We start from the raw sequence: 56,382 nt of genomic DNA, 5'->3' as shown, positions 1-56,382 counted from the left end.
CATTCATACCGGTCAGCGGGTTCGCGATTCGCTTCTGGATGCCGCGCCAGCTTGCTGCGCACAGGGCCAGCAGCGCGACGAGCAGACCAGCGATCAGGGCCAGCCGGGTCAGGGCATGATTGCTCTGCGTCGTGGTCGTCGATCGCATCTCGTCCAGTGATTGGGCGACCGTGCCAACGATGGCGGTGAAGGGCCCGTTGCACATTGCGGTCCAGTCCTCGGCGCCGATGACGGCGCCCGAGCCCTGACCGAGCTTGCCGACGAGCTGGTCCATCGCCTGGTTTGCAGTGGCGACTTCGCCGGTCGCAACGCCGACCCTGCGCGCAAGCTCGGGCGAGATGCCGGCGCGCGTGGCGAGCTGACCCAACTGGCTCTGCGCCGCGTTGCTCGCGCCGCGCAATTCGCCGAACTGTTTCCATTGTGGCGGGGTGAGTGCCTGGCCGGAGCCCAGCGGCGCACGCAGCAATGAGCATTGCGTGCCGTAGTTAGAGCGCAAGGCCCAGGCGGTGGACTTGAATCCCTGAAGTTCCGCGAGCGCGGGATCGGCCAGCCGAACGGCGAGCGACGCCGCATCGGAGGCTTTGGTCAGCGCGGTCTCGATGGCGCCGACGGCATTGTACCAGGGCATGGTCGCAGCCAGGCTGCGCTGCGCCCGCGGCTTGGCCGCCTCGGCGTCCAGATCGGGAATCTTGCCCTGCATGGCCTTTTCAGCCTGCAGGATGGCTGCCGAATATGTCGAGCGTTCCGCCAGGTCGACGGCCTCGAGCTTCGTCACGGCCGTCGCGATCTGGCTTCGCGATGTCTCCACGATCGAACGAATCGTCGCGCCGGCATCGTCATTGACCTGCAGGCTGGTCTGGGCCTTGCCGCGATCGGAACGAATTGCATTGCCCGTGAGCAGCAAGGCGCGATCCGCCTCGACCAGACCGGCTAGCCGGTGGTTTGCACGCATGTCGATGACCGCATCATAGGCAAGGTAGCCGAGCGTACCGAGACCCGGCAGGCAGACAGCCGCCATGGTCGCCAGGAGGTACTGCCGAATGGAACGCGGAAAGATCATCACAGCACCTGGAACAGGATTCAGCCCGACAGCGATTGCGGCCAGCACCATACGTTCGACGAGAATACTGCGAATTCGGTTAATATTGCCTCAAATGGAGCGACATGGCCGGCACAATGACGCTCAGGCCAGCTACTCCGCATAGGCTAGAGGCTTTATGACCATGGCATTTGCGATAAAGGCCGAAATCGGCGATCCGCATGCGATGATGTTCGTCTTTACCGGGCAGAAGACGATGTATGGCGGAAAGCACATCGCGGCAGGCGATGTCGTCTTCATCTTCGCCAACGGGGCTAACGGGAACGAGGCTGGGCAAAGCCTGATCGCGCGTGGCGTCGAGCGCCAGACACCGCGCGTCAGCATCGCCGTCGAACGCATCGCGCTGGCGCGGCGGCCGTTGGGGCGCAGCGCGCTGAAGCCTTTCGCGTCCTGGAACGACGGCCGGCCAGAGACCGAGCTGAACTTCAAATTCTATCGCCAGGCGACCAACAAGATCGTCGCGATTTCGGACGAGGCGGCGGCGTTCCTCGATGCCTTCTTCTAGAGCGTTTTCGAGCGAAGTGGAGACCGGTTCGCGTGAAGAAAACGCGTCAAAACGGGGAGCTCTAACTCCCCGCCCCTGCCGCCCAGAGCCCGAAGAACAGCGCCGCGCCCAGCACTGCCACAAAACCCGCCGCCAACAGTTCGAGCCCGGCGATCAATCTGGCGCTGCGCAAGGTGCCACCGCCGGCGAATTTGAGCGCCGCGAATTTGAAGAACACCGCGAGCGCGGCGAGCGCTCCCGTCGTCAGCGCCGTGCCGAGCGCCATGGCGAAGGCCGCGGCGATGCCGGCCCAGAGCAGGCCTTGCGAGGCCGAGAAGACCAGGATGATCAGCGCTCCGGCGCAAGGGCGCAGGCCCGCCGCTAAGACCACACCCGCCATCTCGCGCCAGCTCTTGAGACGCGAGATTTCGTCGGGACCGGGCATATGGACATGGTCGCAGGTCGGGTCATGCGCCTGCGCGCCATGGCCGAGCGCCAGCAGCGCCCCGGCCTTGCGCCAGAGCACGAAGAGGCCAACGAGAGCGACCAGTGCAAAGCTCGCCTGCTCGACCATGTCGGCCGCGGTGGTCATGGTTTGCGCCGTCGCCCTCAAGGCCAGCGTCAGCGTGCCGACGAGCGTGATGGCGACGAGCGCCTGCAGGATTGCCGCCGCGAAGCTCAGGCCCAGCCCCCGGCGCAGGCTGCGGTTATCAGCGACGATATAGCCCGAGATCACCGCCTTGCCGTGGCCGGGACCGGCGGCGTGGAAGACGCCATAACCGAAGGCCAGCGCCATCAGGCTCCAGAGCGCGGCCGGGCTCTGATGGATCGCCTTCAGAGCCGCCGTCAATTCGCGGTAGAAGGAGGATTGCCAGGCCAGCAGCAATCCGCCGATCCCAGTCGTCGAGGGCAGCGCCTCGCGCGGCATCGCGCCGCCGAAGGGATTGCGCGGCGGCGGTGGCGGCACCGGGCTCAGGCTCGTGACGAAATGCGCCAGCAGCGCGAGGACCGCGGCGACCAGCGCAAGCGTAACCGCAACGACGATCAAACGGCGCGACAGTGCCGGCCAGGCAAGCGGAGTCGATTGCGACGGCGTCAGGGACATGACGGGGTCAAGGACATGCAACCAGCGCGCGGGTCGTCACCTGGAAGCCGCTCATATCCGGCGTGGCGGTGATGTCCTCCTGCGCCAGCTTGAGCTGGGTGGCCGCATCGAGCTTGGGCGGGCGCGCGACCCGCACGACGCAACCCTTGGGCGCATCGCGCGTGATCACGGCGTCGGGCGCATCGATGATGTCGAAGGCGACGAAATAGGTGGGATCGCCGATCTCCAGCCCGACCGAGCGGACCGATTTGATCGGCGTCTTCAGCGGCAGGGTGTAGGTCAGGGTCAGGATCTTGTTCTCGAAGGCGAGGCTGGCCTCGGTCGGCTCGCCGAACTCCTGCGCCTTGCCATTGGCCTTGGCGGTGGTGAAGAAGCCGACCTCGGGCAGCGACTCCATATTGACCTTGGCGAGGTCGACCAGTTCGTCGGGCGTCAGCTTGCCGTCGCCGTTCTTGTCGAGCCCTTGCGTGATATAGGCGGAATAGGCCTCGTCGAAGCTCCAGATGTGCTTCAGCGCCGTCACCGCCCCGTCGGGACCGAAGACGATCTCGGCGCGCGCCGAGACGAAGACATGCGGATGCGCGCTGGCCGGGGTGGACAGGACAGCCCACCAGCCCAGGGCCGCGAGCAAGGCAGCGGTGATGGCGCGGCGCTTCAAGGGGCAGCTCCTTCGCGTGAGGCCGAAACCTGGCGGATCATGGTTAACCTATTATGAACACGCCGCTTGCCGGTAATTTGCGTCGCAACCAGCCTTCCCTCGTAAACTGGGCCAAATCGCGGCGCAGCGTCAGCCCTCGCGTAAAGGCTGTAACAATCCCAATCTGAATTGACCCCAACTCTTGGATATGTCAGCCTTGCTGACATATCCAAGAGTTGGGCGATGCCCAGCTTGGAGGCTGGATCAACCGGCCCCATAGTCTGGAAACGGGACGATCCGGGGAGGTCGCCATGGCCGAGACGCAGCGAAACTCCGGCTCTGTCGCCAAGGCGGCGACCAGCCTGCGCGAGGTCGCGCTCGACGACAAATACGACCTGTCCAAGCAAACGATCTTCCTGACCGGCACGCAGGCGATCGCGCGCATGCTGATGGTCCAGCGCGAGCGCGACAGGCTTGCCGGCCTCAACACCGCAGGCTTCGTCTCCGGCTATCGCGGCTCGCCGCTCGGCGGCCTCGACCAGCAGCTTTCGCGCGCCGGCAGGCAGCTCAAGGCGGCGAATATCGTCTTCCAGCCCGGCCTCAACGAGGATCTCGCCGCCACGGCCGTCTGGGGCACGCAGCAGGCGGAACTGCAGGGCGAGGGTCGATATGACGGAGTCTTCGCGCTCTGGTACGGCAAGGGCCCGGGCGTCGATCGCACCGGCGACGTCTTCCGCCATGGCAATATGGCCGGCACCTCACCCCATGGCGGCGTGATCTGCCTGATGGGCGACGACCATACGGCTGAGTCCTCGACCAACGCCCACCAGACCGAATTCGTCCTCGTCGACCGGATGATGCCGATCCTGAATCCCGCCGGCGTGCAGGAGATCATGGATTATTCCCTGCATGGCCTCGCGCTCTCGCGCTTCGCCTCGGTCTGGGTCGGCATCAAATGCGTCAAGGACAACATCGAATCGACGGCGTCCGTCGATGGCGCGATCGACCGCGTGACGATCACCCTCCCCGATGATTTCGTGATGCCGCCGGGCGGCCTGAGCATTCGCCGCGAGCTCGATTTCCTCGACCAGGAGAAGCGCCTTCACATCCACAAGCGCGCCGCGATCCTGGCTTACTTGCGCGCCAACAAGCTCAACCAGACCATCACCTCCGGCGGCAAGACCCCGCGCATCGGCATCATCACCGTCGGCAAATCCTATCTCGACGTGCGCCAGGCCTTCGAGGATCTCGGCATCGACGAGGTCCGGGCGAACGATCTCGGCCTCCGCCTGTTCAAAGTCGCTTGCCCCTGGCCGCTCGACCCCTCCGAACTCAAGAGCTTCGCCAACGGCCTGGACCTCGTCATGGTCGTCGAGGAAAAGCGCTCGCTGATCGAGGTCCAGCTCCGCGAGGAGCTTTACGGATCAGAATATCAGCCGATGGTGATCGGCAAGAAGGACGAGGCCGGCGAATGGCTGTTCCCGGTCCATGGCGCGCTCGACCCCAACGATGTCGCGATCGCGCTCGGGGCGCGACTGCTGCAATACCGGGACGACCCGGCCCTGCGCGCGCGCTTGGAGGAGATCGCAAAAGCGCAAGGCCGGCTCGCGGAGGCCCAGGAGGTCGCCAAGCGCACGCCCTATTACTGCTCGGGCTGCCCGCATAACAGCTCGACCGTGGTGCCCGAGGGCTCGCGCGCCTATGCCGGTATCGGCTGCCACTACATGGTGCAGTGGATGGACCGCTCGACCACTGGCTTCACCCAGATGGGCGGCGAAGGCGCGAACTGGATCGGCGAGGCGCCCTTTTCCACCCGCAACCACGTCTTCCAGAATCTCGGCGACGGCACCTACACCCATTCCGGCTCGCTCGCGATCCGCTGGGCCGTCGCGGCTGGCGTCAACATCACCTATAAGCTGCTTTACAACGACGCGGTCGCGATGACCGGCGGCCAGCAGGCCGAGGGCCATCTCTCGCCCGACCAGATGGCGCGCCAGATCGCCGGCGAAGGCGTCCAGCGCATCGCGATCGTCAGCGATGATCCCGGCAAATATCCGCCCGGCACGGTTTGGCCGCCCGGCACGACGTTTCACCACCGCGACGATCTCGACGCCGTCCAGCGCGAGCTGAGGCAGGTGCCCGGCGTCTCGCTGCTGCTCTACGACCAGACCTGCGCCACCGAAAAACGCCGCCGCCGCAAGCGCGGCACTTATCCCGACCCCGACAAGCGCGTCATCGTCAACGAATTGGTCTGCGAGGGCTGCGGCGATTGCGGCGTGCAGTCGAACTGCGTCTCGGTGCAGCCGCTGGAAACCGAATTCGGCCGCAAGCGCCAGATCGACCAGTCGAACTGCAATAAGGATTTCTCCTGCGTGAAGGGCTTTTGCCCATCCTTCGTCACCGTGCATGGCGCGCGGCCCAAAAAGGCCGAACCGCGCAAGCTCGATGCCGGCGCACTCGGCGCGAGCGACATCCCCGAACCGCAGGTGCCCGCGCTCGACAAGAGCTTCGCGGTGATCGTCACCGGCGTCGGCGGCACCGGCGTCGTCACCATCGGCGCGATCCTCGGCATGGCGGCCCATCTCGAGGGCAAGGGCTGCGGCATGATCGACATGGCCGGCCTCGCCCAGAAGGGCGGCGCGGTCTTCAGCCACGTCAAGCTCGCCCCCACGCCCGACGACATCCACGCCATCCGCGTCTCGGCCGGGCAGGCCGACCTCGTGCTCGGCTGCGACCTCACCGTCACCGGCTCGAAGAAAGTGCTCGGCGCGATCAAGCCCACAGCCGCGACCGTCGTCGTCAACACGGCCGAGAGCCTGCCGGGCGATTTTACCCGCAACGCCGATTTCTCGTTGCCGATCGAGCGCATCAAGCGCTCGATCCTCTCTGCCTCTGGCCGCGACCAGACCCATTTCGTCGATGCGACCGCCGCGGCCGTCGCCTTCCTCGGCAATGCCATCGCCGCCAACATGTTCATGCTCGGCTATGCCTGGCAGTTCGGCAGCGTGCCCTTGTCGCGCGCGGCGCTGCTACGCGCGATCGAGCTCAATGGCGAAGCCGTGCCGATGAACAAGCAGGCCTTCGAGCTCGGCCGCCGCGCCGCGCATGATCCCGCTGCGCTGGTCGCCTCCCTGTCGGAGGCCAAGGCCCCGACACAGGCCCGGCATATCTCGGCTTCGCTCGCCGAGATCATCGCTCGGCGCGTGAGCCTCCTCACCGCCTATCAGAACGCCGCCTATGCCGCCCGCTATCGCGAACTCGTCAATCGCGTGCAGGCGAAGGAAGCTGAAGTTCTGCCGGGCCAGCACGCCCTGACCGAAACCGTCGCGCGCTATCTCTTCAAGCTGATGGCCTACAAGGACGAATACGAGGTCGCCCGGCTCTATGCCGACGGCTCGTTCCAGCGTCAGGTCGAGGCGACTTTCGAGCCGACCAGCGCCTCCGGCCAAAAGCTGCGCTACGAGTTCAACCTGGCTCCGCCGCTGCTGGCCAGGCGCAATCCCGTCACCGGTATTCCCCGCAAGATCAGCTTCGGTCCCTGGATGATGTCGGCCTTCGGCCTCTTGGCGAAGCTCAAGGGCCTGCGCGGCACGACCTTCGACATCTTCGGCTATAGCGAGGAGCGCCGGACCGAGCGCGCCCTGATCGGCTCATATGAGACGCTGATCGGCGAAATCCTGGCGAAGCTCTCGACCCAGAACCACGCGCTCTGCATCGCGCTCGCCGCGACGCCTGAAAAGATCCGCGGCTTCGGCCATGTCAAGGAACGGCACCTCAAGGCGGCGAAGGCCGAAGAGGCGGAGTTGCTGGCGAAGCTGCGCGATGGCTCTGCTGCCGCATTGGCGATGCCGAAGGCGGCGGAATAGGGCGCGGGGCTTTCGGTGCGCGCGCTTCCCTTCTCCCGCCAGGGGAGAAGGGAAAAGGGCCGCGCAGGAGAGAGGTCCCCACGCATCTTTCGTCCAGCTTGAGTCCGGGCGCGGCAGCAGCTCATACTGACCGCACCAACTCCCACCTAGGATCGCCCCGCCCTTGATCCCCCCCGAAGACCTCCGCCGCATCGCCGCCTGGTCGCGCGACCTGACGGAGGCGGAATTCGAGGAGGCGCGGCGCGGCGTCAGCCTCAAGCTCTATGGCAAGGGCGCCTATATCTGCCATGTCGGCGACAGGCTTGAATCCTGGACCGGCGTCGCCGAGGGGCTGGTCAAGATGTCGACCACCTCGAAGACCGGCAAATCGGCGACGCTGGCGGGCATGCGCGCCGGCGCCTGGTTCGGCGAGGGCACGGTGATCAAGGCCGAGCCTCGCCGTTACGAACTTGTCGCCCTGCGCGAGACCAGGCTCGCCTTGATGCGGCGCTCGACATTCCTCTGGCTGTTCGAGCACAGCGCGGCCTTCAACCGCTTCCTGGTGCATCAGTTCAACGAGCGCCTCGCCCAGTTCATCGCCATCGCCGAGACCGAGCGCACGCTCGATTCGACCGGACGCCTCGCGCGCAATCTCGCCTGGCTGTTCAACCCGATCCTCTATCCCGATCTCGACCGGACGCTGGCGATCTCGCAGGAGGAGCTCGGCCTGCTCGCCGGCATGTCGCGCCAGATCGCCAATCAGGGGCTGGCGAAGCTCGAGGGCCTGGGACTGCTGGAGGTCGGCCATGGCTCGGTGACGATCTTGGATCTGGAGCGGCTGGCGCGCTACGAGGGGTAAGGTCGGCACACAAAGCCAGAGCGGCTTGCGACCCGTTCCCGACACCACGAGGAATGTTTGTGAGGAGCGCCCCATTATGAGCCTGGCAAGCGACGCCCGTTTCTGGGACCGGACTTCGCGGAAATACGCCAGGAGTGCGATTGCGGACCAGGCCGGCTATGAGCGCACTCTGAACCGGACCGGCGCCCTGTTGGGGTCAGGCGACAAGGTGCTGGAGCTGGGCTGCGGCACAGGAACGACGGCGCTCCGGCTCGCCGGCGCTGTTCGAGACTACCTTGCGACGGATATTTCCGCCGGAATGATCGCGATTGCGCATGAGAAGCATGCCGCCGACCCTCTCCCGGGCCTCGTCTTCCGCACGGCGGCTGCAGAAGATCTCACAGCTGAGGCAGGGCAGTTCGACGTCGTTTTGGGGTTCAACTATCTGCATCTGGTCCGGGACCTGCCCGGGACGCTGCGCAACATCCACGCCTTGCTCTCGGCGGAGGGGTTGTTCATCTCCAAGACACCCTGCGTCGGAGAGATGAACCCGCTCATCTGGCTTGCCGTGCCTGCGATGCGCGCGATCGGGCAGGCACCTTATGCCGGCGTCTTTCGGGCGGCCAAGCTGCGCCAGCATATATCCGCCGCCGGCTTCGAGATTCTTGCCGCTGAAAGCCATGCAACGAAGGGCAAGGACCATCGCCCTTACATCGTGGCTCGCAAGCGGTGATGTAAACGGCGAAGGCTGCATGGAAACCCGCCATGGCAGGCATCGGCCCTACCTCATCACGAATCGCCGCCCGGCCAGTAGAAGCAGAGCAGTTCGCCGGCATCGTTGATGCACAGATGCCAGTGCCCATCCGGCGAGGCGCGCGCCTTCTGATAGGGAATCTCGAGGATAAGGGGTTCGCGGCGCTCCGTCGGCCACATCGGATGACGCCCCGGCGCGATCGTCACGACGAATCCGGATGGGTTCTCCCGGACGGCGCCAGCGTCGATCTGCGCGCAATCGGCGCCCGAGCAGCACTCGAAGGGATAGTCCCAACCGCTGGCAGCCTGATGCGAGCGCGTCTGCGTCGCTCCGGTGGCCAGCACCACCGCCAGGCTGATCGCGGCAAGAACACGCATTCACCTACCCTCGCGGCGAGCTTCCCTCTCGAAGGCGGCGGATGCAAGGCGTTCGCGACGCAAGCGCGGTCAGATGCGGTCCAGACAAGGAAAAACCGGATCATCGGCCTGCTGGCCGGCATGTCGCGCCAGATCGCCAATCAGGGGCTGGCGAAGCTCGCCGAGCTTGGCCAGCTCGATATTGACCATGGCTCGGTCACGATCTTGGATCTGGAGCGGCTGGCGCGCTACGAGGGGTGAGCAGCTTCAGTTTTACCGCTGCGCGCCCGCCTCAAAACTCCAACCTCCCATTTATCAGGTATTGATCGACGGCGTGCGCGCCTCCGGAATATCGTCTAGATCCGGGTAAAGTTCGAATATATGGGCAAGATAATCCGTATCGAGCGTGCCAATCGCCACCCCTGCCGTTCGGTGCATGCTTTTCATTACGGCTTCAGGAAACTGGCCCTGTATCAGCTGCAAGCTGGAACTGATGTGCATGATGGCTTCCAAAACATGGTCTCGAGCCAGTTCGGCCGCTTCTCGACTTAACATAGCGCCTCCGACCGGTTCACACGGGGGAAACTGAGCAGCGATATGAATCTCAACCATGCGACGGCATAGCCGAGACGGCTTGCGTTGCGATGCCCATTGACCAATGCGGAGTGGGTTCTGGCGAGCCCGATATCCCTTGCGCATCAAGGACGATCACTTATCCAATGCTTGGTCGCGCAGGTTCCCAAGACAATAGCGACCAAATGCCAAGTTGTCTGTCAAGCCCCCCCTTGCAAAGATGTGGGGTCGCTGCGAGGCTCACATCAAGAACAAGGGCCGAAACGGCCAAAACGAAGGTCGCTGCCATGTACGGCGGCCGGACAGGGTGGAGAACGCAATCGTGGCAAGCGCAAGCGCCGGCCAGGCGGATACCTTTCCGAAATTGCTGCTGCGCAATGCGCGCGAGCGCAGTTCGCGCATCGCGTTCCGGCACAAGGATCTCGGGATCTGGCAGTCCTGGACCTGGGCCGAGGTGGCCGAGCAGGTGCGCAGCTTCGCCAGGGGTCTCCAGGATCTCGGCCTGAAGCGCGGCGAGAAGGTCGCGATCATCGGCTACAACCGGCCCAGGCTCTATTGGTCGATGTGCGCCGCGCAATGGATCGGCGCGGTTCCCGTGCCGGTTTATGCCGACAGCGTCGCCGAGGAGATGGCCTATGTGCTCGACCATGCCGAGGCGGTCTTCGCCTGCGTGCAGGACCAGGAGCAAGTCGACAAGGTCCTCTCCATCGCCGAGCGCCTGCCCCATCTGCGCCAAATGCTCTATGACGAGCCGCGCGGCCTGCGCGACTACGACCACGGCAAACTGCACGAAATCGACAAGGTCATCGCGGCCGGGCGCGACGCGCTGAAGGCGAGCCCCGAGGCCGCAGCCGCCCATGAGCGCGAGATGGAGACCGGCTCAGGCTCCGATCTCGGCATCATCCTCTACACCTCGGGCACGACCGGCCGGCCCAAGGGCGTCATGCTCAGCCATTTCAACGTCATCACCGCCGCCGAGATCGGCTGCCAGTTCGACGGGCTGAACGAGAGCGACGAGGTCATCGCCTATCTGCCGATCGCCTGGGTCGGCGACCATGTCTTCTCCTATGCGCAGGCGATCGTCGCGGGCTTCTGCGTGAATTGCCCGGAAGGGCCCGAAACCGTCGTCGACGACCGGCGCGAAGTCGGCACGACCTACGCCTTCGCGCCGCCGCGCGTCTTCGAGACCATGCTGACCATCACCATGGTGCGCATGGAGGATGCCGGCCCGCTGATGCGCAAGATGTTCCACTACTTCCTCGGCGTGGCCAAGCAGCACGGCGAGAAGATCCTGAATGGCGAGAGCGTGCCGCTAGGCGCGAGGCTGCTCTACAAGCTCGGCGACATCCTGATCTACGCGCCCCTGCGCAACCGCTTCGGCCTGAGCAACATCAAGGTCGGCTATACCGCCGGCGAGGCGATCGGCCCCGAGCTGTTCAAGTTCTATCGCTCGATCGGGGTCAATCTGAAGCAGCTCTACGGGCAGACCGAAGCCGGCGTCTACATCACCATGCAGCCCAATGGTGAGATTAAGGCCGACACGGTCGGCCGCCCCGCGCCGCTGGTCGAAATCCGGATCGACGATAATGGCGAGGTGCTCTACCGCTCGCCCTCGATCTTCGGCGGCTATTTCAAGGATCCCGAGAAGACCGCGGAGACGATGACCGCCGACGGCTATGTCCGCTCCGGCGATGCCGGCTTCTTCGACGAGACCGGCCATCTCAAGATCATCGACCGCGCCAAGGATGTCGGCAAGCTCTCCTCGGGGGATCTGTTCCCGCCGAAATACATCGAGAACAAGCTGAAATTCTATCCCAACATCAAGGAGGTCGTCGCCTTCGGCCAGGGCCGCGACTACGCCACCGTCGCGCTCAACATCGACCTGACCGCGGTCGGCAACTGGGCCGAGCGTCACAATGTCGTCTACGCCTCCTACCAGGAGCTCGCCGGCCACGATCTCGTCTACGACATGATCGCCAAGCATGTCGACGAGGTGAACCGTTCGCTCGCCGCCGAGCCCCTGATGGGCGGGGCGCAGATCAAGCGGTTCCTGATCCTGCATAAGGAACTCGACGCCGATGACGGCGAACTGACCCGCACCCAGAAGGTCCGGCGCGGCTTCATCGCCGAGCGCTACGCCCCTCTCGTCGCCGCGCTCTATGACGGTTCGGACATCGCCGACATCTCCACCGAAGTGACCTTCGAGGATGGCCGCAAGGGCGTGATCTCCGCCCGCGTCAAGGTCCGCGACGCCAAGACCTATCCGGTAACCGCGCCAACTCCGGCGAGGGCGGCATGAACGTCGAGACCATGAACGTGACCGGGGAACCGCTGCACCGCGACAAGGGCGAGGTCCTGCTGTCGGTCGACAACATCTCGCTGCGCTTTGGCGGGGTGAAGGCGATCTCGGACGTCTCCTTCGACATCCGCAAGGGCGAGGTCCGCGCCATCATCGGCCCCAACGGCGCCGGCAAGACCTCGATGCTCAACTGCATCAACGGCTTCTACCATCCGCAGGAAGGCCAGATCACCTATAAGGGCGTGCGCCGCGCCAAGGTGAAGCCGCACCAGGCCGCGGCCGACGGCATCGCCCGCACCTTCCAGAACGTCGCGCTGTTCAAGGGCATGTCGACGCTCGACAACATCATGACCGGCCGCACGCTGAAGATGCACCGGAACTTCTTCTGGCAGGCGCTGCGTCACGGCCCGGCGATGACCGAGGAGATCGAGCATCGCAAGGTGGTCGAGGACATCATCGACTTCCTGCAGATCCAGCACATCCGCAAATTGCCCGTCGGGAAATTGCCCTATGGCCTGCAGAAGCGGGTGGAACTGGGCCGCGCGCTCGCCATGGAGCCGGAGCTGCTGCTGCTCGACGAGCCGATGGCCGGCATGAACCTCGAGGAGAAGGAGGACATGTGCCGCTTCATCCTCGACGTGAACAACCAGTTCGGCACGACCATCGCCTTGATCGAGCACGATATGGGCGTGGTCATGGATCTCTCCGACCGCGTCGTGGTGCTCGAATACGGCCGCAAGATCGCCGACGGCACGCCTGATGAGGTGAAGCGCGATCAGAAGGTGATCGACGCCTATTTGGGGGTGGCGCACTAGTGGCTATCACCTTCGCCATAGAGCATTTCTCCATCCGCGCCGTCATGCCGGGCAAGCCACATAGTGGCGCAGACCCGGGATCCATCGGAGGGCTCCGGAGCGCCGCGATGGATCCCGGGTCTCCGCTTCGCGGTGTCCAGGATGACGGTGAGTATGCATTTGTGAGCGAGGGCCTGCAGCCATGAGCGACGCGACTCTCGGTTCCTTGGGCGGGATCAATTTCAACAGCTTCCGCGTCCGCGCCGCGCTGGTCCTCGGCGCGATCGTCGTGGCCGGCATCATCGGCATCCGCTTCGACCAGTCGAACACGCTCTACGCGATCTTCATCGACCCGTTCCAGCAGATGGTCCAGGCCCCGGACCTGCTCGCCCAGACGATCTGGGAGGGGCTCGTCTCCGGCGTGCTCTACGCGCTGATCGCGCTTGGCTTCGTGCTGATCTTCAAGGCCTCGGGCGTGTTCAACTTCGCCCAGGGCATCATGGTGGTGTTCGCGGCGCTGACCCTGGTCGGGCTCTACGAGAAGGGCGTGCCGGCCTTCCTCGCCGTGATCCTGACGCTCGGCGTGATGTTCGCGCTCGCCGTCACGATCGAACGCGTCGTGCTGCGCCCGCTGGTCAACCAGCCCGACATCATCCTGTTCATGGCGACCTTCGGCATCACCTATTTTCTGATAGGCTTCGGCGAAGCGCTGTTCGGCGGCAGCCCCAAGCAGATGATCGCCGATCAGCTCTGGCTGCCCAAGGGCGCGATCGACCTGAAACTCTTCGGCGGCCTGGTCTCGCTGCAGAAGATCGATATCGCAGCCGCCGTCATCGCCTCCATCATGATCGCCGCTCTCGCCGCCTTCTTCCAATACACGCGCATCGGAAGAGCCTTGCGGGCAGTGGCCGACAGCCACAAGGCGGCGCTTTCGGTCGGCATCTCGCTGAACCAGATCTGGGTCATCGTCTGGTTCACCGCCGGGATCGTCGCCCTGATCACCGGCATCATGTGGGGCGCGCGCTCGGACGTCTCCTTCGCGCTCGAGATCGTGGCGCTGAAGGCCCTGCCCGTGCTGATCCTGGGCGGCTTCACCTCGATCCCCGGCGCCATCGTCGGCGGCCTGATCATCGGCATCGGCGAGAAGCTGGGCGAGTTCTACTGGGGCCCGCTGATCGGCGGCGGCATCGAGAGCTGGCTCGCCTATTTCATCGCGCTGGGCTTCCTGCTGTTCCGCCCGCAAGGGCTGTTCGGCGACAAGATCATCGAACGCATCTGAGAGGCTGAAACCGTGTTCTATCGCGAAGCCGGCCAGTTCAAATCGACCTATTCCGCCGACATGGCGGTGTTCCCGATCTGGCAAGATCGGGTCGGTATCGCCGTCATCCTGGCGCTTGCCTTCATCGGCGTGCCGCTGATCGGCAACGACTTCTTCATCTCCTCGGTGATGATCCCCTTCCTGGTGTTCTCGCTTGCCGCGATCGGGCTCAACATCCTGACCGGCTATACCGGGCTTATCTCGCTGGGCACCGCCGCCTTCATGGGCGTTGGCGCCTATGCCGCCTACAAGCTGACGACCTTCTTTCCGGGCATCAACATCATCGTGCTCGTACTGGTCTCCGGCCTGTTCTCGGCGGCGATCGGCGTGCTCTTCGGCCTGCCCTCGCTACGCATCAAGGGCTTCTATCTCGCTGTCGCGACGCTCGCCGCGCAGTTCTTCCTGCAATGGGCCTTCGTGCGCGTGCCCTGGCTGTTCAACTACAACGCCTCGGGCGCGATCGAGGTGCCGCAGCGCACGCTCTTCGGCCTCCCCATCACCGGAGCCTCGGCAAGCCCTGAGACGCGCTATTTCGTCTGCCTCGTGCTGGTCATAGGCCTGACCTGGTTCGCCTCGAACCTGGTGCATGGCAAGCTCGGCCGCTCCTGGATGGCGGTGCGCGACATGGACATCGCCGCCGAGCTGATGGGCATCAAGCTGCTCAACGCCAAGCTCACCGCCTTCGCGGTCTCGTCCTTCTATGCCGGTGTCGCCGGCGCGATGATGATCTTCTTCTGGTATGGCGGCGGCGAAGCGGCCGACGTCTTCAACATCCGCCTCTCCTTCAACATCCTGTTCATGGTCATCATCGGCGGGTTGGGCTCGCTGATCGGCTCCTTCTTCGGCGCCGCCTTCATCGCCAGCCTGCCGACCATCCTGAAATTCGGCCTGCCGGCGCTCGGCGTCCCGCTCTCGGGGGCTGCGGCCGAGCATGTCACCTTCATGCTCGTGGGCGCGCTGATCATCACCTTCCTGATCGTCGAGCCGCATGGCCTCGCGCGGCTCTGGCAGATCGGGAAGCAGAAACTGCGGACATGGCCCTTCCCCTATTGAGGTCGGCCCTTTCCCCCGGCGCGGCGGAGAGGAGCCCAACAAAACGACCTGCGCGGTCTCAATGCGGCAGGCGAAGAGGAGACGATCCGGCGTTCAAGGCCAGGATCGGTGGAAACGACGGAGGAACCATCATGAAGACAACCAAGCTGATGAAGGGAGCGGCGCTGGGCGCGCTCCTCGCCGCGAGCGCGCAAGTCGCTCCGGCCCTTGCCCAGGACAGCGTCTATTTCGCCAACAACGCCTATCGCACCGGCCCGTTCTCGGGCTCCGGCATTCCGATCGGCGACGGCATGCGCGACTACATCACGATGATCAACGAGCGCGACGGCGGCGTGAACGGCGTCAAGATCGTCTATGAGGAATGCGAGACCGGCTACGACACCAAGAAGTCGATCGAGTGCTACGAGCAGGCCAAGTCGAAGAACACCATCCTCTACTCGCCCTGGTCGACCGGCGCGACGCTCGCCGCCATTCCGCGCGCCCATATCGACAAGATCCCGATCCTGTCGATGGCCTATGGCCTCTCGGCCTCGGCCGACGGCACCAACTTTCCCTGGGTCTTCATCCCGCCCTTCACCTATTGGGACGGCGCTTCGCTGATGGTGAAGCACATGGCGGCCGAACTCGGCGGCATGGACAAGCTCAAGGGCAAGAAGCTCGGCCTGATCCATCTCGATGCGCCCTTCGGCAAGGAGCCGATCCCGGTGCTCGAGAACCTCGCCAAGAAATACGGCTTCGAGCTCAAGATCTATCCCGTCGCCGCCGCCGACATGCAGAACCAGGGCTCGCTCTGGCTCTCGATCCGGCGCGATCGGCCGGACTACCTCTACAACCAGGGCTGGGGCGCGATGAACCCGACCGCGGTGAAGGAGGCGATCAAGAACAACTTCCCGATCAACAAGCTGGTCGGCGTCTGGTGGGCCGGCGGCGATGACGACGCACGCGCGGGCGGCCCCGAGGCCAAGGGCTACAAGTCGCTCAACCTCAACGCCGCGGGCACCAACTTCCCGGCGATCCAGGACATCCAGAAATACGTCGTGGAGAAGGGCAAGAGCCTCGCCGCCAAGGAGAAGGTCGGCGAGAACCTCTATAATCGCGGCGTCTATAACTCGATGCTCGTCGTCGAGGCGATGCGCAACGCGCAGAAGCTCACCGGCAAGAAGGTGATCAACGCCGAGGACATGCGCCGCGGCCTGGAGAGCCTGAACATCACCGAGGCGCGATTGAAGGAGATCGGCATGGAAGGCTTCGCCACGCCGACCACCATCTCTTGCACCGACCATTCCGGCCACAGCAAGGCCTATGTCGCGGAATGGGACGGCACCAAATGGACCAAGCCCGGTGACTGGCTCGAGCCGCTCAAGGACGAGGTCCGCCCGCTGATCGAGGCCAACGCCAAGGACTATGTGGAGAAGGCGACCGGCTGGCCGAAGCGGACCGAGCCTTGCGAGAAGTCGTCCTGATCTGACGGCAGTCGGCAGTGGGCAATCGGCAGTCGGTTTTTCCGGCTGCCAACCCGACTGCCGACTGCCGATTGCCCACTGCCGGGGAACCGCCATGTCGATTGCGACACTCGAAACGCCTAACACAAGCACCGCCACCGACAACATCCTGTCGCTGAACAATATCGAGGTGATCTACGATCACGTCATCCTCGTGCTGAAGGGCGTCTCCCTGCATGTCCCGCGCAAGGGCATCGTCGCGATCCTCGGCGCCAACGGGGCCGGCAAGACCACGACGCTGAAGGCGATCTCGAACCTGCTCAAGGCCGAACGTGGCGAGGTCACCAAGGGTTCGATCGTGTTCGAGGGCGAGCGCGTCGACAAGATGTCGCCCAATGAGCTGGTCCGGCGCGGCTGCATCCAGGTGATGGAGGGCAGGCACTGCTTCGGCCATCTCTCGATCGAGGAGAACCTGCTGACCGGCGCCTTCACCCGCCGCGACGGTAACGCCGCGATCAAGCGCGACCTGGAGAAGATCTACGAGCTCTTCCCGCGCCTGAAGCAGCGCCGGACCTCGCAGGCCGGCTACACCTCGGGCGGCGAGCAGCAGATGTGCGCGGTCGGCCGCGCCATGATGTCGAAACCCAAGATGATCCTGCTCGACGAGCCCTCGATGGGGCTCGCACCGCAGATCGTCGAGGAGATCTTCGAGATCGTGCGCCGGCTCAATGCCGAGGATGGCGTCTCCTTCCTCGTCGCCGAGCAGAACACCAACATGGCCCTGCGCTACGCGACCTATGGCTACATCATGGAGACCGGCCGCGTCGTGATGGATGGCGAAGCTTCGATGCTGCGCGAGAACGAGGACGTAAAGGAGTTCTATCTCGGCGTCGCCGAAGGCAACAAAAAGTCGTTCCGCGAGGTCAAAAGCTATAAACGCCGCAAGCGCTGGCTCTCCTGAGCCGATGGAACGCAAGGTGGCATCCCATGCTCTATCTCGTCATCGCCCTGTTGGTGATCCTGCTGGTCTTCGGGCCACAGGCCTGGGTCCGTCACGAGATGAGCCGGCACGCCGCGGATCGTCCCGATCTGCCCGGCACCGGCGGAGAGCTCGCGCGCCATCTGCTCGACCGCTTCCAGCTCGGTTCGGTCACCGTCGAATCGACGCCCAGCGGCGACCACTACGACCCGGGCGCCTGCGCTGTGCGGCTCTCCCCCGACAATCATGACGGGCGCTCGATCACGGCCGTCGCGGTCGCGGCGCATGAGGTCGCCCATGCGATCCAGCATCATCAGGGCAGCGTGCTCTTCGCCTGGCGGACCGCGCTCGCCCGCTTCCTCGGCATCTTCGACAAGGTCGCGATGGGGATCATGATCACCGCCCCGCTCGTCGCCATTCTCACCCGCGTGCCCTCGATCGGATTGATGCAGTTCGGCCTCGCCATCGCGCTGCTCGGTGTCGGGCTCGTCGTGCATCTGGTGACGCTGCCGCTGGAACTCGACGCCAGTTTCGGCAAGGCGCTGCCGATCCTGACCGCCGACGGCTATCTCGACAGCCGCGACCTGCCCGCCGCCCGCGGCGTGCTGCGCGCCGCAGCCTTCACCTATGTCGCCGGAGCCCTGATCGGCCTCCTGAATTTTCTCCGCCTGCTGCGGATCATCCGCTGAGACGAAGCGGCCCGTTTTCGTGAGGATTTGACCGATGAGCGAGCATCACGACGCCCTCGAAACCCGCTCGCCCGATGCCCGCGAGGCCGATCTCTTCGCGCGGCTGCCGGCTGTGCTCGCTGCCGCCCTGAAGACCCCGGCCTATGCCGAGCGGCTCGCCGGCATCGACCCGGCCGAAATCACCGATCGCAATGCGCTCTCCACCCTGCCGATCCTGCGCAAGGCCGATTTGCCCGCGCTCCAGAAGACCGCCCTGCCCTTCGGCGGCTTCGTCTCGGCGCCGCTCGGCTCCTTCGGCCGGCTCTTCACCTCGCCCGGTCCGATCTTCGAACCTGAGGGCACCGGCAGCGATCCCTGGGGCGCGGCCCGCGGGCTCTACGCGGCGGGCTTCCGGGCCGGCGATGTCGTGCTCAATACCTTCGGCTACCATCTGACGCCGGGCGGCTTCATCATGGATTCGGCCGCGCGCGCGCTCGGCTGCGCCGTGATCCCGGCTGGCCCCAGCAACACCGAGCAGCAGATGGAGGTGATCTCCGCCTACCGCCCCGCCTGCTATGCCGGCACGCCCGATTTCCTCAAGATCCTGATCGAGGCGGCGCAAGCGCGCGGCGTCGACATGTCCTGCCTAAAGCGCGCCGTGGTCTCGGGCGCAGCCTTCCCGCCCTCGCTCCAGGCCTGGGTCAAGGAGCACGGCATCGACGCCTACCAGCTCTACGCCACCGCCGATGTCGGCGTGATCGCTTATGAGACGAACGCACGCGCAGGGATGGTGCTGAACGAGAACCTGATCGTCGAGATCGTGCGGCCGGGTACCGGCGATCCCGTGGCGGAGGGCGAGGTCGGCGAGATCGTCATCACCAATCTCGACCCGCACCACCCGCAGATCAGGCTCGCGGTCGGTGATCTCACCGCCGTCATGCCGGGCGCGAGCCCATGCGGGCGCAGCAACATCCGCATCAAGGGCTGGATGGGCCGCGCCGACCAGACCGCCAAGGTCAAGGGCATGTTCGTGCGCCCTGAGCAGGTTGCCGAGATCGCCAAGCGCCATGCCGAGATCGCCAAGCTGCGCCTCGTCGTCGGCCGCGCCAACGAGGTCGACACGATGACGCTGAAGGCCGAGATCTATGCCGAACCCGCAGGGTTTATCGACGCGGTCTCCTCGACCCTGCAGCAGGTCACCAAGCTGAAAGGCGCGGTCGAGATCCTGCCGCTCGGGGCCTTGCCGAACGATGGCAAGGTGATCGCGGACGAGCGGCCTGTGGGGTGACATCTTCGCGCGTGAAACAAGAGCGCGGGGAACCCTCTCCCACCCAAGTCAGATGTTTCCGACTTGGGCCACTCTAGCTGCCGATCTCGGGCAAGCCCGAGATTGGTGGGAGAGGGCAGGGTGAGGGGTCGGCCAGCAAACCAGTTGCGTTGTGCAATGCCGCGGTTGGATCACCGCCTCAACGTCAAGGGGCCTACACCTCACCCCTACCCCTCTCCTTACAGGAGAGAGGATCCCGCGCTCTACCAATCGATCGCCGTCTCGCCTTGCTCCAGTAGCCACGCATTCGCCTTCGAGAATGGTCTGGAACCGAAAAACCCGCGCCGTGCCGAGAGCGGCGAGGGATGCGCGCTCGCCAGCACCAGATGGCGCGTCTCGTCGATCAATCCGCGCTTGGCCTGGGCGGGATTGCCCCAGAGCAGGAAGACGACATGGGGCCGGTGGGCTGAGACGCTAGCGATGATCGCGTCGGTGACGGCGCCCCAGCCGAGCGCCAGATGCGAGCCCGCCTTGCTCGCCCCCTCGCGCACGGTAAGCGCGGTGTTGAGCAGGAGCACGCCCTGCCGCGCCCACACCGTCAGATCGCCGCTCACAGGCCCCGCCGCACCAAGATCATCCCGCAATTCGCGATGGATATTGACCAGCGAGCGCGGCAAGGGCGGCGGACCGACATAGGAGAAGGCGAGGCCATTCGCGTCACCCGGCGTCGGATAGGGATCCTGGCCGAGGATGACGACGCGGACCTCAGTGAAAGGCGTCGTCGCCAGCGCGGCGAAGATCCGCCCCGGCGCAGGCGCGACGACATGGCCGACCGCAACCTCCGCATCAGCCCGGACGCAAGCCCGCGCTGCTGCCCCATCGCCGAACACGGCGAGATCGCGCCACCCTTCGGAAACCGGCGTCGCCAGGAACGCGGCGAGCGCCGCCTCATAGCCGCTCACTTCAGGACCGCCCTGCCCTCAACCTTGGCGTCGATCGTGCCGAGCCGGCGCAGATAGACCATCACCTCATTGGCCATCAGCTTGCCGTCGGTCAGGCCGATCAGCGTCCTGCCGCGCGCCAGCGAGGCGTAGCCGTCGCCGCCGGCGAGCATGAAGTTGTTGGAGGCCACAGTGTAGTTCGCCGCCTCGTCGATCGGCTTGCCCTCGACGCTGATCGAGACGACGCGCTGGCCGACGGGGCGCTTGATGTCAGCCTCGAAGGTGAGCCCGGAAACCTGCGGGAAGCGGCCCGAGCCCTGCGGGGCGGGGGCCAGGCCATTCTCGATCGCGTCCTTCACATCCTTGCCGGTGATCTGGACCATGATCGTGGCGTTGCCGAAGGGCAGTTCGCTCAGCACATCGCGCCGCGTCAGCTTGTAGCCGGCCGCATATTGCTTGTTGGCGCGGATGCCGCCGGCATTGGTGATGGCGAGCTGCGCGCCGGTCGAGGCGCGGATGGCGTCGGCGATCAGATTGCCGATCGCCGTCTCCTGCGTGCGGATGACGCCGGTGCGGGAATCGAGCGGGGCGGCGAGCGTCGCGATCTCGATGTCGAGTTCCTTCGAGAGCTCGGTCTCGTAACCTTTCACGATCGCGGCGACCTCGGGGTCGGGCGTGGCGGCGCGGCTGTCATTGACCCGGAAAGTCGGCGACCAGGAGACCTGGCGGGCCACGCCTTCGCCGGTGATGCTCACTGCGATGTCGATCGCGGTGACATAATTGCCCTCTTCATTCGACTCCACCATCACGACCTTGCCGTCATAGGCGATGGCAAGGTCGTGGTCGTGGCCGGTCAGCACGATGTCGACGACGCGCGAGCGGACGATTTCGAGATCGGTGCGGCGCTCGGCATGGACGACGGCGACGAGGATGTCGGCGCCCTGCGCCTTCAAGGTCCGTGCCTCGCGCTGGAGCGCCTCCATGGTCGAGGAGAACTTCAGGTCGCCGGGGTTGGAGAGCTGCGGCGTCGGATCATAGGTCGTGCCGATGACGCCGACCTTTACGCCGCCGAGCTCGAAGATCTGCGAATCCTTGTGGCCTGGCAAGACATTGCCGCTCGCATCGCGCAGATTGGCGGCGAAGGTCGGATAGGTCTGGGCGGCGGCGAGCTTGAGGTAGTTCTCCTTGCCGAAATCGAATTCGTGATTGCCCGGCACGAAGACGTCGAGCCCCATCTTGTTCTGCATCGCCACGATATGGGCACCCTGGTCGAAGCCCGACATCAGCGAGGGCGAGTAGCAATCGCCGGCATGGCAGAACAGCACCGGCACGCCCTTGGCCCGCTCGGCCCGGGCGATGCCGGCAGCCCGCGCGAAGCCACCTCTGCCCTTGTCGTCGCTCATCTTGTAGATGTCGTTGACCAGAAGCAGCGTGAAAGCGGGAGCCGGCATCTGCGCCATGGTTCCAGTCGCGGCGAGCGCCGCCGGAGCGGCGATGACGCCAAGCGCCTTGCGGCGTGTCAGTGCGGGCATGGTGGAAGCCTCTGCTTGAGAACCGCTGCAAACTAGCAAAGCCTGGGCCGCATTGACCAGTGCGGGCGCAGCCCCGTTCGCTAGAGCAGGACGCGAAAAAGTGGGAACCGGTTTTTCGCATTGGTCCTGCTCTAACTCTTTGATAAGAGACGGATTCAGATTTCAGATCGGATCACTCTGTGATCCGATCTGAAATCATCCGGCTCTAGTGTCGCACCCCCCTGCCTGGCGCGCTTCGCGACTGGACGAAAACCGGAACTCGTCTAAATCACGGGCAAAGGAAAGTCTGCGCCATGACAGTCGAGACCAGTCCAGCCGCCGAGATGCCGGTCGCCAGCCTGCCCTCCGACCACCCCAAGGTCGAGGCCGGCCGCATCGGCGTCCTGCTGATGAATCTCGGCACGCCGGAAGGCACGAGTTACCGGCCGATGCGGGCCTATCTCAAGGAGTTCCTCTCCGACCGGCGAGTGATTGAGGAACCGCGCTGGAAATGGTGGCCGATCCTCAATCTGATCATCCTGACCACGCGGCCGGGCCGCAAGGGCAAGGACTACGCCTCGATCTGGAACAATGAGCGCAATGAGGGGCCGCTCAAGACGATCACGCGCTCGCAGACCGAACAAGTCGCCAAGCGCCTGAAGACCGTGACCGGCGAGCGCGTCATCTTCGACTGGGCGATGCGCTACGGCTTTCCCGATGTGAAGAGCAGGATCAAGGCGCTGCAGGACCAGGGCTGCGACCGTATCCTGCTGGTGCCGCTCTACCCGCAATATGCCGCGCCGACCTCGGCCACGGCCTGCGACCAGGCCTTTCGGGCCCTGATGGAGATGCGCTGGCAGCCGGCGGTGCGCGTTGCCCCGCCCTATCATGACGACCCGACCTATATCAAAGCGCTGGCCGCCTCGATGCGCAGCTCGCTGGCGAAGCTCGATTTCGATCCCGAGATCATCCTCTGCTCCTTCCATGGCATGCCCAAGGAGTATCTCCTCAAGGGCGACCCCTATTACTGCCAATGCGTCAAGACCTGGCGCCTGTTGCGCGAGGAGCTCGGGCTGCCGGCCGAGCGCTTCAGGCTGACCTTCCAATCGCGCTTCGGGCCCGATGAATGGCTGCAGCCTTATACCGACGAGACCGTCAAGGCGCTGGCACAGGCGGGCACCAGATCGCTCGCCATCGTCGCACCAGGCTTCTCGGCCGATTGCCTGGAGACGCTCGAGGAGCTCGATGTCGAGAACCGCGAGATCTTCATGCATAATGGCGGCAAGCACTTCGCCTATCTGCCTTGCCTGAATGACTCCGCTGAAAGCATCGACGTGCTCGAAGCCCTGGTTCGGCGCGAATTGATGGGTTGGGTCTGAGCCTCAGGCCGTAACGAAACCCGTCACCGCCTCCACCACCGGTTTTGCCTGCAGGATGCGGCGATGCCCGAGCCCGTTCATCGGCACGAGCCTGGCGAAGGGCCCTGCCGTCGCCAGGGCTTCCGCATGATGGAAGCCGAGCTCCTTGTCGTCGCGGCAATGCACGATCAGCGCCGGCAAGCCGACCGAAGCCAGTTGGCCCGCCCCTTCGAAAGCCGTGACCGGTGCGCCGGCGACGATATGGATACGCCGCTCCAGCGCCGCCTGCCCACGCGCGCCAAGGCCGATCGTCGCGCCGAAGCGCCGCGTCACCAGTGTCATCGATGAGGGCGCGGCGATCATCGCCAGGCGCTTCGCCTTGACGACCGGCTGGCTGGGGACGGTGCCGGCGAGCGCCGCCAGCGCGATCGCGCCGCCGAAGGAATGTGTGACGATGGCATGCACCGGGGCGAAGGCGCGCGCGACCGCGGCCAGGCTCGCAACCCCGAGCGGAATGTTGAGCTCGCTGCCGGTCGAGGCGCCATGGGCCGGCAGGTCATAGGCCACGACGCGAAAGCCCGCCGCCAGCAGAGGCGCGACGAAAGCGGTCATGAAGACGGCGGCGCCTGTCCAGCCATGAACCAGGATCACGCTCGGGCGTTGCTCCACCGGATCGGCGCCAGGCGGATCGAAGACATAGGCCGCCACCGAGCCGCATGGGAACGGTATCGAGACCGCCTCGCTCGCTTGCAGCCGCGTGGTCGCGGGTTTGACCGCCCCCTTGCGATTGGCATTTCCCTGTGGGCGGCGCGGCGGGGTACAAAAGGCCTTGAAGGCGAGGCGGCCACTGGTCTTGGGAGCAAGGAAGCTCGAGACCCGGATCAACGGCCGCAACAAACGGAGTGCAATGTCAGCCATGGCTCATATCCGCATTAGTTCAGCGCTGAACTATTATGTTCATTCATGAACAAAAAGCAAGAGGTTGACGATACAGGCTTCGTCGAGACCCAGACCCTGCCCTGGGATCTGCCGCGCTTTCGCAACTGGATCGCGGTGGCGCGCGTCCACCAGCTCTGGAAGAAGGTCTTCGGCGAGGCCCTGGCCCCGCTCGGCATTCAGGTCGCGCATTACGACGTGCTTGCGAACATCTTCCACACGCCGGGGCTGACGCAGCAGGCGCTCGCCGAAAAGCTCCTCGTCGGCCGCAGCGCCATGAGCATGCTGCTGCCCGAATTGGAGCGGCGCGAACTCGTCGAGCGGCGCGGCGACGACACTGACCGCCGCGTCCGCAGGCTCTGGCTGACGCCGACGGGCGAGGCCCTGACGCGCAAGGCCATGGCGATCCATGTCGCGCGCATCGAAGCGATGATGACGGTGCTCAGCGATGCCGAATGCGATGCGGTGGGCGAGATGATGCGCCGCGTCGCCAAGGCGCTCGAAATATAGGCGCGCGCCACCAAGCGTCCCGGGCGGAATACCCGCATGAAAAAGGCCGCTCTCGCGAGCGGCCTTCTCTGATTCATCCCTGATGGGAGCTGTTACTTCGGCGCGAAGACGCCGAGGCTGCTCGCCGTGATGTCGAAGGAGAGCGAGCCGACGACGGTCGGGTTGCACCACTTCGAGCCGTAGGCCCCGCCGGCATTGCCGCGCGTGATGCCGCTCGGATCGGAGGTCAGCGTGAAGCACTTGGACTTCGACAGGTTGGTGTCGTGATAGCGGATATCCGCCGTCAGGTTCTTCCAGGTGTAGGACAGGCCGACATTCCAGTAATTGTAGTCGGGCAGGCGGATCGCGACGGGGAAGGCGATGTTGGTGTTGGTCGTGCCAAGCCAATAGCGGCCGAACTCACCCGAGACCGAGAGGCCTTCGAGGAAGGGCAGGTTGTACTTGGCGGTGCCGGAGGCGTAGGTGCCACTCGCGCCGGTGCCGAGCCAGTTCCAGGAATAGAAGACGTTGGCGCCGATCGTGACCTTGTCTTCCCAGTTATAGGAAACCTTGCCGGCGACTTCCATGAAATCGGTGTTCTTCGGCGTCCAGATCGTGCCGAGATTGTCGATATAGCGGCTCTCATCCGGGTAGTAATACTGGATCACACCCAGATCGAAGGTGACCGGGCCGAACTTGGGACGGATACCAGCGGTGAAATCGACTTCCGCCGGTGGGTTGGTGACGAGATCGACACTCGAGGCCCAGACGCCGACATAGAACAGATTGTCGTAGATCTGCAGTTCCGCACCGCCCTGGATGGCGGGCTTGCGATCCGACTGGGAAATGCCGCGGAAATTATAGTCGGTCGTCGCCTTGATGGTGACGGCGATATCGAACCAGGTGATCGCCGGAGGCACCGGCGCGACCGGAGCGCCCTTCTTGCTCGGAAGATCCGACGCATGCGCGGCACCCGACAGCATCGCCAGAGAGAACGCTGCACCCGTCACAGAAGACCGGAAGAAATCGAAAGCCATCATCAGCTCCGTCAAATGTCGAAATGCCAGCGCAACGTGCCGCGCTTTCGCCATTATGAAGCCAATGGATCACCTGATTCAGCAAGCTGAGCTTTTCGGCAGACTGCCCATGAAGCGGGCAATATCTCGGTCAGAGTCACGTTTCGATGCATTCAAAACGTGCTTCGCCGACAAAGCAGAATGCTGTGATATTTCCGTCACGCATACCGGGCGCAAGCGCCCGGATGCAACCCATCAGCGTGTCACGGGCTGACTGGAATAGGCCGCGTCCGACTGATCCAGCCGCGAGGTGCGCAGGCCAGTGGCGCGTCGGGGCGGCAGGGGAGCCCGGATATTGGTCGGCGAATCCGGCACGACCGACGCCACCGGCGTGGTTTCCTGCGCCTGTTCCGGCTGCTGCTGCGAGCCTCCGATCAACGGAACGAAGCTGAGAGCCCGCTGATAGAAGGGCACGGCGGCAGGCGCGGCAGGGGTAGGGGCAACCGCAGACGGCGCAGCGATCGCCACGGGTGCGGCTGCAGTGCCTGCAGTGGCCTTGGCGACCTGCGTTGCGGCAGCCGATGCCGGCTTTCCAGCCACGGCCCTTGGCTGCGCCTCGACCTTGGCCGGGCCCGACTTGGCGATGCTGGCGGTCTCGGCCGGATTCACGTCGGGCGCAGCAGCGACCGCGGCGAGCACGGCGTCGTTATCGGCCGACGCTGCCCGAAACTCGGCTTTCGGCTTGCCCAGATTATCGAGCACGAGCACGCGCGGACCGCCGGTGATGGCGTCGGGCCGGCTGACCCCGACATCGCGCGAGGCCCAGCTCGCCGTGCGGTTCAGCGAATCGGATCCGCCCGCGACGAGCGTGCGCTTGAAGGAGGCGTGCGAGTCGCCGTCGTCATAGATCAGCTTGATCGCGGGCGTGCCCTTGGCGACGAGCGCAGCGACCTGAACCTCGTCCTGCTGGCGCTTCTGCTGCACGGCCTGGACGACGGAGGAATCCGAGCCGGTGCTGAAGACATAACGGCCGCCCGCCACCGAGACCGGCGGCTCGTCCTTCGTCACCTCGAAATAGTCGGTGCCTTCCTTCAGGTTCTTCCAGAAGGCGATGTTGGAATCGAGCCGGTGCTTGGCCAGATTCTCCGGCGTCATGCGGAAGGGCAGCGCCTGCATCTGCACCGCCTTCTGGCCGGCATTCTGGGCCTCGCGGACAAGCGCGTAGATCTCGCCGATCTGATCGTCGGTCATCGAATAGCAACCGGCCGAGGAGCAGGCGCCATGCACCATCAGATGCGCGCCGGTGCGGCCATAGGAACGGTCATAGGCGTTGGGGTAGCCCATGTTGAAGGAGACGTAATAGGCCGAGTTCGGGTTCATCTGCGCCGGCGTGATGGCGTAGAAGCCTTCCGGCGCCATGCGGTCGCCTTCACGGACCTTCGGGCCGAGCTGGCCGGACCAGCGGCACATCGGGAAGGTCTTGAGCAGCGCATATTGCCCGTCGGCCTTGCGCTTCCAGATCTCGAGCTCCGACTCCTTCTTGTAGGAGCGGATCAGGATCGGCTGATCCTTGCTCATGCCCTTCTCGGACATGAGCGTATAGGTCGCCGACGGAATCGGGATGTTGTGCCTGGCGGAGCCGCGGTAACGGTCCTCCTCGCAAGCGCCCAGCGACAATGCAACGAAAGCCACGAGCGCGAAGTGCTTGAATGCCACGTCGTCAATCCCATCGAACGGCCGGCGGAAGCACGACCACTGACTATGCAACACGGCCAAATTGTGCCGGCTGCCCAGTTGTAGAAGCGTTAGCCTTGAGGGTTCCTTACCACAGGCTGCTCCGTCATAGCCATATGGTCAACGCCTTCCTAACGGCGGCGGCCGTCGACACACCGCAAAAAGGCTTCCCCTAACGTCAGATCGTCCGCCCGATGGCGAGGAATTTTTCCGCCCTGCGGCTTACGATATCGTCAGCGCCCACGCCTGCGAAATCCGACAGCGCCGAGGCGATGGCATCGCCCGCCCGCACCATCGCCATCTGAGGATCGCGATGCGCGCCGCCCGCCGGCTCGCTGATGATGCGATCGATGACGCCGAATTTCAGCAGGTCCTGCGCAGTGATCTTCATGCCGGTCGCAGCGTCCTGCGCGCGCTTGGTATCGCGCCAGAGAATCGAGGCCGCGCCTTCCGGCGAGATCACCGAATAGATTGCATGCTCCAGCATCAGCACGCGGCTGGCGGCGGCGATCGCGATCGCACCGCCCGAGCCGCCCTCGCCGATCACCAGCGCCACGCTCGGCGTGCGCAAGCCCAGGCAGGCTTCGGTCGAGCGCGCGATCGCCTCGGCCTGGCCGCGCTCCTCCGCCTCGATACCGGGATAGGCGCCAGCCGTATCGATGAAGCTCAGCACCGGCAGCCCGAAACGACCGGCCATCTCCATCAGGCGCACCGCCTTGCGATAGCCCTCGGGCTTGGGCATGCCGAAATTGTGCCGGATGCGGGTCTCGGTCGAGTCGCCCTTCTCCTGCCCGACAATGCAGACGGCTTCGCCGCGAAAGCGGCCGAAACCGCCCACGATCGCCTCATCCTCGCCGAAAGCCCGGTCGCCCGCGAGCGGCGTGAACTCGCTGAACAGCGCTGCGCAGTAATCCTTGAAGTGCGGGCGCTGCGGATGGCGCGCGACCAGCGTCTTCTGCCAAGGCGTCAGCGCGGCATAGATCTCTTTCAACGCCTGATTGGCCTTGGCGTCGAGCTTGCCGATCTCCTCGGAGAGCGCATAGCCTTCACCCTTCGCCTCGAGGGCGCGCAATTCATCCGCCTTCGCCTCGAGTTCGGCGACCGGTTTTTCGAAATCCAAATAGCTTCGCATCGTGATCCAGTTCAGGTTCCGCGCCGGCAGGTCCGCGCGTGGCGCATGGGCGGAACCGGGTTCGCGAAAAGCGGCGGACCTTGGCCGCGCGTCGCGGCCGTTGTCAACCCGCCGCGCCGTCTCCAGGCGGGTTTGCCGCGCGCTGGGTCGGGGTCGGTCGCGGCAGCAGGATCGGCCGGAAGGCAAAGCTGCGCCGCGTCGCGCGCAAGGGCGCGCGACGATAGAACTGCTTGGTGGCATCGATGACATGGACGCCGGCGAAGGGCAGGGACAACCCTGCACCGGCCCGCTCCCAGGCGGGCGCCGAACGCATCAGCAGATGCCGCTTCAGCGGCGGAACGTAGAGCGCCTCGGCCCAGTTCTCGGGCGAGAATTCGGCGGCGCGCATCAGCGCCTGGAGCTGCGAGCGGCTGAACGGGCGGCCATGGCCGAAGGGCGTGCCGTCCATCCGCGCCCAGAGTCCGCGGCGATTGGGCACGACGACGATCATCCGTCCCCCCGGCGAGAGCACGCGTCCAACCTCTTCCAGCAGATCGTCGGGGCTCTCGGTCTCCTCCAGCGCATGCACCAGCACAACCCTGTCGACCGAGGCCGTAGGCAAGGGCAGCAAGGTCGGCTCGACCAGCGCGGAGGCCGACAAGCCCTCGGAGGGCCAGTTCACCACGCCTTGCGCCGCCGGCATGAAGGCAAGCACCCGTTCGGCGCCAAGGCCGAGCACGGAGAGATAAGGCGTGGAGAACCCGAGCCCCAGCACGCGCTGGCGCGAGCAATCGGGCCAGAAGCGCAGCATCGCCCGGCCGATGAACCGCCGCGCGACGTGGCCGAGCGGGCTGGCGTAGAAGGCGCGAAGATCGACGACGTCGAGTGGCATGAACCTGAGATGGAACGGCAGCGCAGCCAAAGCAAGGGCTGCAAGCGAAGGCTGCAAGTGAAGGCCGCAAGTGAAGGCCGCAAGTGAAGGCTCGGCTGAACGGCCCCTCCCCCCGCCTGCTGTGGGGAGGCTTGAACCTGACGCCACAACCCGAGTGGCTTACAAGCGCCTGCGACTTGCAAGCCACTCGACTTGATAGAAGCCGGGCCATGGCGCATTCAGGGCAGCTCCCTGTCCTGCCCCCCGTGCCGGAGCCTCCCATGTCCCTCGATCTCCATATCTTCCGCACCCTCAGCGACAATGCCGGCGCGTTGATCTTCGACCCAGTGACGAAGGCCTGCGCGGCTGTCGACGTGCCTGATGCCGCTCCCGTCCTCGCCGCCGCCAAGGCCAAGGGCTGGACGATCAGCGACATCTTCGTCACCCACGCCCATCACGACCATACGCAGGGCGTGGCCGAGTTGAAGGAGGCAACCGGAGCTTTCGTCTGCGGGCCGGCCGACGCCGCCGATTCCGCCCCGCTCGACCGCATTCTCGGCGAGGGCGACCGTGTCGAGCTCGGCAATGACAGCTTCGAGATCTGGCACACGCCGGGCCATTCCAACGGCCACCTGACCTTCGCCAGCATCGGTGCCAAGCTGGCGCTCGTCGGCGATGTCGTCTTCGTCATGGGCTGCGGGCGGGTCCAGCCTGGCCAGATGGGGGCGATGTGGACCTCGCTCGATCGCATCATGGCATTGCCCGACGATGTCCGCCTGATCACCGGCCATGACTACACGCTGTCCAATGCCCGTTTCGCCATCGCGATGGACCCAGCCAACGCAGCACTCAAGGCCCGCTATGCGCAAGCCGAAGCCGCCAAGGCGGAAGGCCGCTTCTGGGCACTGACCACGATCGGCGAGGAGAAGGCGACCAACCCCTTCTTCCGCGCCGGAGAGGCTGCGCTTGCAGCGGCAGTCGGCAAGGCCGGCGCCGCTCCCGGCGAGGTTTTTGCAGCGCTGCGCGAAGCCAAGAATACATTCTGAGGACAGCTGGCATGAATTCCTCGCTCGACGGCCTGAGCGCGGCCGAGATCATCCGCCTGCTCGACCTCAAGCCCCATCCGGAAGGCGGCCATTACCGCGAGACCTTCCGCGACGAGGCCGGTCCGGAAGGGCGAGGCTTCTCCACCGCGATCTATTACCTGCTCGACACCGGCGAGACCTCGGAATGGCACCGGGTCGATGCCGCCGAGATCTGGCATCATTATGCCGGCGCGCCGCTGGTGATCAGCATCTCGCCCAATGGCCATGACGCCTCGGCGCATCATCTCGGTCCCGACCTGAGAGCCGGGCAGCGGCCGCAATTCGTGGTGCCGGCGGGCACTTGGCAGAGCGCCACCTCGCTCGGCGCCTGGACGCTGGTCGGCTGCACGGTCGCGCCCGGCTTCGCCTTTTCCGGTTTCGAGATGGCGCCACCGGACTGGCGTCCAACGCCGCGCAAGCCCTGGGGAGCCTGATGATATCCGATGATGCCGACGACCTCGCGCTGGCGCTCGAATGCGAGCGGCGCATCGTCAATGCCTGGCCTGCGCCCGCGACCCTGCTGATCGACGACTGGGTCGTGCGCTTCGCCAATGGCTATTCCGGCCGGGCCAACGCCGCCACGCCGCTGAAGCCCGGCGCGGAACTCGACGAGGCGACGCTGGCGATGATCGAGGAGCTCTACCGCGCCGACGGGCTGCCGCCTTCCGTGCGCCTGACGCCACTGACCGGTGAAGCGACGCGCGCCGAGGTGATCGCGCGCGGCTATCGCCTCAAGGATGCGTCCTTCGGCATGATCGCGAAACTCGACGGCGTCGCGCCCGAGATCGACCCCGAACTCCAGATCGAGGCGCGCCCGAGCGCAGACTGGATCGCCGGCGTCGCCGCGCGCCAGAGCGGCGTGAAGACCCATATCGGGAACCTCGCCGCCATCGTCGAGAGGATCAGGATGCCGGCCGCCTTCGCGACCTTGCTGATCGCCGGCGAGCCCGTCGCCTATGGCATGAGCGTCGCCGAGCGCGGCATGGCCGAGATCGGCACGATCGTGGTCGACGCCAACCATCGCGGTCATGGCTTGGGTCGGCGCATCGTCTCCGGGCTGATGTCCTGGGCGCGCCTCATGGACTGCAGTAGCGCCTATCTCCAGGTGGACCAGACCAATGAGGTCGCGATCGGCCTCTACGACCGCCTCGGCTTCCGCCGGCTCTACGCTTACGAGACGCGCATCCTGGATTGACCTGCCAGGAGGCCGTCGCTCAGCGGGTCAGCAGCGCCGTGCCGTAAAGCCCGATCGCGAAGACGATGTGGCCGACGATGTTCAGCGCCCGGATCGTCCAGGCGTTGGGCTTCCTGGAGGCGGCGATGCCCGCCCCCATGCCCGGCTGCAGGATGAACCAGCCGCAGCCGACAGTGACGAGGCCGACGATCAGCGCGGGGCCGAAAGTCGGGCTGCGCGACCAGCCGAGCCCCCAAAGCGCCAGGAGAACGGCGGCGAAGAGAATGCCGACGGCGTAATGGAACGCCCAGCCGATCGCGAGTTCATTTGCGACAGGCTGCGCGCGCCCGATGTCCTCATGCGCGAACTGTCCGCGCAGCAGATGCGCGAACCAGCGTCCCGGCATCGCCCAGTTCGGCGCAGGCCAGCCGGCCACGCGTTGCAGCAATTGCGCCCAGATATCGAGCAGCAAGGTGGCGCCAGCGCCGATCACGATCGCGCGGATCAGGAATTCCATCGTCGTCGCCCCCTAGAGACGGATTGGTCCGCGTTGCGAGGATCGTTCCCGCATCGTCTTTCGGCCAACCCTGTCGCCATGGAGCGGATATCGGCGCGGCCGGTCAAGCGCCCTGCACTCATGCGGGACATGCAAGGACGGCTCCGAACAAGCCTCCCCGGGGAACCCTGCGAGCCGCCCGGGGTTGCCTGACTGAACCACAGGACAAGGGATATTCGCATGGGCGCCGCCACGGCCGACACGACGAGCAATCACGGAAGCCATGGCTCGGCGGAACTGCCCTCCGTCCATCTGACCAGCTACAACCTCGAAATCCGCGATCAGGACGGCTTCATCGGCGACAAGGCGAGCCGCGGCGCCTTCGTCGACCACCTCGATGCGCTGCGCCGGCATTTGCGCAAGACCGGCGACGATCCGCTCGCCGGCGACACGGCCGCGCTCAGCAAGAAGGAACTGGACGAGCTGCTGCTCAAGGGCGAACCGCACGAGGCTGCGCTCGTGCTGAGCGCGATCGAAAGCTTCGCCCAGTCGCTCGCCTTCGTCATCCGCCGCTTCATCAAGCTCAAATCCTGGGCGCCCGTCGAACGCATCGCCATCGGCGGCGGCTTTCGCGAAAGCCGTATCGGCGAGCTCGCCATCGGCCGCGCCGGCATCATCCTCCACACCGAGGGACGCGGGATCGACCTCAGGCCGATCCGCCATCATCCCGACGAGGCCGGGCTCGTCGGCAGCGCCCATCTCGCGCCGTCATGGATCTTCGAGGCCTATGACAGCCTCGTCGCGGTCGATATCGGCGGCTCGAACATCCGCGCCGGCATCGTCGAACTGCGCCAGGACAAGGCGCCGGATCTGAGCAAGGCACGTGTCTGGGAATCGGAACTCTGGCGCCATATCGACGAGGAGCCCAGCCGCGATGAAGCGATCAAGCGCCTCGGCAAGATGCTGAACGGCCAGATCCGGCAGGCCCGCAAGGCTGGATTGCGCGTCGCGCCCTTCATCGGCCTCGGCTGCCCAGGCCTGATCGAACCCGACGGATCGATCGACCGCGGCGCGCAGAACCTGCCCGGCAATTGGGAAAGCAGCCGCTTCAACCTCGTCGACAGTATCCGCGAGATGGTGCCCGAGATCGGCGAGCATGAAACCCAGATCGTGATGCACAACGACGCCGTCATCCAGGGCCTGAGCGAAATGCCGGGGATGCAGGACGTCGAGCACTGGGCCGTGCTGACGATCGGCACCGGGCTCGGCAATGCGAGCTACCGGAACCGGACCAAGCCGAAACGGCAGGACAAGACCTGACATGTCCGGGAGGTGCGTGGAGCGCGGGGCCGGGCTAAGCTCGTGTCGTGACGTGGTATCGCGCCGCTTCGGGGCGCAGCGGGCGCGATGAGGTTTGCGATGCGATGGTCGCTGGTAATGGCCGCAATGCTGGGCAGCGTCGTTCTCGCCGTGCCGGCGATGTCCCAGCAGGTGCTTCGCACGGAACCGCCAGCCGGCCAGCTCAAGGGCGGCGAGGTGATTCTGGTCGATGACGGGCGCTGCCCGCAGGGACAGGTCCGCGAGGTGACCGGGGCGAGACAGCAGAAGACCCGCGACTCGCTGGCTTCGGCGACGTCTGGCTCAACTCGCTCGCGCCGCTGCGTCCAGCGACCGCGCTGAGGACAGGGTCCGTCCTGGAGCAGGATGCGAAAAAGTGGGAACCGGTTTTTCGCGTCGATCCTGCTCTAACGCTTTGATGAGAGCGTTTTCGAGCGAAGTGGAAACCGCTTCCCCCGCGACAAACGCGAAGCGTTTGCGCGGAGAAAACGCGTTAAAATGAAAGGCAGGAGCAATTGAACGATCCAATTGGATCGGAAATTGCTCTAGAACCCGTCTTCGCGACGATGGCAGCGCTGCAGAAGCCCGGCGAAACGAATTTCGGCTCAACCAAATGTCGGAAAGCGGCGGATTTCCCGCTTCGACGCCATCTTCATGTCCTGTTTGTCGTCAATGACGGCCGCGTGCCATCGACCTGCCGGTCGCAGGCATCACCGCAATGTGCTGTTTTCTCCGCCAGCAGCCCCATCTGCGCAACAAGGTTCTCCCATTGCCGGCCATCACGCATTTTTCCTCATCGCCTTGCCTTGAAGACGCTCGCAAGGCGAGGGTTGGCCTCACCGCGAATCAATCTCAGCGAGGCCCGACCGGAATGCCTGCGCAGGCGGGGCAAGCCCCCTCTCCCACCCGAGACCATGGCCGCATCGCGCCTGCCCGGCGCAGGCTCACGGCCTTGCTGGCGGCTGCACTGTTTGCCCTCCTGCTCGGTGCGCTTCAGGCTTTTGCCCAAACGCCCGACCCCAATCCCGGCCGGGCAAGACTCGACGCCGCGCGCCTTGAGCTGAACCAGATCGAGACGACGCTGGCGGCCCCGAGCCCAAGCGATGCCGACCTGCAGCGCCAGAGGCTGCGCTTGCAGCCGCTCCTGGAGCAATTGCGCGGAATCGTCGAAGAGCAGGGACCCCGCGTCGACCAAGCCAAATTGCGGCTCGACCAGCTCGGCGCCAAGCCCGACGCCAGCGCGCCGCCTGAAAGCGCCGAGGTCGCGCGCGAACGCGACGCCCGCACCAAGGCCTTCGCCGACGCCGACGAGACGATGAAGATCGCCCGCGCGGCACAGCTCCAGGCCGAGCAGCTCCAGACCGGCATCAGCGACAAGCGCCGCGATCTCTTCGCCAAGGCGCTCTTCGCGCCAGGCCCGTCGATCCTCAACCCGGAACTCTGGAGCAATGCGCTGACCACCTTGCCGGAGGATCTGCGCGCCTCCGGCTATATCTTCGGTGGCTGGCTCTCGGTCTTCGGCGATGCCTTGTCAGGAGCGCGCGGTCTGTTCGTCGCGGTCTCTTTCATCGGCGCGATCCTGCTCTACGTCGCCCGCGCCCGCTACCTGCCGCGCTTCAAGGCGCATGTCGGCGCGACGGAAGACCCCGGCAGCCTGCATTGCCTTTATGTCGCGCTCACCCATCTCGTCGCCGGCGCCGCCCCTCCCGCTTTGGCGAGCTGGCTGATCTATTCCGCGCTCAATACCACCGGATTGCTGCCGCCGCGCATCCAGCCCGTGGTCTGGGCCGTGGTGATCGGGCTCGCCAGCTTCGCCTTCATCCAGGCCTTGGCCGACGCTCTCTTCGCACCCGGTACGCCGCAGCGCCGCCTCGTCAGCGTGATGGATTCGACCGCGCGCACCGTCGTCTGGATCGCAAGCTCGCTCGCGCTGGTGATGTCGATCGGCAAGGTGATGGAAGCCTGGCTGCAGGCGATCGCGGCCGGGCTCGCGGTCTCGATCCTGATCAAGGGCACCCTCGCCATCATCTTCGCGCTGACCCTGATCGCGGGCCTCTATCGATTGCGCGACGACGACGAGGTCGAGGAGGAGGCTTGCCTGGGTCCCTATGTGCCCGTCGATGGCGCCAGCCTCGGCCCCGTGCGGATCCTGGGCTGGGTCGTCGGCCTCGTCATCGTGCTGGCGGCGCTCAGCGGCTATGTCGTCTTCGCGACCTTCCTGACCGAACAGGTGCTCTGGATCGGCGTCCTCGCCTGCCTGTTCATGCTGATTTATCAGTTCCTCGAACTCGGTATCGCCCGGACACTGACCGGCAAGGGCCGCTTCGCCCTGACGCTGAAAGCCGGCATCGGCATTCGCGAGGCGACGCTGCAGAAGATCGCGGTGGTCGGCACCGGTCTTCTCAAGCTGATCCTGATCATCATCACGATCATGCTGGCGCTGGCGCCCTGGGGGCTGGAATCGGCCGATTTCTTCTCCTCTCTGCGCGCCGCCTTCTTCGGCTTCCAGGTCGGCGGCGTCACCGTCTCGCTGTCCTCGATCATCATCGCCGCCTTCCTCTTCGCGCTCGGCCTGATGGCGACGCGCTCGATGCAGGGCTGGCTCGACGGCAAATTCCTGCCGACGACGAAGCTCGACACCGGACTGCGCAATTCGATCACCACCGCCGCCGGCTATCTCGGCTACGCGGCAGCGGTCGCGCTCGCCTTCTCGTCGCTGGGCCTCAGTCTCGAACGATTGACCTTGGTCGCCAGCGCGCTCTCGGTCGGTATCGGTTTCGGCCTGCAATCGGTGGTGTCGAATTTCGTCTCCGGCCTGATCCTGCTGTGGGAGCGCCCGATCCGCGTCGGCGATCAGGTGGTCGTCGGCGACGCGGAAGGCATCGTCAAGAAGATCAACGTGCGCTCGACCGAGATCGCGACCTTCGACCGCTCATCGGTGATCGTGCCCAATTCGAACCTGATCTCGGGCGTCGTCCGCAACCGGGTCCGCAACGACCGGACCGGACGCGTGCTGATCTCGATTTCGGTGCCGCGCACCTATGACCCCGCCGAGGTCCGCACCATGCTGTCGGAGGCGGCCACCGCGCATGGCGACGTGCTGCAGAAACCGCCGCCGAACGTGCTGTTCAAGAAGCTCGGCACCACGACGATGGATTTCGACCTGATCTGCGTCGTCGCCGAGGTCGATATCGTCGGCCGTGTGACCAGCGACCTCAACTATGTCATCCACAAGCGCCTGGCCGAGATGGAGGTCGCGCCGCCTGTCCCCGAACTCGCGGTCAAGGGACTGGAAGGTATCGAGCAATCGCTCGCCGGCATCGCCAAGGCGGTCGGGCGCGAGATCGAGGCGCGCAAGCCGGCCAAACCCGCCGCGCCGGTCCGTCGCGCGCGGCAACACAAGATCGAAGACGAATCCACGGAGGAGGCGCCTCCGGAGCCGCAGCCCTCGCCCGAACCGGCCAGGGACTTCGCGAAAGACGACAGCAAGGAATGATGCGATGTTTTGTTTCCCACGCGGCGAGCGGAAAGCTCTCGCCGTGACCTGTCCTGCGTTGCTCGCCGGCGCGCTCGCGGTCCTGAACTTCGCCGGCTGTACGGAAGCCCCCCGCACCGGTCAGCCGGCCTTCTACCGCGACCTCGGCTCGGCCTCGGCCCGCGTCGACGCAGGCGAGGCGCGCGCCATGATCTCGGCCTATCGGATGAATGCCGGGCTGAACGCGCTGACGCTCGACCCGGCCCTCAACGCCGCGGCCCAGGAAGAGGCGAGCGCCATGGCGGCCGCCGACAAGCCGGCCCAGGCGGAGGCCGTGAAGGCGCGCCTCGCCCGTGCCGGACAAGAGGGGGCGGAAGCCAATCTCTCGGCCGGCTATCGGCGATTGGCGGAAGCCTTCTCCGGCTGGCGCGATTCGCCCCAGCACGACCGCGTCATGAAGACGCCGGGCGCGACCCGCATGGGTATTGCGACCGCCTATGCGCCGGGCTCGAAATATCAGGTCTACTGGGCGCTGATCCTCGCGCCCTGAGCGAGAGCGAGAGATTGCCCGCGCCCAGAGTCGGAGCAGGATCAATAGTCTCTAGTCATTCGATCGCGAAATCGAAGATCGTCTTCGGAAAGGGCTCGTTCGCCAGGGTGAAATGCCACCATTCGCGGCCATAGCCGCGAAACCCCTCGGCCTTCATCGCGTCTCGCAGAATCGTCCTGTGCCTGAGCGCGTCTCGGCCGACAGACGGATCGCGGCCGGCGCTTTTTGCCGAAAAGCAGTCGAAGCTTGTCCCAAAATCGAGGCTCGTTTCCTGCGGGCGCTGCTGGAGGGGACCATCGCAACGCCCGCCACCTGCGGGCATCGGCAAGGCAGGCTCAACGCGGCTGACGAGGCCGACATCAACGGTCGATCCGCGCGAATGGCTCGACACCGAGGCGATGAAGCCGCGCGCGACCAGCATGTCCTTGGCAATATCGGGATGGAAGATCCGTCCGAAATCGCTCGCCTTCCCGTCCTGCGCCCAGACCAGAAAGGCCCGGACCGCCCGTGCCGGCCGGTAGCAATCGAACAGTTTCAGCGCATAGCCGGACGTGCCCAGCCGCGCCTCCACGCGGATCAGGGCCTGCCCCGCCGCCTGCGTCAGCACGCAATCGGCGCGGCCATAGCCGGCGACAGCGGCGCCGGTGAAATTGAAGGCGGATGCGTAGCGGATGTCCTGGCGTATCCCGGGAGCGATCTCGCGCAGGCGGATGAAGCCGTCCGGCAGCGCCTCGCCGGCCTTGGCGGGCGCGAGCGCGACTAAAAGTAGACAGCAGATCCAACCAAACCGCCAGAACAGGTTCATCGCCGCATCATGTCCCGCGCCCCAACTGCGCGCGAGCCCCTTTCGCGGAAGCCGACAGGGGCGGCCTCTACGGCTTAGCCCCGAACGGCAAGGGCGGCGCATCCGCCTTCAGCACGATGCCGACGCGGCGGTTGAACGCAAGGTAAGGGTTGTCCTTGATCAGCGGATCGGTATCGCCCTTGCCGGTGACCGAGGCGAAGCGCTCATTGGGCACGCCGGCATTGGCCAGGATCTCGCGCACTGCCGCCGCGCGGCCGACGGACAAGGTCCAGGGATCGCCCTCCGGCGACTGGCCCGGACGCGGCGTCGCCGTATGTCCGGTCAGCGTGATCTTGTTGGGCATGCGCCTCAATGAGGGCGCCACCGCCGCCAGCACCTTGCGCATGCGTTCATTGGGCTGGCTCGAGCCTTCCGCGAACATGGCGCGGCCGTCCTGATCGACCAGCTGGATGTCGATGCCCGATTCCGAGACTTCGACCAGGATGTTGCGCGAAACTTCCGCGATCTCCGGCATCTCGCGCAAGGCCTGGCGCAGCGAGGCAGCGGCGAGCGCGAAACCGCGATCATGCGTCGCCGCGATCAGCCCGTCTTCCTTCTGGTTGTTGTGGTTGGGCGCGGTCGTGTCGGAGGCGTCCTCCAGCGGCCGGATATAGGCGTTCTTGATATGGGTCTTGGTCGGGATGCCGTCGACCTCGACGATGCCAGCCAGCCGCATGTCCTTTTGCGTGCCGAAGGCCTCGCGCATCGAGCCCGCGACGATCTGCATCTTGTTCTTGTCCTGGCTCGAATAGGCCGCGACCATGACGAAGAACGCCATCAGCAGCGCCATCAGATCGGCGAAGGTCACGAACCAGCCGTGACCGCCATGAGCTCCGCGCTTCTTCTTCGCCACGGCTCAGGTCCCGTTCACGCCGCTTCCGCCATCTCCGCCCGATGATGGTCGGGCAGATAGGCGAGCAGCATTTCGCGCACCAGCGTTGCGCTCTTGGCGTCGCGCATCTGGAGCACGCCGTCGATGATCAGCGTGCGCGAGATCTCCTCCTCCTCGAGCTTGATATGCAGCTTGTCGGCGATCGGCAGGGTGATCATGTTGGCGACCAGCGCGCCGTAGAGCGTGGCGAGCAAGGCCGTCGCCATCGCCGGGCCGAGCTTGGACGGGTCGCTCATATTGGCGAACATCGAGACCATGCCGATGATGGTGCCAACCATGCCCCAGGCCGGGGCGCAGTCGCCGATGGCGCGATAGACCTTCGAGCCTTCATCGAGCCGCTGCAGGAAGTTGTCGCGGTCGCGCTCCATCGTGTCGCGGATGAAATCCTTGTCGTAGCCGTCGGCGATATAGCGCAGCCCCTGCGCGAGGAACGTGTCGGAAACCTCGACGCTTTCCAGAGCCACCGGCCCGCTCTTGCGGGCGATCTCGGCGACGCGGGTGATCTCCTCGATCAGCTCGCGCGGATTGACCGAACGCAGGGTGAAGGCGAAGCGCAGGCCCATCGGCAGGCCATGTGCGATCACCGAGAACGGGAACCGCACCATGGTGGCAGCGGTAGCGCCGCCGAAGATGATGATGATGGCGTGCTTGTCGTAATAAGCGGCGAAGTTGCCGCCATCGATGATAATCAGCGAGCAGATCGTGGCGATACCGGCGAGAATGCCGACGCCAGTTGCGATATCCATGGAAACCACCTCGATCCGGCCGATGCGCGCCGCCCGAAGCGGCCCCGCTTCTGCAGCGCAAAAACCTTAGAAGGCGCGCATTGAACGAAGCGTTAAGGTTGAGGCCTTGCTCACATCTCCACGTCGGTTAAAGCTCTGAGCATGTCTCTGTTTGCAATCTATACTCGCGTGCTCGGCGAGCTCGGCCCCGAAAAGCGGCTCGGCTTGATCCTGGCGCTCGCTAATATCCTGCTCGCAGCTGCGGCTTTCGCCGAGCCGATGCTGTTTGGCGCGCTGATCGACAAGCTCTCGGCCGTGCAGGGCGCCGGCCAGCGTCTCGCCTGGAGCGATCTCAACGCCTTGATCCTGGCCTGGGTCGGCTTCGGCCTGTTCACCATCGCGGCCAGCGTTTTCGTCTCGCTGCATTCCGACCGGCTCGCCCATCGCCGCCGGCTCGCCGTGATGGCGAACTACTTCGAGCACGCGCTGACACTGCCGCTCGCCTACCACACCCAGACCCATTCCGGCCGCGTGCTCAAGGTGATGCTCGACGGCACCAGCGGCATGTGGGCGCTCTGGCTGTCCTTCTTTCGCGAGCATTGCGCCAGCCTCGTCGCGCTCTTCATCCTGCTGCCCTTCACGCTGTGGAAGAACTGGCAGCTCGGCCTGCTGCTGATATCGCTCGTCGTGCTCTTCGGCGCGCTGACCGCCTATGTGCTGCGCAAGACCGACAAATTGCAGAGCAATGTCGAGGCCTATCACTCAAACCTCGCTGAACGCGCCTCGGACGCGCTCGGCAATGTACCGGTGATCCAGAGCTTCACCCGCATCGAGGCCGAGGTCCGCGGCCTGCGCTCGACCATCGCGAGCCTGCTGGAAGCCCAGCTCCCGGTCCTGTCCTGGTGGGCCATCGCGACAGTGGCGACGCGTGCCTCGGCGACGCTGACCGTGCTCGCGATCTTCGTCGTCGGCGCCTGGCTCCTGATGCAGGGACTGACGACCGTCGGCGAGATCGTCACCTTCATGGGCTTCGCCACCATGCTGGTCGGCCGGCTCGAGCAGATCGTCGCCTTCGTGAACTTCATCTTCATGCAGGCACCGAAGATGCGCGAATTCTTCGAGGTGCTGGACACGCTGCCCGCCGTGCGCGACCTGCCCAGCGCCAAGGATGCCGGGCGCTTGTCGGGCGCGGTCGCCTTCGAGGACGTGTCTTTCTCCTATGACGGCAAGCGCGCCGCCGTGCAGGACGTCTCCTTTGCAGTGAAGCCGGGCGAGACCATCGCCATCGTCGGCTCGACCGGCTCGGGCAAATCGACCACGCTCGGCCTGCTGCACAGGGCCTTCGACCCGCAATCGGGCTGCATCACCGTCGATGGTCTCGACATCCGCGACATCTCGCTTCTGTCGCTGCGCCGCAATATCGGGGTCGTCTTCCAGGAGCCGATGCTGTTCGCACGCTCGATCCGCGAGAACCTCACCGTCGGCAAGCCCGACGCGACCGACGCCGAGATGATGGAGGCGCTCGACCGCGCCCAGGCAACCGAAGTGATGGCGCGCCAGACCGACGGGCTCGACACCCTCGTCGGCGAGCGCGGGCGGACCCTCTCGGGCGGCGAGCGTCAGCGCCTCTCGATCGCGCGCGCCTTGCTCAAGAACCCACCGATCCTGATTCTCGACGAGGCGACCTCAGCACTCGACGCCGCCACCGAGGTCAAGCTGCAGAAGGCGCTGGAAGAGGTGATGAAGGGGCGCACAACCTTCGTCATCGCCCACCGCCTCGCGACCATCCGCAATGCCGACCGCATCCTGGTCTTCGAGCAGGGCCAGGTTATCGAGATGGGCTCCTTCGAGGAGCTCGTCGCCAAGGGCGGACGTTTCGCCGCGCTGGCGCGGGCCCAATATCTCGTCGCCGATAAGCCGGCCGCAAGCCTGCTGGAGGAGACTACGAGCCCGCTGGCCGCCAAGATCACATTCGATTGAGGCGAACGCCTCGCCTCGATCTTGCATCGTTCTCGGTGCAGCAAACAGGCGAGCAAAACGCCATCCTAATGCGGTAAGCTGAGGCAGGTTGCCCTAGAGCAGGATGCGAAAAAGTGGGAACCGGTTTTTCGCATTGATCCTGCTCTAACTCCTTGATGAGAGCCGGATGATTTCAGACGGAGACACTTTGTGACTCCGTCTGAAATCATCCGGCTCTAGCGGCCAGTTTTCGCACGCCCTTTTCAAACCAATCATTTCGGGACGGCCTCTTGAACACCATGATCCTCCGCCTCGCCTGTGCCTGGGCAACCGTTGCCGCTTTCCTGCTCTTCGGAGGCGGCCTGCTCGGCCAGCTCGGCGCGCCGCTGGCGTCTGCAGCGATCTTCCTGTGGCTGCTGGGGATCATCATCTGGGCGGCGTTCGGTGTGGTTCACGAGGCGGAGATCCTGGCCGGTCGGCTCGGCGAGCCTTTCGGGACGCTGATCCTGACGCTCTCGATCGTGATCATCGAGGTGGCGCTGATCTCGGCTGTGATGCTTGGAGCCAAGGGCGCGCCGACGCTGGGGCGCGACACCATGTTCGCGGTGCTGATGATCGTGCTCAACGGTGTGGTCGGCATCGGCCTGCTGGTGGGCGGCCGACGCCATTTCGCGCAGAGCTACAATCTGAAAGGCGCATCTTCTTATCTCGCGGTGATCATTCCCCTGACCGTGATCCCGCTTGTGCTGCCGAATTTCACGACATCGACCAGCAACGGCACGCTGACGACGCTGCAATCGGTCTCTTTCTCGCTGTTCACCATCGCGCTCTACGGCGCCTTCCTCGTGCTCCAGACCGGGCGCCACCGCTCCTTTTTCCAGGAGCCGACGCGCGAGCAGGCGCCGCTGCCTCGTACCGCCATACCCGGCGATGACGAGCCCAGCGAGAACGACCACGGCCATGACGATCCAGGCGGCGCGACCGCGACGCATGTCGTCCTGCTGCTCGCCAACATCCTGCCGATCGTCATCCTGGCGAAGAGCCTCGCGGCGGTGCTGGATTTCGGCATCATCAAACTCGGTGCTCCCGTCGCGCTCGGCGGTATCCTGATCGCCATGGTGGTGTTCACGCCGGAATGCATCGCGGCGCTGCGGGCGATCAGTGCCAACCAGCTCCAGCGCGCGATCAATCTGTGCCTCGGCGCGGCGGCCTCGACGCTCGGCCTGACCGTGCCGGCCGTGCTCGCGATCGGCCTGTTGACGGGACAGGAGGTCGTGCTCGGCTTGTCAGGAACCAATATGGTCATCCTGGCGATGACGCTGCTGCTCTCGACGCTGACCTTCACCGGTACGCGCACGACGATGCTGGAGGGCGCGGTGCATCTCGCGGTGTTCTTCGTGTTTTTAGTGCTGGTGTTCAGCCCGTAAGCAGCTCCGCGATGACCTGAGAGGTAATCGACCCTGTGCCCGCGACACGGCAACGTCGCCGGTAGAGACCGGCCGTTCCGGCCCGGACAGGGAGACGACCATGACAGCCTACGCCATCTGCCATCTGCGCAATGTCGAACTGGGAGCCGACATCGTCGACTATATCCAGAGGATCGACGCGACGCTTGCGCCTTTCAGCGGACATTTCCTCATTCACGGCGCCACGCCGGAGATCGTCGAAGGGCCTTGGCCGGGCGATCTCGTCATGATCGCTTTTCCCGACATGGAGGCAGCGCGCGGCTGGTACGCTTCGCCCGCCTACCGGGAAATCCTGCCGTTGCGGACGAGGAATTCGACAAGCGTCACCATGTTGGTCGATGGTGTGCCCGAGGGCTACAAGGCGACGCAGGTGCTGGCCAAGCTCAGCTGAACCGACCGCTCAGGCCGCCTTGCCGTTCACCGAGAGCTCGGTCTCGATGAACGCCTTGACCTCCGCGGCCGCAACGCCCGGCGCGATGAAGCTTTTGCCGATGCCATGCGCCAGGATGAAGGTCATGGCGCCGCGCTTGACCTTCTTGTCCTGCGCCATCGCCGCCACGATCTCGTCGGCGTGGCCTGCTCCGCCCGGCACCTGCTGGAGCCGGCTCGGGAGCCCGACCTGGTCGAGATGGCGCGCGACGCGGACCGCGTCCTGGCCCGAGCACAGCCCCAGGCGCTGCGAGAAGCGGAAGGCGAGCGCTAGCCCGATCGCGACCGCCTCGCCATGGACGAGACGCGTCGAATCGTAATTCGTCAGCCGCTCCAGCGCATGCGCGAAGGTATGGCCGAGATTGAGCAGCGCCCGGTCCCCCTCCTCGCGCTCGTCACGCGCGACGATCGCGGCCTTGGCCCGACAGGCGACCGCGACCGCGTGGTCGCGCTCGGGCCCGCCGGTGATGATCCGGCTCCAATTGATCTCGCACCAGTCGAAGAAGCCGGCGTCGTCGATCAGCCCGTATTTCACCACCTCGGCATAGCCGGCCTTGAACTCGCGCTCGCTCAGCGTGTCGAGCAATGCGGTGTCGGCGATGACCAGCGCGGGCTGGTGGAAGGCGCCGATCAGGTTCTTGCCATGGGTAGAGTTGATCCCGGTCTTGCCGCCGACGGAGGAATCGACCTGGGCCAGCAGGCTCGTCGGAATCTGGATGAAGCGCACGCCGCGCCGCAGCACCGCAGCCGCAAAGCCGGTGAGATCGCCGACGACGCCGCCGCCAAGCGCGATGACGAGATCCTGGCGCTCGATCTTGGCCGCCAGCAGCGCGTCGCAGAGCTCGATCAGCCTGGCATAGGATTTCGAGGCTTCGCCCGGCGGAATCACGATGCGGGTCGCCGCGATCCCCTCCTGGTGCAGGCAGGCCTCGAAGGCCGGGGCATGCAATGCCGCGACATGCGCGTCGGTCACTAGCGCAGCCTTCGCGCCTGGCGCAAGCCGCGCGATCAGGGCCGCCGCCTCGCAAAGCTGGTGGCGGCCGATATGGATATCGTAGGAGCGGCCTTCGAGCGCGACCGGGACGATGATCCGCCCGCCCGGATTTTCTTGAGCTGGAATAGTCATGACTCTTGCGACCCACAAGATTCTTGCGACCCAGATGGCGGCTGCCGCAGATGCTGACCGAGCGCCGCGACGACATCCTCGACCACGACGTCAAGGGGATCGTCGCGCGAGATCAAGGTGAGGTCGGCCATCGCATAGACCGGCTCGCGCTCGGTCAGCATCCGGCGCAGCGTCGCATCGGGATCGGCGGTCTGCAGCAGCGGCCGGTTCGAGCGCTTGCGGACGCGCCGCATCAGCACCTCGGGCTCGGCCTTGAGCCAGACAGAGATGCCGAGCAGGCCGATGCGCTCGCGCGTCTCGGCATTCATATAGGCGCCACCACCCGTCGCCAGCACCAGTGGCGCGCGCGTGGTCAGGATGCGGCCGATCACCCGCCGCTCGCCGTCGCGGAACTCGGTTTCGCCGCGCTGGGCGAAGATTTCGGGGATGCTCATGCCCGCCGCCGTTTCGATCTCGGTATCGGCATCGACGAAGGGCAAACCAAGCCGGGTCGCCAGCTTGCGGCCGACCGCGCTCTTGCCCGAGCCCATCATGCCGACGAGCACGATCGCGCGCTGGCCCAATGCCGCACGCAAATCTTCGCGATCCACACGTAGACCCCTGCTATCTCGTTGGTCGAGCGTCTCGACAATCATCATTATGGCATTTCCTCAACGCCCGTTTAGCATGAGCGATCACGCGCCGTCATGCCCTCACGAAGCCTTGCCTTCCCCGCAGTCTCGCGCCGGCCCTTGCGCCTTCCCGGCCGCTTCGGGAATAACCGATCAGTCCCGATTCCGGGCCAGAACTTCTGGGGGTCGCCACACCGTGCCGACGCTGTTCAGATTTGTCGCCTTTCTCGCCATTCTCGGCGGGCTGGTCTTCGGCGGCATGGTCGCGCTGGTGACCTTCGTCCAGCCCGAACCGCGCGAGATCATCGAGATCGTGCCGCCAGCCAAGCTGCAACCGCGATGAGCCGCGAGGCGCGCGCAAGGCTGAAGGCCTTCCTCGACATGCTGGCGGCCGAGCGCGGCGCGGCCCGCAATACGCTGGAAGCCTATGAGCGCGACATCGACGACTACTTGGAATGGCTCGGCGGCAAGGCGCTCGGCGATCTTGCGGCGGACGATATCCGCGGCTGGCTCGGCGACATCGCCGCGCGCGGCCTCAAGGCGTCCTCGGCTGCGCGCAAGCTCTCGGCGGTGCGCCAGTTCCATCGCTTTCTCTACACCGAGGGGCTCCTGCCCAACGACCCTTCGGCCGCCATTGAGGGCCCAAGGCAGGGCCGTCCCCTACCCAAAGTGGTCTCCGTCGCCGATGTCGACCGGCTGATCGAAACCGCGCGCCTGGCGAGCGAGCGCGACGGCTTGTCGAAGCCCGCCCGGCTGAAGGCGCTGCGCATGCGCTGCCTGATCGAATTGCTCTACGCCACGGGCCTGCGCGTCTCGGAACTGATCGCATTGCCGCTCTCGGCTGCGACCACGCGCGAACGCTTCCTGGTGGTGCGCGGCAAGGGCGACAAGGACCGGCTGGTGCCCTTGAACGAGGCCGCGCGCGAGGCGGGGCTCGCCTATCTCGAGGCACTGCGCCAGGCGGGCGGGGCCGACAGCCGCTGGCTCTTTCCCTCCGATGGCGAAAGCGGGCACCTGACCCGTCAGGCCTTCGCCCGCGACCTCAAATCGCTGACTGCGGCGGCAGGACTTTCACCCGCCGCCTTGAGCCCGCATGTGCTGCGCCACGCCTTCGCCAGCCACCTCCTGCAGAACGGCGCTGATCTGCGCGTCGTGCAGGAACTGCTCGGCCATGCCGATATCGCCACCACCCAGATCTACACCCATGTCCTCGACGAGCGGCTGAAAAGCATGGTCCGCGACCTGCACCCGCTCGCCGACGAGAGCTAGTGTCAAATCTCACGAAGTTTGAGCCTGGCCGAGTTGAAGCGTCAGCGGCTTGGCGGTGCGCTCGAGCCACGCACGACCAGCTCGGGCTGGGTCACGATCTGCGTGATCGCGTCTCGGGCGCCGGTGATGATGTCGAGCAATAGCTGGCCGGTGCGCTCGCCCATCTCGCGATGGCTGATGCGGATCGTCGAGAGTGAAGGGCTCACCATGTCGACGAGGGGCATGTCGTTGTGACCGATTACCGAGACGTCATCCGGACAGCGCCGGCCCTGTTCGCGCAGCATCTCGTAGACGCCTAGCGCCAGCAGGTCGTTGGCTGCAACGACGGCCGTCGTGTCCGGGCGCCGTTTCAGGAGCTCGCGGGCGGCCGGCAGTCCGGCTTCACGGGTGAAGGCCGTTGCTTCCACGATGGCGTCGCTGCCAACCGGGAGACCGGCGGCTGCCATCGCCTCGATGAAGCCGCGACGGCGCAGCGAGCCGGTCGAGAGCGATTGCGGGCCCGCGACATGGACGATGGCGCGGTGGCCGAGCCCAACCAGATGCTCGACGGCGAGCCGCATGCCGGCAATATCGTCGGAGACAACAGAGGGGACGCGCGCGGCGGTCTCGGCGCGGTTGACCAGCACCACTGGCACCTGCCAGCGCAGGCACCGCTCGACGGCATCGTCCTTGAGCGAAACATTGGCGAGGACGAGTCCGTCGACGCGGCGGGCGACCAGCATCTGCAGGATATCGGGCTGGATGGGCCCGTCCGGCGGCTGGTCGACGACGATCAGGGCGTAGCCACGCGCGGCCAGCACCCGCTCAAGCCCGCTGATGATCGGCGAGAATACCGGGTTGGCGATGTCGGGAACGATGATGCCGACGAGATGGGAGCGCCCGCTACGCAGGCTGGCCGCCGCCGTATCGGGCCGGTATCCGAGCCGCTCCGCCGCCTCGAGGACACGCTGCACGATCGATGGGCCGAGCCGGTCGCGCTGAGACGGATCGAGCGCGCGCGACACCGTCGAGGGGTGAACACCGACCTCGCGCGCCACGTCCTTGATTGTCGCCAACCCCGCCATATCCCGCTTGTAGCCGGTGCGCTTGACGGCGGCAATCGCGCTGACTATGCATGCGCAATCGATTGTGCAATCGGTTGCGCATGCATAGTCAGCGCGATGGGATGGCCAGCCCCTTCACGAGGAAGCCGGAGCCGGCGGTCGTTACGGTGGAGTAGAGGCTCGATGATCATTGCGCGTCAGGAGGATGTGACCGAGGCGGTGCTCGTCGCCATGGACGGAGCCGAAGATGCACGTCTGCGCACTGTCATGGCCGCCTTCATCCGCCATCTGCACGCCTTCGCACGTGAGGTTCGGCTGACCGAGGCCGAATTCGAATATGCGATCGACATGCTCAACCGCATCGGCCAGGCCACGAACGACAGCCACAACGAGGGCGTTCTGTTTTCGGACGCGCTCGGCCTGTCGACGCTGGTCTGCCTGCTGAACAACGGCCAGAACGGCGCGACCGAAACGGCCGCGGCCTTACTCGGCCCGTTCTGGCGGGCGAATGCGCCGCTGACAGAGAATAGCGGCTCTATCATTCGTTCGCCGACGCCGGGTCCACCGCTCTTCGTCGATTGCCGGATCAGCGATGCGCATGGCCTGCCGCTCGCGGGTGTGCAGGTTGATGTCTGGCAGGCCTCGCCCGCCGGCATGTACGAGAACCAGGACGAGACCCAGGCCGATATGAACCTGCGCGGCGTCTTCGAGACCGACGCGGAGGGGTGCTTCGCCTTCCGCTCCGTCAAGCCTGCCGGCTATCCCGTACCGACCCATGGGCCGACCGGCGAGATGCTGGCCGCGCAGAAGCGCCATCCCTATCGCCCGGCGCATCTGCATGTGCTGGCCTTCAAGCCCGGCTTCAAGACGCTGATAACTCAGGTCTTCGTCGACGACGACGAGCATCTCGAAAGCGACGTCGTCTTCGGCGTGACGCGGGCGCTGATCGGCGATTTCCGCAAGGGAGAGGGGCCGGCGCCGGCTGCCGATGTCGCGGGCGAGTGGTTCAGCCTCGCCTACACCTTCGTGATGGAGCCGGGCGAAGCCGTGCTGCCGCAGCCTCCGATCAAGTGAGTCAGGACCGATGACGCAAATTCTCTCCGGCAAAGTCGCGGTGGTCATCGGCGGATCGGGCGGCATCGGCGCGGCGGCGGCCAGGGCGCTCGCGGCCGAGGGCGCGACGCTGGTCGTGACCTGGCGCTCCGACGAGGCCGCGGCGAGGACCGTCATCGCCGGCCTCCCGGGCTCCGGCCACATGGCGCGACACTCTGCCGTCGAGGACAGCGCGACACTGGTCGCGCTCGCGGCTGATGTCGGGGGCACGCTCGGGCGCTGCGACATCCTCGTCAACAGCGCCGGCTACACGAAGCCGATTCCGATTGCCGATCTCGACGCGCTGACCGACGACTTCATCGACGACATGTTCAGGGTGAACTGGCGCGGCCAGTTCGCCGCGATCCGCGCCTTCGCGCCGCTGCTCAAGGCATCCGGCGACGGGCTCGTGGTCAACGTCTCCTCGATCGCGGGGCTGAATGGCGTCGGCTCCAACCTCGCCTATGCCGCGATCAAGGCCGGCATCGACACGATGACGAAGTCGCTGGCGCGAGCGCTGGCCCCTGCGATCCGGATGATGTCGGTTTCGCCGGGCGTCGTCGCGACCGATTTCGTGCCGGGTCGCGATGCCGCGGCCCTGGAGAAGGTTGCCTCGACAATACCGCTGAGGCGCGTTGCGACCGCCGAAGACGTCGCGCGCGCCATCGCGGCCTGCGCGACGCATCTGACCTATTCGACCGGTTCGATCCTGATCGTCGACGGCGGCAGGGCGTTGTGAGGCGATGACGATGCGCGCCATGCTCGACAAGGTCGTCATCACCTGCGCGGTTACCGGCAACCTGACGCGTCCGGACCAGACCCCGCATCTGCCGGTCACGCCCGAGGAGATCGCCGACGCTTGCCTGGGGGCGGCGGAGGCAGGGGCAGCGGTCGCCCACATCCACGTCCGCGAACCCGGCTCCGGCGCGCCGTCGATGAAACTGGAGTACTATCAGGACGTCGTCGCACGCATCCGAGCGCGCAACCGCGCGCTGATCTTGAACATCACCACCGGTCCGGGCGGGCGCTTCGTGCCCTCACCGGACGATCCCAAGATCGCGGCCCCCGGCACGACGCTGATGAATCCTGAGCAGCGCGTCGCCCATATCGCGGCGCTGAGGCCCGACATCTGCACGCTCGACCTCAACACGATGAATTCGGGCGGGCAGGTCGTCATCAACACGCCCGGCAATGTCCGGCGCATGGCCAAGGTCATCCGCGAGGCCGGCGTGAAACCCGAGATCGAACTGTTCGACTCCGGCGACATCGCCCTGCTGCATGATCTGCTGGCCGACGGCACCCTGACGGGGCCGGCGCTCACCTCCTTCGTGATGGGCGTGAAATACGGCTTCCAGCCCTCGCCCGAGACCGTGCTCTACGCGCGCGGCCTGCTGCCGGCCGGCGCCCATTTCACCGCGATCGGGATCGGCCGCTCGACCTTTCCGATGGTCGCCCAGTCGGTGCTGGCCGGTGGTCATGCCCGTACCGGGCTCGAGGACGCTGTCTACATCGACCGCGGCACGCTCGCGCCTTCCAACGCCGCAATGGTCGAAAAGGCGCGATTGATCATCGAACAACTCGGCGCCCAGATCGCGACGCCGGCACAGGCGCGGGCGCTCTTCGACCTTCCATTGGCCGGGTCCGAGCCGGGACGGACGCCCGCATGACCCGCAGGCAAACGAGAGATTGGGAATGAACGCACCGGCGAAGATGACCTCGATCATGGCGACGACGGTCCGGCTGCTGGCCAAGGCCGATGGGATCGAGGAGGTTGCGCCTGTGATCGAGCGGCGCGCGCTGGCTCCAGCGCACGCCGGCGACGCGATCGTCGAGATCAGGGCGGCGGCTGTGAACCCGTCCGACGCCAAGGCCGCGATCGGGATGATGCCCTATGCCATCTTCCCGCGCACACCGGGGCGTGATTTCGCGGGCATCGTCGTTGACGGGCCCGCCGCTCTGATCGGCAAGGAGGTGTTCGGTTCCTCCGGTGACCTCGGCATCCGGCGCGACGGCACTCACGCGTCCCATCTCGTGGTCGAGGTGGAAGCGTTGATCGAGAAGCCGGCCGGCATCACCCTAGCCGAGGCGGCCGGCATCGGTGTTCCCTTCGTCACCGCGCAGGAGGGCTTTCGCCGTTGCGGAATGCCAAAACCCGGCGAGACGGTCCTGATTCTTGGATTGAACGGGAAGGTCGGTCAGGCGGCGGCGCAGATCGCCTCCTGGCAGGGCGCTCGCGTCATGGGCGTGGTCCGCAAGGATGAACCCTATGCCGGCCATGCCCAGGGCGCCGTCACGGTGATCAATTCAAGTCGGGAGGACGTCGCCGCGACGGTCCGCGAACTCACCGGCGGCAAGGGCGCCGACATCGTCTACAACACAGTCGGCGAGCCCTACTACGAGGGCGGCACGAAAGCGCTCGCGATCCTCGGCCGGCAGATTTTCATCGCCGCCCTGAAGCAGACGGTCCCGTTCGACATCTTCGCCTTCTATCGCGGCCGGCACACTTATGTCGGCGTCGACACCCTCTCCCTGTCCTCGGTCGCCACGGCCGACATCCTACGCGACCTTGTTCCGGGCTTCGCCACCGGCGCGCTGCGACCGTTCCCGATCCCTCCCGGCGCGACCTATCCGCTTGAGCGCGCTCGTGACGCCTATATCGCGGTACTTGGTTCCTCGCGCGACCGCCTCGTCCTCCTGCCGAACGGATGATCGCCATGCACGTCGTGCGACTGAACGATGCCCCGCGCTACGAGGCGCCTGGCCACAGCGACATGCGGATGTTCCGGCTGCAGGGCCGCGAGGCCGGGCCGGCCGACGTGATGTGGCTGGGAATGAGCCAAATCCTGCCGGGCGGTGGTATCGCCCCTTCGGCCTCTCCGGAGGAGAAATTCTACCTCGTGCTCGAGGGCGAAGTGACCTTCGAGACGCCGGACGGTGTCGTCATGCTCGGGGTCTGGGATTCCTGTCGCATCGCCCCCAACGAAACGCGCGCCTTGCGCAACGAGGCCAAACGTCCGGCCACGGTTCTGCTCGCCATGCCGCTGCCCAACACCGCCAGAGGCTGAAGGCCCGGCTTGTCCACATGGAGGAACGTCGATGGATCGCCGTCAGTTCATCATCCGAGCCGGCCTTGCTGCCGGTACGGCGCTTGGCGCCCGCAGCGCCTTCGCCCAGAGCTATCCCCATCAACTGGTGCGGCTCGTGGTGCCATTTTCAGCGGGCAGCATGACCGACATTCTCGCGCGCGCGGTCGCCGAGAGGCTTTCGCCGAAATGGAAGCAACAGGTGATCGTCGAGAACAGGCCGGGTATCGCCGGGACCAGCAGCGTCTCGCGCGGCCCGGCCGATGGTTCGCAACTCCTGCTGACTTCGAACGGTCACAGCGTCATCGGCGTCGTCAACAAGAATGTCGGCTTCGACCCGGTCAAGGATTTCGCCGGGATCGGCCGGGTCGCGACCACGCCCTTGCTCCTGATCGTGCCACCCAATGCACCCTTCAGGACATTGGCCGAGTTCATCGCGACCGCCAGGGCAAAGCCCGGCGATCTGAGCTACGGCTCGGCCGGCCTCGGAAGTACGACGGGAATCGCCGCCGAACTGTTCAAGCAACTGACCAACACACAGATGGTGCTGGTGCCGCATCGCGGCCAGCCGGAATCGCAGATCAGCGTAATGCGCGGCGATACCTCCATGGCCTTCACCTTCTTCACTGTCGGCGGCGACCTGATCCAGTCCGGCCAGCTGCGCGCGCTGGCCGTCACAGGGGGCTCGCGCCTCCCGCAACTCCCGGATGTGCCGACCTTCGCGGAGGCAGGGCTGCCGAGCTTCGTCTACGATAGCTGGTTCGGACTGCTCGCACCCGCGGCCTTGTCGCGCCCAATCATCGGCCAGATCGGCAGGGACGTCACCGAGGTCATGGCCGATCCCGCAACCGTCGGGCGCTTCGCGGCGCTAGGCGTCGAGATCACGACCTCGACGCCCGACGCCTTCGATACGGAACTGCGCGGCGATGCCGAGCGCTATGGCAAGCTCGTCGCGACCGCCGGCGGCTGAGCCGCTCGCGGCCTGCAAGGTGCCGGCGAGCAGGGAGACGCGTGGACGTAAGCCTGGCGGGACGATCGTGCCCACGGACAGCAGGGTCAACGAAAGCCAGGGAGAACGCCAATGACAACGGAATGGGGCTTCACACGCCGTGCCGCTCTCGCCGCTGGAGCCGCCATGCTCGGCTGCGCCGGCGCGCGGGCGCAGGACGCAAGACCGATCAGCCTCGTCGCCTTCGCCGGCGCATCGAACTGGCCGATCTGGATCGGCCAGCAGAAGGGCTTCTTCGCGGCAGAGAGGCTCCAGGCGTCACTCGAGATCACGCCGAACTCGCGCCAGATGGCCGCGGACGTCTTCAGCGGCAAGTTCGACGTCGCCCTGACCGCGATCGACAACGTCGTCGCCTATGTCGAGGACCAGGGCGAGGCGCAGTTGCCGGGGCCCGCGGATTTCGTGGCCTTCATGGGCGTCGATGACGGCATGCTCTCGCTGATGGCGGTGCCGGGTACAAAATCCGTCAACGACCTCAAGGGCAAGGAGCTGTCGGTCGACGCGCTGACGACGGGGTTCGCCTTCGTGCTGCGCGACGCCTTGATGAAATCGGGCATCGGAGCCGACGAGGTCAGGTTCGTCGCCGTCGGCGGCGGAGCCCAGCGGCTGGCGGCACTGCGCGAACAGAAACAGACCGCCACCCTGCTCAATTCGCCGCTCGACCTGATCGCAGAGAGCGCCGGCTCGGTGCGGCTGGCCGAGATGCACGCGCTGATCGGCCCCTATCAGGGCATTTGCGGCATGGCGCGCCGCGCCTGGCTCGCCGAAAACCGCGGCACGGCCAAGGCCTTCTTGCGCGCCTTTCACGCCTCGGTGACCTGGCTCGTCGACCCGGCAAGCAAGGACGAGGCGATCGCCATTCTGCGCGAGCGCGTACAAGGCACGTCGCCTGAGCTGGCGCAGAGAATCCATGCCCGGCTCACCCATCCCGAGCGCGGCATCAAGCGCGACGCGGCGATCGACATCGAGGGGCTGCGCACGGTCCTGCGCCTCCGCTCGGCCTACGCGGCCGCCGGGAGAACCCTCAGCGATCCGTCACGTTACCTCGATTCAGCCCTGCTCGGCGAAGCCCTCGCTCGACGCTAGTGCGGCTCACCGTTTCACCGTGGACGTGCCGATAGTCTCGTCGCGTTCGGTATCGGATCGTGTCTCGAAATTGTCGTGAAAGCAAAATGTCAGTCAGGTCTACGGGCAAATGCTTGAGAGGCAAAGCGAGATAATCTTGGATCTTGATTGCTGGCGATCATACTTTTGCGGACAAGCGGTCGTTTCAAAATCGAGCCGCGCTAAGGGAGCGACCGAATGTCAAAAGCAGTCTCAAAACAGCCGACCCGCATCGCGATGTGACCTGTGCGCCTTCGGAAGGGCGATATGGCGCGCTGCCCCCGCAATGGCTGAAAGATATAGTGCAGGTCGGCACGGCGTTACCTTGCAGAAACGAAGGCGTTGGGACCGCTCAGCGGCCCGGCGCGATCGGGCGCGCCTAAGAGCTCGTACGCCGCGGAATGAAGCTTGCGAAGCAACGGCCCATAAATAGCAGCCATAGACGGGCTTAGTCTTCCAGCCCCTCAGCGCTCCACACGCCGCGGCGGCATCGGCCTTCTGCGGACGGGTCTGGGTTCGGTTCCGATTTGAACGAGACAGCGGCACGCCTGCGGCGAGGGGCGTCCATGCTCCTAGCCATGCTCGCTCAAGGAAGGTCAGTTATGATCGTGGAAAGATTACGCTTCGCCGGTCTTTTTGTGATTTCTGCCGCTGTCTTATCAAGCGTGAGCGCGTTCGATGCGTACGCCCAGTCGGATTCACACGCAGATCGGTGGTCGCAGTGGCAGGCGAAAACACATCTTGTCATCTCAGCCGGGCGAGCAAACTTTCCGAGAATTGCCGCCTGGATGCTGAATACCGTCAACGATCAGTTTCCCGATGCCGAGTTTTCCGGTGAAGTCCTCTTCACCGGCAGCGGCTACGGCATAGAACTCAAGAATCTTCAGCGGGGAATAGCGCAGGTCGCCATCACGACGCCATCGGCCACTCCCTATATGAGCTACCACGGCGTCGGAGTGTTCAAGCAAGCTAATCCAAATGTTCGCGGACTCTTCAGAATTGGCCAACGCGACCCGATCACATTCGCCGTACCGGCGGAATGGGGTGTGAATTCTGTCGAAGAACTGATCAAACGCAAAATTCCGCTCAAGATCGCCACCGGACATCAAGACGATGATGATACCACCGGCTTCCTCTTCGAGGAGGTGATGAAGGCCTACGGTGTCTCGCTTGCCGAGATGCGGTCATGGGGGGCCAAGATCGAGCCCTACGCATGGGCCGGCCCGGCGCTGCGGGGCATGCTGGCCGGAAAGGCGGATTCGATCTTTCACGAGGCCACTGTAATCGCCAACCCACTGTGGAAGCGCCTCAATGAACAGAAGCCCATGCGGGTTCTTTCGATCAGGCAGGACGTTATCGATGCAATGGCCAAGTTCGGCTTTCGGAAATACGACAAGATCATTGCGAAAGGCTCCTATCCCGGCGTGATCGATGATGTCGTGACCATCGATTATTCGGATTGGGTCATCGTCGGGGACGCCGCCATGTCTGACGATCTCGCCTACAAGATCGTCAAGGGAGCGGCCGAGAACGCCGCTGCTTTTAACCGACAAGACCCGTCCATCAAGCCTGAGGAATCGGGAGAATTGGGCAATCTCAATGCCGATCCGAAGCTCATGTGGAAGAATATCGGCGTGCCACTCCACCCCGGCGCGGAGCGATACTACAAAGAAAAAGGGCTAATGCCCTGACGCTTGCGTGACTTGGCATCCCTTTCGGCTGTCGCTGGAGGGATGCTGGTCACGAGCGCGAGATCAGGACGTCGGGATCCGGGCGAGCCGTTCGCGGCCGATCCGGCTCCGGAACAAGCGTCCCCGAGTCCCGAACGGCTTGGCAGGCAGAGCCTTTTTGTCTTGGACCGGGCCTTCGCCGCGCGGTCTACTCCCCGCCATGAAAAAAGCCGGCCTTCGGCCGAGCTTCGGGAGGAAACAATGCCGCTGATCCGTATCGAGCCGGTCGAGGACCGCCTGACGGGGCGCTATGCGATCGAGATCTACTATCCAGCCGATGCCGAGCGGCCGCTCGTGACCACGGCGCCGCGTTACAAGAGCGCGGCTGCTGCCGAGCAGGACACGATTGCGATCCTGTCGGCGGCTGCAAACAATCCGCCGCCCGAGGAGCCGGCTAACCGGCG

Annotated in this window: 54 protein-coding genes (1 of these 54 only partly in view); 35 read left to right on the top strand and 19 right to left on the bottom strand. The window is 65.4% G+C overall.

The features are described from left to right. Positions 1-1,060, bottom strand: partial view of a methyl-accepting chemotaxis protein gene (locus ACSQ3P_RS28745; protein ID WP_436168855.1) — the beginning only. It extends 1,412 nt beyond the left edge of the window; the window shows 1,060 of its 2,472 coding nt (coding positions 1-1,060); its start codon is at positions 1,058-1,060; its stop codon lies beyond the left edge, outside the window. Between the two features lie 163 nt (positions 1,061-1,223). Between ACSQ3P_RS28745 and ACSQ3P_RS28740 the strand changes: the two genes are divergently transcribed. After that, on the top strand, positions 1,224-1,604 hold the full coding sequence (locus ACSQ3P_RS28740; protein ID WP_436168854.1) for a hypothetical protein: 381 nt from the start codon (positions 1,224-1,226) through the stop codon (positions 1,602-1,604). Between the two features lie 61 nt (positions 1,605-1,665). Here ACSQ3P_RS28740 and ACSQ3P_RS28735 read toward each other — a convergent pair whose 3' ends face one another. Together ACSQ3P_RS28735 and ACSQ3P_RS28730 are read right to left on the bottom strand one after the other, a co-directional pair. Further along, complete coding sequence (locus ACSQ3P_RS28735) at positions 1,666-2,688, bottom strand: nickel/cobalt transporter (protein WP_436168853.1); 1,023 nt, start codon at positions 2,686-2,688, stop codon at positions 1,666-1,668. Positions 2,689-2,695: 7 nt separating this feature from the next. After that, a complete protein-coding gene (locus ACSQ3P_RS28730; RefSeq protein WP_436168852.1) occupies positions 2,696-3,346 on the bottom strand; it encodes a DUF1007 family protein in 651 nt (216 codons plus the stop codon). Between the two features lie 290 nt (positions 3,347-3,636). On the opposite strand from ACSQ3P_RS28730, the gene ACSQ3P_RS28725 reads away from it, so the two are divergent. From ACSQ3P_RS28725 to ACSQ3P_RS28715, 3 genes are all read left to right on the top strand, one after another. Next, positions 3,637-7,191: an indolepyruvate ferredoxin oxidoreductase family protein gene (locus tag ACSQ3P_RS28725; RefSeq protein ID WP_436168851.1), complete on the top strand. Its 3,555-nt coding sequence runs from the start codon at positions 3,637-3,639 to the stop codon at positions 7,189-7,191. Positions 7,192-7,354: 163 nt separating this feature from the next. Beyond that, positions 7,355-8,029 (top strand): Crp/Fnr family transcriptional regulator, encoded by a 675-nt coding sequence (locus tag ACSQ3P_RS28720; protein WP_436168850.1) that lies wholly within the window; start codon positions 7,355-7,357, stop codon positions 8,027-8,029. A 76-nt stretch (positions 8,030-8,105) separates the two neighbouring features. Continuing rightward, on the top strand, positions 8,106-8,741 hold the full coding sequence (locus ACSQ3P_RS28715) for a class I SAM-dependent methyltransferase (RefSeq protein ID WP_436168849.1): 636 nt from the start codon (positions 8,106-8,108) through the stop codon (positions 8,739-8,741). Positions 8,742-8,797: 56 nt separating this feature from the next. Here ACSQ3P_RS28715 and ACSQ3P_RS28710 read toward each other — a convergent pair whose 3' ends face one another. Both ACSQ3P_RS28710 and ACSQ3P_RS28705 read right to left on the bottom strand, forming a co-directional pair. After that, a complete protein-coding gene (locus ACSQ3P_RS28710; RefSeq protein WP_436168848.1) occupies positions 8,798-9,139 on the bottom strand; it encodes a hypothetical protein in 342 nt (113 codons plus the stop codon). Between the two features lie 294 nt (positions 9,140-9,433). Continuing rightward, on the bottom strand, positions 9,434-9,730 hold the full coding sequence (locus tag ACSQ3P_RS28705) for a hypothetical protein (protein WP_436168847.1): 297 nt from the start codon (positions 9,728-9,730) through the stop codon (positions 9,434-9,436). A 280-nt stretch (positions 9,731-10,010) separates the two neighbouring features. On the opposite strand from ACSQ3P_RS28705, the gene ACSQ3P_RS28700 reads away from it, so the two are divergent. From ACSQ3P_RS28700 to ACSQ3P_RS28665, 8 genes are all read left to right on the top strand, one after another. Continuing rightward, positions 10,011-11,990, top strand: a complete 1,980-nt coding sequence (locus tag ACSQ3P_RS28700; protein ID WP_436168977.1) for an AMP-dependent synthetase/ligase — start codon at positions 10,011-10,013, stop codon at positions 11,988-11,990. Beyond that, positions 11,987-12,805 (top strand): ABC transporter ATP-binding protein, encoded by an 819-nt coding sequence (locus ACSQ3P_RS28695; protein WP_069688582.1) that lies wholly within the window; start codon positions 11,987-11,989, stop codon positions 12,803-12,805. The genes ACSQ3P_RS28700 and ACSQ3P_RS28695 overlap by 4 nt, the downstream gene beginning before the upstream one ends. Positions 12,806-13,148: 343 nt before the next feature. Further along, complete coding sequence (locus tag ACSQ3P_RS28690) at positions 13,149-14,063, top strand: branched-chain amino acid ABC transporter permease (RefSeq protein WP_436168976.1); 915 nt, start codon at positions 13,149-13,151, stop codon at positions 14,061-14,063. Positions 14,064-14,075: 12 nt separating this feature from the next. Then, positions 14,076-15,155, top strand: a complete 1,080-nt coding sequence (locus ACSQ3P_RS28685) for a branched-chain amino acid ABC transporter permease (RefSeq protein WP_310146412.1) — start codon at positions 14,076-14,078, stop codon at positions 15,153-15,155. Between the two features lie 131 nt (positions 15,156-15,286). After that, positions 15,287-16,618 carry an ABC transporter substrate-binding protein gene (locus ACSQ3P_RS28680; protein ID WP_436168846.1) on the top strand — a complete coding sequence of 444 codons (1,332 nt, stop codon included), beginning with the start codon at positions 15,287-15,289 and terminating at the stop codon, positions 16,616-16,618. Between the two features lie 94 nt (positions 16,619-16,712). Then, positions 16,713-17,558: an ABC transporter ATP-binding protein gene (locus ACSQ3P_RS28675; protein ID WP_069688586.1), complete on the top strand. Its 846-nt coding sequence runs from the start codon at positions 16,713-16,715 to the stop codon at positions 17,556-17,558. 26 nt (positions 17,559-17,584) lie between these two features. After that, positions 17,585-18,265, top strand: coding sequence for a zinc metallopeptidase (locus tag ACSQ3P_RS28670; RefSeq protein ID WP_436168845.1), 681 nt, complete (start codon positions 17,585-17,587; stop codon positions 18,263-18,265). 34 nt (positions 18,266-18,299) lie between these two features. After that, positions 18,300-19,532 carry a phenylacetate--CoA ligase family protein gene (locus ACSQ3P_RS28665; RefSeq protein WP_436168844.1) on the top strand — a complete coding sequence of 411 codons (1,233 nt, stop codon included), beginning with the start codon at positions 18,300-18,302 and terminating at the stop codon, positions 19,530-19,532. 242 nt (positions 19,533-19,774) lie between these two features. Here ACSQ3P_RS28665 and ung read toward each other — a convergent pair whose 3' ends face one another. Together ung and ACSQ3P_RS28655 are read right to left on the bottom strand one after the other, a co-directional pair. Then, positions 19,775-20,473, bottom strand: a complete 699-nt coding sequence (ung, locus tag ACSQ3P_RS28660; RefSeq protein WP_436168843.1) for a uracil-DNA glycosylase — start codon at positions 20,471-20,473, stop codon at positions 19,775-19,777. Continuing rightward, complete coding sequence (locus ACSQ3P_RS28655) at positions 20,470-21,984, bottom strand: bifunctional metallophosphatase/5'-nucleotidase (RefSeq protein ID WP_436168842.1); 1,515 nt, start codon at positions 21,982-21,984, stop codon at positions 20,470-20,472. Before ACSQ3P_RS28655 ends, ung begins: the two co-directional genes overlap by 4 nt. Before the next feature lie 293 nt (positions 21,985-22,277). Here ACSQ3P_RS28655 and hemH point away from each other — a divergent pair, with 293 nt between their 5' ends. Further along, complete coding sequence (hemH, locus tag ACSQ3P_RS28650; protein WP_436168841.1) at positions 22,278-23,342, top strand: ferrochelatase; 1,065 nt, start codon at positions 22,278-22,280, stop codon at positions 23,340-23,342. 3 nt (positions 23,343-23,345) lie between these two features. On the opposite strand, the gene ACSQ3P_RS28645 is transcribed toward hemH, so the two are convergent. Further along, entirely contained in the window at positions 23,346-24,239 is an 894-nt protein-coding gene (locus ACSQ3P_RS28645; RefSeq protein ID WP_436168840.1) for an alpha/beta fold hydrolase, read from the bottom strand. A 45-nt stretch (positions 24,240-24,284) separates the two neighbouring features. Here ACSQ3P_RS28645 and ACSQ3P_RS28640 point away from each other — a divergent pair, with 45 nt between their 5' ends. Continuing rightward, on the top strand, positions 24,285-24,767 hold the full coding sequence (locus ACSQ3P_RS28640; protein WP_436168839.1) for a MarR family winged helix-turn-helix transcriptional regulator: 483 nt from the start codon (positions 24,285-24,287) through the stop codon (positions 24,765-24,767). A gap of 92 nt (positions 24,768-24,859) precedes the next feature. On the opposite strand, the gene ACSQ3P_RS28635 is transcribed toward ACSQ3P_RS28640, so the two are convergent. From ACSQ3P_RS28635 to ACSQ3P_RS28620, 4 genes are all read right to left on the bottom strand, one after another. After that, the gene (locus tag ACSQ3P_RS28635) at positions 24,860-25,783 is read right to left on the bottom strand and encodes a TorF family putative porin (RefSeq protein ID WP_436168838.1); all 924 of its coding nucleotides are present in this window, start codon (positions 25,781-25,783) and stop codon (positions 24,860-24,862) included. Positions 25,784-26,017: 234 nt separating this feature from the next. Then, positions 26,018-27,478 (bottom strand): L,D-transpeptidase family protein, encoded by a 1,461-nt coding sequence (locus tag ACSQ3P_RS28630; RefSeq protein WP_436168837.1) that lies wholly within the window; start codon positions 27,476-27,478, stop codon positions 26,018-26,020. A gap of 196 nt (positions 27,479-27,674) precedes the next feature. Beyond that, positions 27,675-28,628, bottom strand: a complete 954-nt coding sequence (locus ACSQ3P_RS28625; protein WP_436168836.1) for an acetyl-CoA carboxylase carboxyltransferase subunit alpha — start codon at positions 28,626-28,628, stop codon at positions 27,675-27,677. Between the two features lie 103 nt (positions 28,629-28,731). Further along, on the bottom strand, positions 28,732-29,499 hold the full coding sequence (locus tag ACSQ3P_RS28620; RefSeq protein WP_310146389.1) for a class I SAM-dependent methyltransferase: 768 nt from the start codon (positions 29,497-29,499) through the stop codon (positions 28,732-28,734). A gap of 260 nt (positions 29,500-29,759) precedes the next feature. Between ACSQ3P_RS28620 and gloB the strand changes: the two genes are divergently transcribed. The 3 genes from gloB to ACSQ3P_RS28605 are packed head-to-tail and all read left to right on the top strand — an operon-like array spanning position 29,760 to position 31,758. Continuing rightward, positions 29,760-30,524: a hydroxyacylglutathione hydrolase gene (gene gloB / locus ACSQ3P_RS28615; RefSeq protein ID WP_436168835.1), complete on the top strand. Its 765-nt coding sequence runs from the start codon at positions 29,760-29,762 to the stop codon at positions 30,522-30,524. A gap of 11 nt (positions 30,525-30,535) precedes the next feature. Beyond that, positions 30,536-30,997 (top strand): cupin domain-containing protein, encoded by a 462-nt coding sequence (locus ACSQ3P_RS28610; protein WP_436168834.1) that lies wholly within the window; start codon positions 30,536-30,538, stop codon positions 30,995-30,997. Next, positions 30,997-31,758, top strand: a complete 762-nt coding sequence (locus ACSQ3P_RS28605) for a GNAT family N-acetyltransferase (RefSeq protein WP_436168833.1) — start codon at positions 30,997-30,999, stop codon at positions 31,756-31,758. Before ACSQ3P_RS28610 ends, ACSQ3P_RS28605 begins: the two co-directional genes overlap by 1 nt. A 19-nt stretch (positions 31,759-31,777) precedes the next feature. On the opposite strand, the gene ACSQ3P_RS28600 is transcribed toward ACSQ3P_RS28605, so the two are convergent. After that, positions 31,778-32,254 carry a DUF2938 domain-containing protein gene (locus tag ACSQ3P_RS28600; protein WP_311912804.1) on the bottom strand — a complete coding sequence of 159 codons (477 nt, stop codon included), beginning with the start codon at positions 32,252-32,254 and terminating at the stop codon, positions 31,778-31,780. Positions 32,255-32,473: 219 nt separating this feature from the next. On the opposite strand from ACSQ3P_RS28600, the gene ACSQ3P_RS28595 reads away from it, so the two are divergent. From ACSQ3P_RS28595 to ACSQ3P_RS28580, 4 genes are all read left to right on the top strand, one after another. Further along, the gene (locus ACSQ3P_RS28595; RefSeq protein ID WP_436168832.1) at positions 32,474-33,553 is read left to right on the top strand and encodes an ROK family protein; all 1,080 of its coding nucleotides are present in this window, start codon (positions 32,474-32,476) and stop codon (positions 33,551-33,553) included. 99 nt (positions 33,554-33,652) lie between these two features. Beyond that, positions 33,653-33,913, top strand: coding sequence for a DUF6719 family protein (locus ACSQ3P_RS28590; protein WP_436168831.1), 261 nt, complete (start codon positions 33,653-33,655; stop codon positions 33,911-33,913). Positions 33,914-34,442: 529 nt separating this feature from the next. Then, positions 34,443-37,067 carry a DUF3772 domain-containing protein gene (locus tag ACSQ3P_RS28585; RefSeq protein WP_436168830.1) on the top strand — a complete coding sequence of 875 codons (2,625 nt, stop codon included), beginning with the start codon at positions 34,443-34,445 and terminating at the stop codon, positions 37,065-37,067. Between the two features lie 4 nt (positions 37,068-37,071). Then, the gene (locus tag ACSQ3P_RS28580) at positions 37,072-37,596 is read left to right on the top strand and encodes a CAP domain-containing protein (RefSeq protein WP_436168829.1); all 525 of its coding nucleotides are present in this window, start codon (positions 37,072-37,074) and stop codon (positions 37,594-37,596) included. 55 nt (positions 37,597-37,651) lie between these two features. Here ACSQ3P_RS28580 and ACSQ3P_RS28575 read toward each other — a convergent pair whose 3' ends face one another. The 3 genes from ACSQ3P_RS28575 to ACSQ3P_RS28565 all read right to left on the bottom strand — a co-directional run bounded on the left by ACSQ3P_RS28575 (position 37,652) and on the right by ACSQ3P_RS28565 (position 40,078). After that, positions 37,652-38,401: a M15 family metallopeptidase gene (locus ACSQ3P_RS28575; protein WP_436168828.1), complete on the bottom strand. Its 750-nt coding sequence runs from the start codon at positions 38,399-38,401 to the stop codon at positions 37,652-37,654. Positions 38,402-38,468: 67 nt separating this feature from the next. Further along, positions 38,469-39,293 (bottom strand): OmpA/MotB family protein, encoded by an 825-nt coding sequence (locus tag ACSQ3P_RS28570; protein WP_436168827.1) that lies wholly within the window; start codon positions 39,291-39,293, stop codon positions 38,469-38,471. Positions 39,294-39,307: 14 nt separating this feature from the next. After that, the gene (locus ACSQ3P_RS28565) at positions 39,308-40,078 is read right to left on the bottom strand and encodes a motility protein A (protein WP_069688606.1); all 771 of its coding nucleotides are present in this window, start codon (positions 40,076-40,078) and stop codon (positions 39,308-39,310) included. Between the two features lie 141 nt (positions 40,079-40,219). Here ACSQ3P_RS28565 and ACSQ3P_RS28560 point away from each other — a divergent pair, with 141 nt between their 5' ends. From ACSQ3P_RS28560 to ACSQ3P_RS28550, 3 genes are all read left to right on the top strand, one after another. Beyond that, on the top strand, positions 40,220-42,037 hold the full coding sequence (locus tag ACSQ3P_RS28560) for a glucan ABC transporter ATP-binding protein/ permease (RefSeq protein ID WP_436168826.1): 1,818 nt from the start codon (positions 40,220-40,222) through the stop codon (positions 42,035-42,037). A 278-nt stretch (positions 42,038-42,315) separates the two neighbouring features. Then, positions 42,316-43,443: a calcium:proton antiporter gene (locus ACSQ3P_RS28555; protein ID WP_436168975.1), complete on the top strand. Its 1,128-nt coding sequence runs from the start codon at positions 42,316-42,318 to the stop codon at positions 43,441-43,443. Between the two features lie 100 nt (positions 43,444-43,543). Then, complete coding sequence (locus ACSQ3P_RS28550) at positions 43,544-43,873, top strand: DUF1330 domain-containing protein (protein ID WP_436168825.1); 330 nt, start codon at positions 43,544-43,546, stop codon at positions 43,871-43,873. Positions 43,874-43,882: 9 nt separating this feature from the next. Here ACSQ3P_RS28550 and aroB read toward each other — a convergent pair whose 3' ends face one another. Together aroB and ACSQ3P_RS28540 are read right to left on the bottom strand one after the other, a co-directional pair. Next, positions 43,883-45,037: a 3-dehydroquinate synthase gene (gene aroB, locus ACSQ3P_RS28545; protein ID WP_436168824.1), complete on the bottom strand. Its 1,155-nt coding sequence runs from the start codon at positions 45,035-45,037 to the stop codon at positions 43,883-43,885. Further along, positions 45,034-45,570, bottom strand: a complete 537-nt coding sequence (locus ACSQ3P_RS28540) for a shikimate kinase (protein WP_436168974.1) — start codon at positions 45,568-45,570, stop codon at positions 45,034-45,036. The genes aroB and ACSQ3P_RS28540 overlap by 4 nt, the downstream gene beginning before the upstream one ends. 274 nt (positions 45,571-45,844) lie before the next feature. Here ACSQ3P_RS28540 and ACSQ3P_RS28535 point away from each other — a divergent pair, with 274 nt between their 5' ends. Together ACSQ3P_RS28535 and ACSQ3P_RS28530 are read left to right on the top strand one after the other, a co-directional pair. Then, on the top strand, positions 45,845-45,991 hold the full coding sequence (locus ACSQ3P_RS28535) for a histidine kinase (protein WP_069688612.1): 147 nt from the start codon (positions 45,845-45,847) through the stop codon (positions 45,989-45,991). Next, positions 45,988-46,917, top strand: coding sequence for a site-specific tyrosine recombinase XerD (locus ACSQ3P_RS28530; protein WP_436168823.1), 930 nt, complete (start codon positions 45,988-45,990; stop codon positions 46,915-46,917). The genes ACSQ3P_RS28535 and ACSQ3P_RS28530 overlap by 4 nt, the downstream gene beginning before the upstream one ends. A 41-nt stretch (positions 46,918-46,958) precedes the next feature. Here the strand turns inward: ACSQ3P_RS28530 and ACSQ3P_RS28525 are convergent, their stop codons facing one another. Then, complete coding sequence (locus ACSQ3P_RS28525) at positions 46,959-47,972, bottom strand: LacI family DNA-binding transcriptional regulator (protein ID WP_436168822.1); 1,014 nt, start codon at positions 47,970-47,972, stop codon at positions 46,959-46,961. 171 nt (positions 47,973-48,143) lie between these two features. Between ACSQ3P_RS28525 and ACSQ3P_RS28520 the strand changes: the two genes are divergently transcribed. The 9 genes from ACSQ3P_RS28520 to ACSQ3P_RS28480 form a co-directional block, all read left to right on the top strand. Continuing rightward, positions 48,144-49,034, top strand: a complete 891-nt coding sequence (locus ACSQ3P_RS28520; protein WP_436168821.1) for a dioxygenase — start codon at positions 48,144-48,146, stop codon at positions 49,032-49,034. Positions 49,035-49,044: 10 nt separating this feature from the next. Further along, positions 49,045-49,791: an SDR family NAD(P)-dependent oxidoreductase gene (locus ACSQ3P_RS28515; protein ID WP_436168820.1), complete on the top strand. Its 747-nt coding sequence runs from the start codon at positions 49,045-49,047 to the stop codon at positions 49,789-49,791. A gap of 19 nt (positions 49,792-49,810) precedes the next feature. Then, the gene (locus ACSQ3P_RS28510) at positions 49,811-50,719 is read left to right on the top strand and encodes a 3-keto-5-aminohexanoate cleavage protein (protein ID WP_436168973.1); all 909 of its coding nucleotides are present in this window, start codon (positions 49,811-49,813) and stop codon (positions 50,717-50,719) included. 25 nt (positions 50,720-50,744) lie between these two features. Continuing rightward, positions 50,745-51,761 (top strand): quinone oxidoreductase family protein, encoded by a 1,017-nt coding sequence (locus ACSQ3P_RS28505; RefSeq protein WP_436168819.1) that lies wholly within the window; start codon positions 50,745-50,747, stop codon positions 51,759-51,761. A 5-nt stretch (positions 51,762-51,766) separates the two neighbouring features. Further along, complete coding sequence (locus ACSQ3P_RS28500; protein ID WP_069693706.1) at positions 51,767-52,117, top strand: cupin domain-containing protein; 351 nt, start codon at positions 51,767-51,769, stop codon at positions 52,115-52,117. Between the two features lie 31 nt (positions 52,118-52,148). Further along, positions 52,149-53,105, top strand: a complete 957-nt coding sequence (locus tag ACSQ3P_RS28495) for a Bug family tripartite tricarboxylate transporter substrate binding protein (RefSeq protein ID WP_436168818.1) — start codon at positions 52,149-52,151, stop codon at positions 53,103-53,105. 111 nt (positions 53,106-53,216) lie between these two features. Next, positions 53,217-54,230 (top strand): ABC transporter substrate-binding protein, encoded by a 1,014-nt coding sequence (locus tag ACSQ3P_RS28490; protein ID WP_436168817.1) that lies wholly within the window; start codon positions 53,217-53,219, stop codon positions 54,228-54,230. Between the two features lie 620 nt (positions 54,231-54,850). Further along, positions 54,851-55,939 (top strand): TAXI family TRAP transporter solute-binding subunit, encoded by a 1,089-nt coding sequence (locus tag ACSQ3P_RS28485; protein WP_436168816.1) that lies wholly within the window; start codon positions 54,851-54,853, stop codon positions 55,937-55,939. 240 nt (positions 55,940-56,179) lie between these two features. Then, the coding region (locus tag ACSQ3P_RS28480) for a hypothetical protein (RefSeq protein WP_436168815.1) at positions 56,180-56,382 on the top strand (203 nt) is incomplete at its 3' end.

Source organism: Allobosea sp. LjRoot9 (assembly GCF_964252745.1).
In the GTDB taxonomy this organism is placed as follows: Bacteria; Pseudomonadota; Alphaproteobacteria; order Rhizobiales; family Beijerinckiaceae; genus Allobosea.
The sequence above is the reverse complement of the archived record's forward strand: the minus strand, read 5'-3'. Positions and strand labels throughout refer to the sequence as shown.

Coding starts and splice junctions, on each gene's coding strand:
- ACSQ3P_RS28565 (WP_069688606.1), bottom strand. CDS start 40,078: ATGGATATCGCAACTGGCGTCGGCATTCTCGCCGGTATCGCCACGATC.
- ACSQ3P_RS28675 (WP_069688586.1), top strand. CDS start 16,713: ATGTCGATTGCGACACTCGAAACGCCTAACACAAGCACCGCCACCGAC.
- ACSQ3P_RS28710 (WP_436168848.1), bottom strand. CDS start 9,139: ATGCGTGTTCTTGCCGCGATCAGCCTGGCGGTGGTGCTGGCCACCGGA.
- ACSQ3P_RS28605 (WP_436168833.1), top strand. CDS start 30,997: ATGATATCCGATGATGCCGACGACCTCGCGCTGGCGCTCGAATGCGAG.
- ACSQ3P_RS28625 (WP_436168836.1), bottom strand. CDS start 28,628: ATGCGAAGCTATTTGGATTTCGAAAAACCGGTCGCCGAACTCGAGGCG.
- aroB (WP_436168824.1), bottom strand. CDS start 45,037: ATGACTATTCCAGCTCAAGAAAATCCGGGCGGGCGGATCATCGTCCCG.
- ACSQ3P_RS28510 (WP_436168973.1), top strand. CDS start 49,811: ATGCTCGACAAGGTCGTCATCACCTGCGCGGTTACCGGCAACCTGACG.
- ACSQ3P_RS28585 (WP_436168830.1), top strand. CDS start 34,443: ATGCCTGCGCAGGCGGGGCAAGCCCCCTCTCCCACCCGAGACCATGGC.
- gloB (WP_436168835.1), top strand. CDS start 29,760: ATGTCCCTCGATCTCCATATCTTCCGCACCCTCAGCGACAATGCCGGC.
- ACSQ3P_RS28490 (WP_436168817.1), top strand. CDS start 53,217: ATGACAACGGAATGGGGCTTCACACGCCGTGCCGCTCTCGCCGCTGGA.
- ACSQ3P_RS28680 (WP_436168846.1), top strand. CDS start 15,287: ATGAAGACAACCAAGCTGATGAAGGGAGCGGCGCTGGGCGCGCTCCTC.
- ACSQ3P_RS28550 (WP_436168825.1), top strand. CDS start 43,544: ATGACAGCCTACGCCATCTGCCATCTGCGCAATGTCGAACTGGGAGCC.
- ACSQ3P_RS28520 (WP_436168821.1), top strand. CDS start 48,144: ATGATCATTGCGCGTCAGGAGGATGTGACCGAGGCGGTGCTCGTCGCC.
- ACSQ3P_RS28505 (WP_436168819.1), top strand. CDS start 50,745: ATGAACGCACCGGCGAAGATGACCTCGATCATGGCGACGACGGTCCGG.
- ACSQ3P_RS28705 (WP_436168847.1), bottom strand. CDS start 9,730: ATGGTTGAGATTCATATCGCTGCTCAGTTTCCCCCGTGTGAACCGGTC.
- ACSQ3P_RS28620 (WP_310146389.1), bottom strand. CDS start 29,499: ATGCCACTCGACGTCGTCGATCTTCGCGCCTTCTACGCCAGCCCGCTC.
- ACSQ3P_RS28530 (WP_436168823.1), top strand. CDS start 45,988: ATGAGCCGCGAGGCGCGCGCAAGGCTGAAGGCCTTCCTCGACATGCTG.
- ACSQ3P_RS28665 (WP_436168844.1), top strand. CDS start 18,300: ATGAGCGAGCATCACGACGCCCTCGAAACCCGCTCGCCCGATGCCCGC.
- ACSQ3P_RS28655 (WP_436168842.1), bottom strand. CDS start 21,984: ATGCCCGCACTGACACGCCGCAAGGCGCTTGGCGTCATCGCCGCTCCG.
- ACSQ3P_RS28560 (WP_436168826.1), top strand. CDS start 40,220: ATGTCTCTGTTTGCAATCTATACTCGCGTGCTCGGCGAGCTCGGCCCC.
- ACSQ3P_RS28515 (WP_436168820.1), top strand. CDS start 49,045: ATGACGCAAATTCTCTCCGGCAAAGTCGCGGTGGTCATCGGCGGATCG.
- ACSQ3P_RS28600 (WP_311912804.1), bottom strand. CDS start 32,254: ATGGAATTCCTGATCCGCGCGATCGTGATCGGCGCTGGCGCCACCTTG.
- ACSQ3P_RS28500 (WP_069693706.1), top strand. CDS start 51,767: ATGCACGTCGTGCGACTGAACGATGCCCCGCGCTACGAGGCGCCTGGC.
- ACSQ3P_RS28485 (WP_436168816.1), top strand. CDS start 54,851: ATGATCGTGGAAAGATTACGCTTCGCCGGTCTTTTTGTGATTTCTGCC.
- ACSQ3P_RS28590 (WP_436168831.1), top strand. CDS start 33,653: ATGCGATGGTCGCTGGTAATGGCCGCAATGCTGGGCAGCGTCGTTCTC.
- ACSQ3P_RS28575 (WP_436168828.1), bottom strand. CDS start 38,401: ATGAACCTGTTCTGGCGGTTTGGTTGGATCTGCTGTCTACTTTTAGTC.
- ACSQ3P_RS28740 (WP_436168854.1), top strand. CDS start 1,224: ATGGCATTTGCGATAAAGGCCGAAATCGGCGATCCGCATGCGATGATG.
- hemH (WP_436168841.1), top strand. CDS start 22,278: ATGACAGTCGAGACCAGTCCAGCCGCCGAGATGCCGGTCGCCAGCCTG.
- ACSQ3P_RS28695 (WP_069688582.1), top strand. CDS start 11,987: ATGAACGTCGAGACCATGAACGTGACCGGGGAACCGCTGCACCGCGAC.
- ACSQ3P_RS28640 (WP_436168839.1), top strand. CDS start 24,285: ATGAACAAAAAGCAAGAGGTTGACGATACAGGCTTCGTCGAGACCCAG.
- ACSQ3P_RS28555 (WP_436168975.1), top strand. CDS start 42,316: ATGATCCTCCGCCTCGCCTGTGCCTGGGCAACCGTTGCCGCTTTCCTG.
- ACSQ3P_RS28690 (WP_436168976.1), top strand. CDS start 13,149: ATGGTCCAGGCCCCGGACCTGCTCGCCCAGACGATCTGGGAGGGGCTC.
- ACSQ3P_RS28735 (WP_436168853.1), bottom strand. CDS start 2,688: ATGTCCCTGACGCCGTCGCAATCGACTCCGCTTGCCTGGCCGGCACTG.
- ACSQ3P_RS28715 (WP_436168849.1), top strand. CDS start 8,106: ATGAGCCTGGCAAGCGACGCCCGTTTCTGGGACCGGACTTCGCGGAAA.
- ACSQ3P_RS28580 (WP_436168829.1), top strand. CDS start 37,072: ATGTTTTGTTTCCCACGCGGCGAGCGGAAAGCTCTCGCCGTGACCTGT.
- ACSQ3P_RS28540 (WP_436168974.1), bottom strand. CDS start 45,570: ATGATGGGCTCGGGCAAGAGCGCGGTCGGCCGCAAGCTGGCGACCCGG.
- ACSQ3P_RS28670 (WP_436168845.1), top strand. CDS start 17,585: ATGCTCTATCTCGTCATCGCCCTGTTGGTGATCCTGCTGGTCTTCGGG.
- ACSQ3P_RS28495 (WP_436168818.1), top strand. CDS start 52,149: ATGGATCGCCGTCAGTTCATCATCCGAGCCGGCCTTGCTGCCGGTACG.
- ACSQ3P_RS28610 (WP_436168834.1), top strand. CDS start 30,536: ATGAATTCCTCGCTCGACGGCCTGAGCGCGGCCGAGATCATCCGCCTG.
- ACSQ3P_RS28635 (WP_436168838.1), bottom strand. CDS start 25,783: ATGGCTTTCGATTTCTTCCGGTCTTCTGTGACGGGTGCAGCGTTCTCT.
- ACSQ3P_RS28645 (WP_436168840.1), bottom strand. CDS start 24,239: ATGGCTGACATTGCACTCCGTTTGTTGCGGCCGTTGATCCGGGTCTCG.
- ACSQ3P_RS28725 (WP_436168851.1), top strand. CDS start 3,637: ATGGCCGAGACGCAGCGAAACTCCGGCTCTGTCGCCAAGGCGGCGACC.
- ACSQ3P_RS28595 (WP_436168832.1), top strand. CDS start 32,474: ATGGGCGCCGCCACGGCCGACACGACGAGCAATCACGGAAGCCATGGC.